The sequence below is a fragment of the Candidatus Aquicultor sp. genome (assembly GCA_036504445.1).
Lineage (GTDB): Bacteria > Actinomycetota > Aquicultoria > Aquicultorales > Aquicultoraceae > DASXVE01.
Window position 1 is genome coordinate 57,672 of record DASXVE010000015.1, and the last position, 53,361, is coordinate 111,032.

The following is a 53,361-nucleotide window of genomic DNA, read 5'->3' on the forward strand; positions in this document are numbered from 1 at the left end:
CCCGAACACGACGTCAGCGTCCCTCCCCCGCCGGCCGCCAAAAGCATGACAAGTACTGTCAGGATCAAAGTCCGCATAGCACCCACCTTTCATGCAAGGCGACATAAGCAGACTCTTTATATCCAAAATCGTTCTTTCGTAGCTGCCGGAATACATATGATGGTGAGGATTTAGACGGCATTACTACCTGATTTTGGTAACCTTACCCGAGCCGGAAATATTCTCATTAACCGTGGGCTCGCCGATATAGTCGACTTCACCGCTCCCGCTAACCCGGACATCCAGGTTTTTACTCACCCTGACCTTCGCGCTCCCCGATCCGCTGATATCCACATCGCACGAGGTGCTGAAGAGGTCGGGGGCCGTGTATGAGCCCGAGCCGCTGATTAAGATTTTCTGGCTGCCGACTCGCCCGGATATCGTAAACGCGCTCGATCCTGAACCGTTCACGGTTAGCGAATCCGCGTAGAGTTCCATCGTGACATCGCCCGATCCGCTCGTTGCGATATCCATGTCATCGGTGCGTATGCGACCGCTTTTAGCCTTGGCGGAGCCGGATAACTGCAGCGCTCGTAGATCCTTTACCGTGACGAAATAGTTTATAGGTTTCGTTGGGGTCACTACCGAGCGGGTATCGTTAATAGCGATGTGAAGCTCGCCGCCCCGAACCGTCGTCTTGATTTCGGGCAGGATATTCTCTTCAGCTTCAATGCGCAGCGATTCAGTATCCCCTTGTGTGATATTGAGAGTACCGCTGCCCGAGAGCGATATCCTGGTGAAGTCTTTGACGTCGCGCGTTGTCTCGACTACGTTACCCGAACCGACGACAACCCTGCTGCAGGATGCAAGGGCAACGGTTATACCAACAGCCGATGCGATAATTAAAAAAATGCAGACAATTCGTTTCATGGATACCCCTCCGTAAATAGCGATTGCTCTGTAAACAGTATATCCAAAAAGAGGAGTTAACACTCATAGCCGGATGAATCCTAGAAAAACATCATCTTTAAGCTGATGAGCACGATGAGGACGCCGCCGATTTTGTCTATGGGCAGGTTGATAAAACGAATGCCGTAAGCGAGAAGCAAGCCGCCGAGCAAGACGCCCGTAGGGCCGCAAATAAAGACGATTACCGTCTGCAAAAGGTCGTGTTTGGTAATGCCTTCGGCTGCGAGGACCGCGTAGATTCCGGGCACCATCGAGATCAGTAGCGAGGTTACAATTGCCTCGCGGTTGGTCTTTGTGCGTGCTTCTTCCCCTGTCTTTACTTCACTTTCCGGGTGTTTAAAAAACATCCTAATGCCCGTGAACAGCACGAAAGCGCCACCGATTTTTCCCAGTGGTATTGATGCGAGCGATGCCCCGGCTACGATAACCGTTGTGGGCACCATGAGCCCGAAAAACGCCGCAAGAACGATAAGCACTACGGTGAGCCGGTCTTTGCGCACGAGCGCATCGGCAATATAGACGTTATACGGTGGCCATGCGGCCGATATAAAAAGAAGTGTCGAACCGAGGGTAAGATATACGAGCAACTATTTTCCGCCTAACAATTCGTATCTAACCGCAAAAGCACTCAGGTTTGACCGCAAAACAACCATCACAGCCGTTTGTCCACAGATCTACCTGTACAGGATAGCAGAAATGCCGGGCATCGAGCTAGTCGCCTCGCGCTTCCCTCCACGCATCCGATTCATAATCCGAGAACGCCCAATAGCCTAATATGATCAAGTTGATCGGCGATACAACTGAAAGAAGCCCGTATATATACGGGCTTTTACCGTGTTTTCGCGCAATCAAGGCGGAACATACTATAATATAGCTGATCAGAGCCCCAGGTATAGCGATTTGCAAAAACAACGGCAGCTCTCTTTTCGGCGATATAAGCTTGGCTCTTCTTCGCATGGCCATCATAAAACGTCACCTTCCTTTTCCTACGTATCTACAGCAACCACAAGCTCGCACTTTACAATTGCATATACCCAATTTTGCCGATCATCCTCATACGCACGATTTAGTGTGCATATTACTGTACCTTTAAGCTGTAGTGACGTATTAGTATCGAACGGGTGTTTGCAACCGGGGAATCTTTATGATACATTTAACCTGACCGGCTTTGGGTCACTTATACTATGGGCGAACGCTCTTAAGGAGGAAATTATGCCTCAGCATCCATTGACGCAGCGGCAGCGGCAAATCCTTGATTTTATCCTTTCAGAGATCAATAAGAAGGGGTATCCACCATCGGTTCGTGAGATCGGCCATGCGGTCGGCCTTACATCGAGCTCAACGGTACACAGTCATCTTGCAGCGCTCGAGCGCAAGGGTTATATTCGCCGTGATCCCACCAAGCCGCGTGCCCTTGAAGTTACCGATTTTCGCCTAAGTGATAAAGGCATAATGCCCGGCAAGGTGCATAACGTGCCGTTAGTCGGCCGCGTCGCCGCCGGTCTGCCTCTCCTGGCGCAGGAAAACATCGAAGACAACTTCGCCGTGCCGTCGGAGCTCGCCAGCGAAAGCTCTTTTATGCTTCGCGTTAAAGGCGACAGCATGATTGAAGCCGGCATCCTCGACGGCGATTATATAATCATCCGCCAGCAGAACACCGCCCATGATGGCGAGATTGTCGTAGCGTTGATCGACGACGAAGCGACGGTGAAGCGTTTCTTCAAGAAGCGCGACCACATCGTACTGAAACCCGAGAACAGCGCAATGGAGCCCATTATTGTGCCGGATGCAAAGGTCTTGGGCAAAGTTGTCGGCCTCATGCGCAAGTTCTAGCCAGCCCAATAAATATCCGGTATCCACTTGATGGAACAACTACTCGGGTAAGCGTTCTGTCAGCTCGCGCTCTAGAAAGTACGCGAGCACAATTCGAATGGTCACGATTCCCGCAAGAAGACCGAGGTCAGTGAAATCAAGCTCGTTTACCGTTCGGATGATGTTTGCGCCGACGAAGAAGTCGAGGCTTAAGATTATTCGCTCCACGATGAATCTGCGCGAAGTGTTGATGTCGCCTATGCTGCCGCTTGAAGCCTTGGAGCGAGATATAATGAATGTGTAGACGCTTCCTAAGGCCCCATACGCAAGTATCGCAACCCCAATGATATTGAAAACATTCGATAGCGTCACAGTACACCGCCCGGCGCGAAATGAGTGCTTTTATAGCTACTCTAAAGCTGTTGTTCCCAACTGGGCTGCCATGTAACCTACGAATCAACCGGTGTACTTGCGTCGACCATGAACGACGCGTAATCGTCGACGTCGGCTTGAGGGACATCGACTACAATATTGGTGCCGTCCTCGGTATGTTCTTCCGAGACGATAAGGCTGACGCTATGCAGGCGCTGCAGCACCTCACCGCGCGAGTACGGTACCTTAAGGTGTAAGCGTACCGAGCTTTTACGAATCTGCTCGGCGATTGCCTCGCGAAGGCCGTCGAGACCGATACAATTTGCGGCCGAAACCAGGATGCTTTCCGGGTAGACTTTCCTTAACCGCAGCTGTTCGCTCTCACTGATTAAATCGATCTTGTTAAAGACAAGAACTTGCCGTTTATCTTCAGCACCAAGTTCTTTTAAGACGTCTTCGACCGCCACAATTTGCTCATCCATTTGCTCGGCACTCGCATCCACGACGTGCAGTAACAAGTCTGCGAGCTGCACCTCATCAAGCGTCGATCTAAAGGCGGCAACCAGTTGGTGCGGTAGCTTTTTGATAAAGCCGACCGTATCGGAGATGACGATTTCACGCTTCTGGTGGTCGACGTTGAGCTTTCGCGTGGTCGAATCGAGCGTCGCAAAGAGCTTATCCTCTACCAGCACATCGGCGCCGGTCAGCGCATTAAGCAGGGTCGATTTGCCGGCGTTGGTGTAGCCGACGAGCGCAACGCTGTAGACGCTGTTTCGCTGGCGGCGTTTGCGCTGTGTCGAGCGGTTATTCCTTAATGTCCCAAGCTCTGCGGTCAAGCGTTGGATACGCCGGCGCATGATACGCTTGTCGGTTTCCAGCTGGGTCTCACCGGGGCCTCTGGTACCGATACGGTCCGACATCCTACCGCCGCCCTGGCTCTCGCGCTCCAGGTGCTGCCACATGCCGCGCAGGCGCGGCAGAAGATAGTTGAGCTGCGCCAGCTCGACTTGCAATTTACCTTCAGCCGAGTGGGCGTGCAGGGCGAATATATCGAGAATAATCCCGGTACGGTCGATGATTTTAACTTTGCTTATAATATCTTCAAGGTTTCGCTGCTGTGACGGTGATAGGTCATTGTCAAAGACAACAAGCTGCGCATTATGTGCCAGGGCAAGCTGATTGATCTCCTCAGCCTTGCCCGGCCCGATATATGTGCGCACGTGCGGCCTGTCCCGGTGTTGCATCTCCCGGGCCACGACTTCGCCGCCTGCCGTTATAACCAATTGTTCGAGTTCGTTAAGAGACTGCTCCGCCTCCCATTCAGACTCCGCCCCGAGCTGAACACCGACGATAACGGCGCGCTCGGGCAGTTTCGCCTGTCTATCCTGAAGTTCTATAATATCGTTCGCTCTCCCACTTACAGATTTAAGGAGCCATAGGCCAGACCGCAGAGAGGTTGCTTCCCCTCTGAACCCTGGCTTATGGCTCCTTCTTACTTGAATAGTAATTAGATACTAAGCTTATAGCGAATTTTTAATTCTGTCCAGAGCCTCGGCGAGACGGTCATCTTTGACGCTGAGACAAATCCTGATGTAACCCTCGCCCGACGGGCCGTACGCGTTTCCGGGGGAAATGACAACGCCGGCTTTATCGAGCATGAGCTTCTGGAAGCCTGCCGATGTGTAACCCGCCGGCACTTTCACCCACATGTATATGGTGGCCTTAGGCTTACGGGTTTCGAGGCCGATCTTATCGAGCGCCTCCATGACCATATCGCGGCGGCGCGCATAGATGTCGCACATCTCGCCGATGATATCCTGCGGGCCCTCGAGCGCTTCGATACCGGCGTATTGCAATGCGTTAAAGATACCCGAATCTATATTGGTTTTTACCCGCCCAAGGGCTTCTATAACACGGGCATTACCGGCTGCCCAGCCGACACGCCAGCCGGTCATGTTATACGTTTTTGAGACCGAGCCGAACTCGACGCCCACATCTTTAGCGCCGGGTGTCTGCAGGAAGCTTGGCGCCTCGTAGCCATCGAACGTGATTTCGGAATACGGATTATCGTGTGCGATAATAACCTGATTGGCTTCCGCCCACTTCACTAAATCACCGAAAAAGCCGTCTTGCACGATTGCGCTTGTCGGGTTGTTCGGGTAATTGAGCATGAACATCTTAGCGGCTTTCGCGGTGCTTTTATCAATCGCATCAAGCTCGGGCAAGAAATCGTTCCTATCAAGACACGGCACGTGCGTCGGATTAATACCGGCAAGGATCGGACCGGTGGTATAAACCGGATATCCGGGGTCGGCGACGAGCGCTGTGTCGCCCGGATCGACTACTGCAAGATAGATGTGCGCGATGCCTTCCTTTGACCCAATCAACGGAAGAATCTCAGTATCCGGATTCAAATCAACATCAAAACGCTTCTTATACCAGTTGGCGATGCTGTGGCGAAACGCCGGTAATCCGTAATACGAAGGATAACGGTGATTCACCGGATTTGCCGCTTCTTCGCACAACTTGTCGATGATATTCTTCGGCGTCGGCTCGACCGGATCTCCGATACCCAAGCTAATAACATCGATACCCTGTGCTTTTTTCTCAGCTACCCTCTTGTCGATCTCCGCAAAAAGATACGGTGGCAGATTGTCAATCCGCTTCGCAAATTCCATTATGCTGTGTGCCTCCTCAAAATATATAAAGTGTACAGTTTGTGGCTGATAAAGATGGTAAACGAAAAACTATATTTTTATTACGCTAGCACATTTGAGCTGGTAATGCTAGATGAAAATAGCAAATTAAGGTAACTCGCCGGTCATACTGCCTATAAAAAAGGACCCAAGTCGAGCCCTTTTTTATACCGATATATAGATGTATAATATTTATCGCATCACGCCGCTACCTAAGAGTTGTTTACACTGTTTATTTCTATTTTGAAAATTTGCAAGCGCGTTCGCGATTATCTAGTCTTTGACTGTTCCTGCGACCATCTTGGCTCCTTCGGCGCGAGTCGCCCGGCCGGCGGGCTTAAAGGTACCGTCCGTGTAGCCACTGATTATACCGGCCTTAACACATGAGCCGATATAGTTTTTCGCCCAGGAGCCTTTGACATCCCAGAGCGATGTCGAACCGGCGCCGAGACGCAACGTTTTGGCGATAATCGTAGCGATCTCCGCCCTGGTAATCCTGCTAGATGGCCCGAACGTACCATCGGGATACCCGGTGATTGCGCCGTGGGCTTTTGCGGTTTCAATATACCCTCTAGCCCAGTGGTTGGCTGCAACATCGGTAAACGATGATTTTGCCGGCGTTACGACATTCCATTTCATTGCAAGGCATATCATCTTAGCAAATTCAGCTCTCGTTATGCTCTCGTTCGGCCTAAATGTGCCGTCCGGGAAGCCGCTGATGATTTTACCGGTGACCAGCTTCGAAATAAACGGCTTATACCAGGCACTGGCCGGCGTGTCTGAGAACGTGACAGCCCCCAAAACGTCGGTCAATGCCGCTTCTGCCACCGCCGATTTATTGCTTTCGTTACCCGCTTTATCGATAGCAGTTACGTAATATTTATAGACGGTCTTTCCCAAAACTTGGGTATCACTAAACGACGGTGTTATTACCAAACTCCCGTTTATCTTGACGGGATCAAGCGAACCCTCGCTGCGGTACACATTGTATCCGGCCAGATCCTGATCGGCATTCGCGTTCCAGGTAAGATCGATTTCTGTTTTAATTGCCGCCGCCTTCAAGCCGGTTGGGGCGTTAGGTACGATGATATCTTGCGGTGGTTGCGAGTCGCCGCCCCCGCCACCGCCACCGCCGCCGGAGCCGTTGTCGCCTGGCTGTCCACCAGAATCCCCGCCAGCCGGAAGTTCCCACTTTTTGTCTGTTCTGTCAATGGTAGGGCTTGCGGTGGTGAAGACACCGCCACCGAACGTGCCCGCGTAAACAGCATTGCCGGCTGGTGAAATGGCAAGCGTGAGGACTGTACTCTTCGTGTTTCCTGTTTTGGGATCTATCCAGTTGAGCCCTGCGCTTGCACTCGCCCAGTTGAGCCCGCCGTTGGTCGATTTATATGCGCCCCCATTTGTGCCGGCGTAGATGGTCGAATCCGACCCGTAGTGAGACGACATGGCGAACGACGTTGCGAAGCCGGTATTACAGCTGGTCCAATTGACTCCGCCATCGACCGATTTATAAATGCCGCGTATCGTGCTTGCAAATACGGTATGGTCTGTGGAGAAATTAGGCGACACGGCGACCGCGCTTACAAAGCCCAAGTCGCTGTTATCCCGCTCCCAGCTGTCTCCACCATTGGCTGATCTATATACTTCCCCGAGCGTATTCGAGGTATCTGCTACTGCGACGAATACGGTAGAATCAGCAGCATAATCCGGGGAGAACGCAATCGAGCGAACTATTACACTGGTTGGTAAGCCGGCAGTGATTCTAGCCCAGCCCATAGTTCCGTCGTCTGTGACGGTCGATTTATATACGCCTCCGCCGTTGGTGCCGGTAAAAATCGTCGGCGTCTCTTCTGAAGTTGGTGCGATTGCGATCGAGGATATGTAGCGGTACGAGAGCCCCTTATTAACAGGGTCCCAGGTATCGCCCCCGTCGGTAGACTTGAATATACCGTCGCCGTTAGTGCCGGCAAACACGGTGGAATCGCTGGCGAACCGTGGCGATACGGCGACCGTATACACACTAAGGTTGGATAACCCTTCGTTGGCGGCTGTCCAGGTTTCGCCGTCTGTCGACCTGAACACACCTTCACCGTTTGATGCTGCAAACACCGAAGCACCATCCGGAGAGACTGCCAGTGAATATATCTTACTGTTTCCCGGTCCGAGACTATTCCAGTCACCCGCCAGGGCTATGGCGGGCATAAATACCATTACGAGCATGATGCATGCCGCAAAGAGCAATGAGTTTATACCTGTCGATACTAACCTCTTACGTAATGCCGTTCGCAAAATACCAATCACTCCTCTTACCGTTATGCACGTAACACGTGCATCCTATAAACAAAAAACCCAGCCGTATATGTAAGGGCCGGGTTCACTACTCGCTCCGGTATGCCAAGTGACCACGTACAGCATACCATCAACGCTTCCCTAACGTATGAAACAATTGTTACTAACAAGCTACCAATTATTACCAATAATACTATAGAAGCGCTTGTTTATCAAGAATATAATGAATAAGGTTAGAACTGTTTGCCGTGGCGGTGGCAGTTGGTGCATTTCTGTGCGGTGTCACATTTGACGTACGTACCGACGTGACATGCTTCACAGAATTGCTTTTGGCCCCCAGGAAGGCGCATATCAAAACCGGCTGTCTCGGTACTGCCCACGGTGATGGTGTCGGCGATCATCCAGGGTTGGTTGGAAGCATGGTGATCGTGGCATTCGGTGCAGGGAACCGCCGGGTAACTTGCTCTATATGGGCCCTTCCACTCCAGCATCCCCGCCGTTGATGATTCGCTCGAACTCGCCCGACCGTGTGCGGAATTACCGACGGCCAAGGGGTCGTTGTAGCCGAAACGCGTTACCGTGGTTTCCGTCGAGTCAATCGTCATGGTTGTTATAATCGTGTCGGCGTTAAAGAATTGCCAGTACGCGGCGGTACTCGTATCGCCGTTATTATCCACTTGCTCGTATGAGGTCCATGATGATACCCGTATATCATACGGTATATAGTAAGTGGACGTTTTTGCGGCCCTGAGAATCGTTGCGCCGAGCCATGCCATTGATGTGGAATCCGTATGGCAGCTCTCGCACCACCTATACATTCCCGATGACGTTGTTGTCGAATCGTAGTTGCTATTGGCGGCTCCAACGATATACCACTGGTTGCGGGTATTGCGTGGGTCTATCAAAAGCCTCCACAAGTTGGGATCGGCCGTGTGTACCTCGTGACAGCTCGCGCATTGTTTTGATGAACCGCCGTCTTGACCTCCGCGGCTGTGCCGGTTGGTTTTAGTGAGAACCGCCGCGATATTGTAACTGCTGCCGGTTCCATCGTGGCAGACCAAGCATTGTTCGCTTTGGACAAACGGGGTCGACAAATCCTTATCGACAGCTGTATGCGAGCGGTGGCATTGAGCACAGGTGTCGGTATCCCGGTCGCGGGGTTTAAAGTGTGGATTATCAAAGGCTAACAGCTGCCCCTCGTTAACTAACAGCGTAATACTTATGGCCAAGATGTTTAGCAAAACAAAACTAAGAAACATTATTCGGCGTTTACGGAACACCGCTCCCCACCTCGATAATATCGTCATATAGATCCTTCGGTGAGCCGTTTTTCGAAAGTATTTCGATGTTAAAGACGACTCCGTTGATCTGGTACGCGAGGACGGCATAGTCCTGGCCGTCTGTGCCAAAATATGCCTCGGCGTTGTTGACGGATGTGTTTTTACCGTCGGCTGCGTAGTAAGGTTTGATGTTTTGTTCGATCGATTTCTTGGCTTCTTCTTCGGTATTGAGTTGGTTGAGTGCAATAGTAAGCTGTTGTATTTCCGGATGAGCGCCGGATTCTGGGCTATACATCCTATTTGCAGTAATCGGGCCAGCTGTCTCGCTTACCATCTTATATCCCCGTATGCGGCTAGGAAACAAGACAATTAAATCACCCGAGTAGAACGGGCTTTTACCATCTTTGCCCCCTGATATCCCTTTATTTTGAGTGCTTGAAACGGCCGCATTTGCGCTCTCTAGCAATCTATTGAGGGCGTTGGCCTGTTCCTTGTCTCCGCGCTTCCTAGATTCTTTAATTTTTTGTTTGAGAATCTCAACGTCTTTATGTTTCGTGCAAACAGTTCTGCGGATAGCTACTTTGTACTTGCCGGTGTTCCATCGAAAGACGGTAATCGTCTTGCTCCGATCCTTGATAACGTGGTTATATTTGCAGATGGTTTTTGTACCGGTCTCAACGTTTGTAAACATTCCGAATACAACCAGCGGGAGTATGAGGACTATTGCAATAGCGATGACTAAAATCGGATACTCTCTATATAATTTAGCTGCTTTTTCAAAGGCGGACACTCGAATATTCTCCTAGCGCAAGAGTTTCCCAGATTATACCAGATTGTAACATAATATGCCAGGTTGAAGTATTAGTAAGAAAGTTATAACAGTAATACTACTAACACGAATAGTGGTTCGCCTGCTAGGTCGGGCCTATGCTGAGACTAGGCTTCAGTTGCAGATGATGGACTGTTTATCCCAATGAGGCGAGCTTTTCTAGAGGAAGACATGAAGTATCCTGCTAGTAGCGCAATATATGCGCAGGTTAAACTTAACGCGATAAGCCAAGGGATATTGGGCTGCGAAGTTTCGATAAGGGTTACGTAAGGTGTGCCGATACCATGCTGTATGTCGGATGGTATGTCGGCGAACCAGGTTATTATCGGGGTATTTCCGACGACCACTATTGCGGATAACAACAAGGAGCTAAACAGAGCCCACAGTAAAGCCCTATACGGCCCCATACGCTGCCTTATGAGGCCAACGGAGGCTGCTAGGTTGATTATGGTTGCAAGAAGCAACATGAAGCCTCCTACGCTGTTATAGCGCAGTGAGAGGAACTGCGCTTCATACGGTTGGCCTGCATCGAGAACGCCGCTTATGAAGCTCACTTTATAAGGATAGAAAAGCGCAATGCCGGACCATAGAGCGCTTGCTATAGCCAAGACCACCAGAAGGCTCACCACTGTTTTATTTACGTTGTAGTGCTGTTGATGTGTCCGCTGAGACCACAGCAAGGCCGTACCGGCTAGTGTTACTATGCTTCCTACGATTATCGGTGCCCACTCAAACGGGGTCGCCATGTAAGCAAAGCCGAAAACCTTCTCGATGCCGATTAACGCCGTCACCAGGATGGGCAAAAGGTGCAGCGCCGAGATCGATCTCGAAATGCTCTGGGTCGACAGCAGGTCGAACAAAGAGAAAATACCGAGGATAATAGAGAATACGCTTGCGATGGCAAGAATCAGCCAGCCGTCTGCAGTAATTTTGAGGATAGCCGCCGGCCCATCAAATGCCGCCGAAATGACAGCCGCCATGCAGGTTGCGATCCATAACGCTAGTGTAGCAAGCGCTGTTACGGAATAGCGTTCCAGCAATCTTTTGGATAACAAAGCGCAAACAGCCATAGCGAGCGCTGATAGAAGAACGAGCGATTCATCAAACGCGAAAAGTGAAAACGGCGAAAAGGAGCTCGGACGCTCCCAGTTCCCAACAATCGCGATTGTTCCGAGCAACGCTGCGGCCGAGCCGGCAGCCTTAAACCAGGTTCGCTCGCTTTTAGTTAATCCTGCAAGAATGATGGCAAACAGGGGCGCAAACGATAAGAGGAACGCCACGTCGCTACCGGACGGTGCAAATGCCGAGCGTTTGGCTGCCTGAAGGAAGAACGACATGCCGGCGCTTAAGCCGATAACCAGGATGGTAAGCGCATCTTGTTTGGCCTCAGCAGTGCGGCCAAAACCGGTGATAATTTTACGGGCGACTTTGCTTGCCGTAGAGCCGAAAAACAATGCGGAAAATATTGATGCCATTAAAAATACGGCAAACACAGCTGTTGCAGCCGGAGCTTGCTTGATGTTTACGATCGTTAACACATAGTACAACGACCAGCTGACACCCAATATTAGTGAAGTTATGACCGTCCTAAATAGTGTGTTGAATTGCACTGATTCTCCCATGCGCAAACTTAATTATATAACATTTACGGCGGAGGGAATTCCCTCCGCCGTATTGTGTATAAGAACTTTTAATGACATGTGCTTTATAAGCTTATGCCTTCTCCGATTCTGTGCCTACGTCTAGGCGTCTGCGATACAGGGCATAGAGGCCGCCGAATAGGACAGTCGGTATTGCCAATATTTTCCCTGTGGTTCCGTTTGATACCTTACCAAGCATCGGGGAGATGTGATCCTCAATGAATGGGTCGGACGCTGGAGCAGTAAATGGCTTTTTACTTGCCCAGTATACGTGGCCGTCACCGACAATGTTGCTATATTTTAGCTTTGCGTTAGCGAGAACTGTGTCCCTGTCGCCATAGGTTAGGGCGCCAGCCGGACAAGTCGCTACGCATGCCGGGCCTTCCGGCCTGTTGTAGCACAGGTTGCACTTGAATGCCAATGGGCTCTCATCGGTTGCGCACTCGTTCTGCTCGCGGATTTTCGGATAACCGCCCCTGCGGCAGTATGTGCGGCACTGCCTCATACACAGTGTATTATTGGGATCGCATTGATTTTTATCGACGTATACCGCGCCTGTCGCTGCATCTATCGCCATCGCACCCAGAGGGCACGCGCTCGCGCACGGCGCACCCTCGCAGTGCCAGCAGCTATACCGAACATACGGTGGAGCATCGTTAACCGCTTGCGCCTTAACGACCATCGGGTCGTCCCACGCGACTTTCGGAACACCGTCATATGCGGGCACACGGTCTAAACCCTGAACTCGCTGGCAGGCTACCTGACAGCCCCTGCACTTCATACATTTGTCAATCTCGTGAAGAATTGCCATATGTGCCATTCTACATCACACCTCCTTTACTTATGAATCTGGCAGAGACAAACTTTGTACTCTGGCATTTTGATATTCATGTCGAGGGCATCGATTGTAAGGTCATTTGCGCTAGCACCTTCAGAAATAACGCCCTCTGGTCTTCCGAGCGCGTTGCGCAGGTAGACCTTGTTCCAGTGCCACGGAATCGCGACAACACCTTGTTTTACATATTGCTGCGTTGAAAGACCCGAACCAACTTTGGCCTTGAACGGACCGACATTGGCCTTTCTTGCAGTGTCAATATAGACAGAGTCGCCGTTCTTAATACCTTTGGCTGATGCATCAGCCGAGTTGAGCTCGATAAATGGCTCGGGAACCAGCTCGCATAGCCACGGTATGTTCCTGGTTGTCGGGCCGCCCTGGAAGTGCTCGGTTACCCTGATCGTCTCGAGGATGAACGGGTAGTTTGTTGTTGTACCGATTGCACCTGTTGGGGCATCACCAGTCTTACCGTATTTGGTTAGAGCAGCGCTGTTATTTGTCTCAATACATTCCCAGTGTTTCGGCATCGTAGCGCCTTTGGTTGCATCGCACGTTGAACTATCGCCGCTATTGAGGTCTTTCAGCTTGCTGTAGTAACGATACGTGGTCGCATACGTGATTACGTCTGCCGAATAATTCACATTGGCCGGAGATGTATATTGCGGGTCGTGATGTACGAAGAACCTTGAGACCTGATCTGGCGCAACGAAGGTATCTGCTACGTCGTTTGCAAGGCTGCCCGCGCTGTTGTTGTAGAATATGCGGCGGTTCTTAAGCCATGCCCATCCCCAATTGGAGTAGAGGCCGACCGTGCTGTCCGTGCCGTTGTGGCCGACGCTCATACCGCCCCTGCTCTTTGCGCGGTTAGGAACGTTTTTGACGTCGGTGTTGGCCGCCGGGGTATGCGCAAGCATCTTCATTAACGTGAGAGTGCTGGAAGCCGTATCTATGCTCCAGATTGTCGCTTGTTCACCATCAACATAGCAGGTATCACCGCGTAGGAATTTATCCATTACAAAAGTACCGCTGGTGTCGGTGATATTGTATGTTAAGGCATCAACTGTGACCGTAGATACAGTCCTTGCAACTCCACCGATGGTGATGCTGGTGGTGCCGTTTGATTGAACCTTGGCCGCCGCCGATGCGCTTGTGTAATTATCAACAAGCTTGGTCGCGCCGGTATCATTGCCGGGCGTATTCTTCGCAATTGTTTTGTAATTGCCGACACCGGCCCAACCGCCCCAGCCGCCACGGTAAATCCACAGGGCACCCCAGCCGCCATCGTTGCCGTCGGCACTGTTGATCTTGGTGTGAGCCATCTGCTTAAAGATGCTCTCGGCGACCGTTGCGGCTACGTCATTGAATGGGGTTGTTCCAGCGGGATCCCAACCGTACTGGCTGCCGTAGAGGCCTTCATACAGGCTGCTGAAGTTGCCGCTGTCATCGCCTTTGCGTGTTGTCGGGATATGGCTAAATGCGCCTTTTTCCTCAAGCTTCTTCGCGAGCCTTAAGAGAATCTCGGTATCCGACTTGCTTCCGCCTTGCGGATTTATAGCTTTATAGCGCCACTGTATCCAGCGACCGCTGTTCGTAACCGAGCCCTCTTCCTCGACGAAGCCGCCTGCCGGCAACAGGTAGGTAACACCTGTTGGTTTACGCTCGCAGCCTGCTGTCTCTGTCTCGAAGATGTCTGAGACGACCAACGTATCGAGCTCGTACAAGCCCTTCGTGACCAGAGTTTGATTAGGCTCTGTATTCGCCGGGTTCTGGCCTAGGACGAACATGCACTTGACTTGAGTCTTAGCATCGGCTGTCGCTTTTGCCGGGTCCATATACTTGAACATCTCTATGTGATGGTAACCATTGCCCTTTGGAAGCAGGTCGAAGTTCAAGTTGTTGAGGATCGACCCATCGTTGTTCGGATCCCGATCGGCAGCAAACGGGGTTGCTTTCTGGCGGAAGTACCAGTGCATCATGTTGCGGAAACCATGCTGCTGCAAATTCCAGCCATTGAATGAGCCATCATCGAACGTCGCGTTATAGTAGTTATTGCCTGCGCCTTTTACGCGGGCACCGCCGAAGAGCTTATCCATGTAAATGCCGTACCATCCATCGGGGATGATGTGCGTGGTGTCCATGACGGCAGCGCCTTTCACATGAGCGTTTACCAGACCGGCAGTAAGAGTGACCGTAAATGGAGACATGGTTTCTGTGCCTACGGCCGAGATTACGACATCCTCTTGCGTAGCCTTACCGGCATCGATTCTAAGTGTGTCGCCGTCATGGAACTTCACCTTTGAGATGACTTGAACGGTGGTTGCACCAGCTACAGCTGCTGCGCTGAGCGTTGTCTCATTACGTAGCGGTACATCTGAATAACCGGGCATGCTCGAGAAGAGAACGCCCATATCCGTTGAGCCCTGTACGTTGTGAATTCCGCGGAGCGCATTGATGCCGCCACCGGCTCTGCCCATGCAGCCAAGAAGCATCTGAAGCATTGAATATGCTCTCAGATCTTGCGAAGCGTGTGTGAACTGTGTAGCACCCATAGCGTATAGAATCGTTGCCGGGTAAAGCGAACCTTTTGCAGATCCGGTACCGCCCGCTGTCGAGTCATCGCCGTGACCTTCGGCAACCATTGCGGCAAACTGGGTAAATGCCGATGCGCCGCCCGGTATGTCGCAGACGCTTGCTACGGTAGCAGCGTCATAGTAGGCCGCCCTTCTCTTGAGTGTCTGGAATACCGTGTCTGAGTCGCTGCTAGCATTATCCAGCGGCTGTGTTGAAACAACCGGAAATCCGCCCGAGCGCTGATAATCAGAACCGTCAGAGTTGAGCCTGAATAGAGAATCCGTCCACTTCGGCCACGGGTTTTTAGTAACCTTAGTACCCGTCTCATTAGTAAACGTCCTGCTTGCCATAGCGGTCTGATACGCTGCATCGTATTTCTTGTTGGAGATGAGGTAGTTGAACAGACCCATCATTAGAGCGCCGTTTGTACCTGGGCGAATCCTCAGATGCATGCCGCCCGTGGCTTGTGCCATAGCGGCGGTGCGGGTTCTCCTCGGGTCGACGACGATCATCTTAGCGCCGTTTCCAATTGCCTCATTGATATACTGGGTAACGACCGGGTGGTTCTCGACCGGGTTAGCACCCAACACCATGATGAGCTTCGAGTTCTTAATATCGATCCAGTGGTTCGTCATTGAACCCCTTCCAAATGTGCGGCCAAGACCGGCCACAGTGGAAGAGTGTCATATACGAGCCTGGTGCTCGGTATTATTGGTACCGAAGTTGGCGATCAACTTGCGGTAGATCCAGTTCTCCTCATTTGTTGCATGAGAGCATCCGAGGAACGCAACGCCTTTGGTCTGACCGGTGACTTTACCGTTCTCAACCGGAACCGCTTCTCTTGCCGCAACCATTGCGGTCGCGATGTCATCGATAGCCTGAGTCCAGCTAATTGGTGTCCACTCGTTGTTACCGGTCCTCTTCATCGGGCCCATATCATCGGTGCCGTCTGAACGGCTGGCAACGTGAATACTATCCGGTACACCAACACGGCGTTTGTTATTAGCGAGCTGTATAGCGGCAGCGCCCTTGCTACAAAGCTTCCCTTTGTTAATCGGGCAATCCGGATCACCGTAGATATCGACTGCTTTCACCGGGCCAGTCCCATTGCCATCGGGGCCTTTATCTTGGCCAAGAGCAACGACCAAGTTGCAGCCTACCGAGCAGTATGGGCAGGTTGTTCGTTTGGACGTATCCGTGATTACGTACTCTGCCGCAACTGCTGCGCTCGGTCCAACAAGTGTCCAGTCCAGCGCCATAGCACCGGCGCCCGCCGCTGATATTTTTAAGAAATCACGACGCGATAGGCCCCGCTTCTTGGTTTTTGTATCAATTTCCTTCTTAGACATGTGCGTACTGCCTCCTTTCCTTATTACTTGTTATGGCAGCGCTCGCACACACCGCGATTGTTGGCCCTGAGGATAGCGCTGTTTGATGCACCATTAGTACCCATCGAAGGCGGCGTAAAGGCCATTGTATTATTGTATGGGTCAACGCCGGCAGCATAACCAGCCATGGTCTTGTCTGTACCGTGTGCACGGTGGCAGGTCAGGCATCCAATGTTGTCAGCGGTTGAGTTAGGCTGTGTTGCACCATGGGCTTCGGCCGTCGCGCTATGCTCGAGCGGAATATCGAGATTGTCGCCCCACGCTGCGTTCATGCCTGTTGCAGTCGTGGTGGTGAGAAGGTCTCGATCGCCAACAAAGCCGTTAAGCGGAACGTTAACCGGGTGACGGTGTCTTACAACATCGCCGAGGCCATCGCCTGCATTGTAGGCAGTTTGGTTGGTAGATGACGTCGTGTTGTACTCAGTGTGGCATGCAGCACACCAACCGCTAATACCTTTTCCAGCTGCAGGGGCTTTAGCATAGCGAGCGGTTGTGTAGTCTGGGCTGTAGCCCGCAGCCGCAACATGAAGCCTGAAGCCGCCATTCGGGTTGCTTTGGCTTGGAAGCGGGAAGCCAACCTCGTTTGAGAGAACGTACGGGTCCGGATTCGGATCGGTTTCATTGGCAAAGTTTGTGCCATAACCGCCGACGGCAACACCGTTGACTTTATCTTTCAGGATACGGTAATTGCTTGAGCCATGTGGGTCGTGGCAGCTGTCGCAATCCATAACGATTTGGAGACCGCCCCCGGCATCATATGTACCATTTGAGCGTCTTCCACCAAAAGCGAGACCGCCACCAGCTACAAATTGGCTTGCAGCGGTAGCCGAAGGCATGTCGTGCATTGAGGTTACTGAGGCCTGCTTGATTTCAACGAAGCCTCCACCATTGAGTACGTCGCCGGCCGTTGAATTGCCGATTGCGGACTCGAGTACGCCGGACATAACGTCTGTAGCAGCGCCGGCTGAGCCAGCGCCGTGGCAGGTGTAGCAGAAGTCCTTAACCGTGGCAGATACAAATTGGCCCTGGTTACCCGGTTGTGTCGGGTCGAAGCTAAGGTTGCTACCGGCAAGCAATGCGCTCTTGTCGCGATTCAATGTGCGATCTTCGAACTTCACGTTGCTTACTGAGGTGTGCGCGCGGTGACAACCGGCACAAGCATCCGTGTCGGTTACGAATGCGCCGTGCGGACCGTAGTTAGCAAATGCTACTCCGCTTGCCATGAATACAAATGTTGCTACAACAAGCGAAATCAACACAAGTCTACTAACGTTCTTTGTACGCACGAGTTCTGATGTGTCAAGTAACATTGTTCGCATCTATTTCCTCCCTTTCGTTTCATTTAGTCAGATGCATTTATACGCATAACCGGACTTTTACTAAGCCCTATATTTAACTCCCCTATAGCATCACCTTCCTTAAACCAAGATAGTTATAGATAAGCTGCTTGAAGACCGAACCATCCTCAAGAACCCGATTATAACGAATCCACGGTTGTACATATACAAAGACCTGGCCTGGTATAATAGTGGGTAACATCTGTTACACACTAGGGCAAAATATTAGGTCCACCTGCCGTAAATTTAAAGGCTTCATCACGGGACTGAGTAACAGAGTACGTAACACTAGTTACACACTACATATGATTACTTTACGTCATAATGTCAGATTTTACAAGAGCTCGCTTTGCCAAGTATGACTAGAGTGATAATCGGTGCCAGAGTTAATGTCAGGATGTCTAACTGCGAATGTTTTTGCGATAGCCTGGATATTCTCTTATCTGTTTCCTTTCCGTCGCTATAAGCCAATTTAATCTCTTTGATTTATTCCTGTTAAGTAGAGCCCCGCAAACGTACCTCTGTAATAGTAAACGGCTAGTTTATGCGCGCCAGCGGCATATGTAGGCCGTCGGCACACATATGCCAATTTACCTTAAGCATGCTTCTTTGGCTCGAAGTAGCCCAGGAATAGCTGATAATCCATGCTTTCCAAACTCAATTTGCGCGCGGCCGCATGGTTCTGCGGATCGTTGGTTAGTATTCTCGGCTTAATCCAGCCCTTACCAGCCTCCGCGAACAATGCTGCCGCTTCGTTATCAAGGTCCTCGTGTGCTTTCAAGCTTGCAGTTTGCGTTTGGTCAATCTTAAACGGGCGAAGTACGTCCTCCCCGACAATATCGCCTTCTGTGTACTTCTTAAGCTTCTCATAGGTTGCAGGATGCACGTAGACTTTGCGCACCGCCTTTTTAAGATTATATAGTTGATGGTCGGCTATGATCTCATTAAGGAATGACGATGATGCGAAGTACCTGCGCTTGCGTATCATCCGCCATGCAATCAGCGCGGCAATAGCGGCAAGTATCAATCCTAACGGTAACGCCTTTTTCACAGCGGGTGTTACGGCTGCGGCTACAACCGGCCATGTCCAGGCCTGTATTCTGTTGTTCTCACGGTCGGTGACAAAAATACGATGGCCGCCCTTATCGAGCGCGATGCCGTTTGGGTAGAGGAATTGCCCAAATTGCGTGCCTTGCTCTCCAAATATTGCTAAGGAACGAGCATCTTTTGAAGTCTTATTGTAGACGGTTACATTATGGCCCAAGGCATCAACCACATATAAGCGGTTTTGGTCATCAATAGCTATACCTCTTGGAAGGCCGCCCGTTTCAATAATATATAAGAATTTCCCCTCTGGTGAGAATACCTGTACCCTGCGGTTATTGCTGTCGGCTACGAATATCTTCTTGTCTCGGTCAATGAATAAGCCGTTTGGGAAATAGAATTTGCCGGGGTATTCACCTTTTCTAACAGTCATGCCGGTCGAGCCAAATTCGAGCTTTAGCTTACCCGTTGGATCAAATACGAGCACTCTGTGTACCTTCAGCACATCGGTTACATACAAGTTGCCCTCATTGTCGAAAGCCATGCCTGTTGGAGCCCATTCAAATTTAGGGTCATTGTTGGGGGCGAACGTGGAGATAAACTTGCCGTTCTCCGAGAATATATATATCGAATTGTAGGCCTGATCTGAAACGTAGACGTTGCCCTTATTATTGATGGCAATAGATAATGGCGCCTTCAAGGTCATGGGTTTTTTATCAGGGCCGTTTCCTATCTGGTCAAACGTGAATTGGTATGTCCCATCGGGGCGAAAAACCTCAATCTTCCCCTTGATTACGTCTCTGACAAAGGAAGTGGCATAGATATTGCCGTTATTTGGGTGGACGGCAATTGCTTGCGGTTTGCTCAGGGCAAGCTCCTTGTTGGGACCGCCGTTCATCGTAAAGGTAAAGCCTGGCGGGATGATTCTACCCTTCTCAACGACATCAATCGTTGGCAGAGGGTCCTCTTGGTTAAAGTAATATCGCGCAAACGCTATGGATGTGACCAATAAAGCTACAACCAGTATCCCTATCAGTAGCAGCTTTCTGCGACGCATGCGTTCTATGTAACTAGGAAGCGCCATCGTTGGTATCGCTGACAAACTTCCTGTCCCAACTACTTCGCTCATAAAACAAATCCCACTCTTTCTAATTTGACATTAATTGTTAAAGTCCCGGCCAAAGCAACTTATTTACCCTTTAAACGTGCTATGGCCTCTTGCGCCAGCCCATAATTCGGATCGACTTTAAGTACGTTCCCATAGCGCTTGATGGCTTCTTGCTTGTCACCCTTTTTGTCGTAGGTGAGCGCTAGACCATAGAGCGCATCAATGTACTTCGGATCAAATTCAAGGGCCTTATTAAACGATTCTATCGCCTTATCGTAATCTTTTTTGTCGAGGAGCACGCGTCCCTTTAATAAGAAGGAGTCCGAATTCGTTGCTTTAATTTCGATAGCTTTATCTATGTAATCAAGTGCCTTGTCATATTTCTTTTTCTCCCAGAGAACAATGCCGCCATAGTAGTAAGCTTGCTCGAGGAGCGGATTGGTTCTTGCATAGCGCGTGTCCTTATAATATTTGACCTCTTTGTCAAAGTAATACAATGCGTCATCACTCTGCGCTTGTTTCAAGTATGCCAGGCCGGTATATACCAGTGCTTCCTGATGGTCTTTTACAAGCTTGAGCGCGAGCGTGTACTGTTCGATAGCATTTTTGTATTGGGCTTCATTTGCATAGACAACTCCCAGGGCGACGCGCATATCGGCGTTGCGAGGATTCTTCCTAACAGCTTCTTTTGCTGCGGTCAAAGCCTGACTCTCGAAGGATTTTTTTGATAAATGGTATTGGCTGTACGCATAGTACGCTATGAACGCCAGTAGAATCAGTATTAGGAGCGAAGCAACCAACTTGAGCGTTTTATCGAACTTGCGAAGCGATTGCATGCTGTCACGGTAATTATCTGCACTTATTTCATTTTGTGACATCGATAGCACAGTTCTTGTCCTCCCCATTTAGCGATTAATGAGCCGCCGCGCTCACGCCCGTGGCACTCGTAGCAAAGTTCAAAACTGAAGCAGTTCTTTGCCGTCACGTATTCCCTACCATGACATTCATTGCAATCGAACGGGTCAGTCTTAGTCATCTCAAAGTGTGCTTTGTGAATAATAATACCTTTGCTGCGCTGGCCCACCGGTGTACTCCATATTAGTTCCGATAAGGGCTTATTGTACTCAGCATGGCAGGATTTGCAGTTGGATTGCGCCAGCAACGTTTTCCCCTCAAATTGGTGGTGGCAGTTCGAGCACTCGGTTTTACTTTCATGGCAGACTTTACAATCCGCCTTGGTTGCGATTGATTTAGCATCGTTTTTATGGGTCCCAAGCCATAGTGACGGATGCGGCATGGGAGTTTTGTGACACGCCGTACACGACCTATTATCGTGGCAAACTTCGCAGTTGCCTTTATCCCGCTCGATGCCGTGGGTTTTCTTCCATTCGGTCTCGGTTTTTACCTTCAACGCTACGAACTGAGGAGTCGGTTTCCCTCCAGCAGGCAGTTTCGGCCCATGGTTTGCCGGTGCAACCATTTTTGTCATGTGGCAGCTCTGGCAAAAAGCAACTCCGTGGCATGAAGTGCAGGCGAACGAGTCTTTTGACGCCGGTATTTTATGCAGCGAAGCCCTGAATGATGGTGAATGGTCGGCCGGTAGCCTTTTGAAGTTTGCCGGGTGACAGAGCGTGCATGCGCCCGATGCGACTATGCCCTGGCTCGAGTGAGACAACCCGTGGCAGTTATAGCAGACGGCCATAGGCGGCTTTACCGCTTCATTTGCGCGTCCCGGTGCGTGCGGGAATTCCGTATGGCATCCAGCACAGCGTATACCGCGTGAAAGATGCACATCGTGTTTGAAGATTAAATCAGGGTTGTTAAATTTATCGTAGTTAGCACCATGACATGGTGCACACTGTGAGACCGTAACGTACGGCAATGTATTGAATGCTAAGAAATTTGATTGCGTTGTACCGGGTATAACCGTACTTGTTGCAGTGCCGCTTGATTCTGTCTGCCCCGTAATCGCAGGCGCTCCGGCAAAACTGTATGCAGCTGACACCAGCATCATCGATAACAGTGCGATTAGCAATACCGATATTTGAATCTTGTTTAGAGGGGTCCTGTTCATAATGCGCACTACTCTATCGCTCCCTATAAAAAAGCGACCCTACAATTGATTTATAATAGCCGTTGACGCTGTCGAGCATTGGATCAATGAATGATAGCGCCTTATCCAGGTAGGTCATCACAATCGTGCTCTTGAGCGTTTTCTGGCTGCCGTGAATCATCGGTCCGTATTGTGTTGAAAAGTTAGCTTGCGAATCGATGTGGCACTTACCGCAGGTCTTAGCAAGACGTTGCGTAGATACAAGTGATGTTGGATCTTTCGCCGGTTTTATCTGGTGCGACCCATGGCAGTCCCAACAGGCAGGCGCATCGGTCGCCTTCGCCTTATACGCCCTGCCGTGGTAGTAATCGTTATAAGCGTCGGCGTATGCCTTATGGCATTTGCCGCAAACATCCATACCGGCTAAATGAAAAGCGTCTTTGTATGCCTCATCTTTCTTGAGGCTTCTGATGTCATGTGAGCCGTGGCAGTCGGCGCACGTCGGTGCCGGTTTCGGGCTCCCGGTAAGAGCGAGACGTCCGTGTGTGCTCTGGCTGTATTCGCGCAGCTGATTAACATGCTGGTGACAATTCTTGCATGAAATACCTGCGGTTTTGTTGAAATCGACGATCTTAGCATGATCTTGTGAAGCTGAGAGAAGTTTAAAATCGGTGTGGCATGATATGCATGCAACATCCTTGTGCACCGATTTTGCTACCGTATCGGGGCTTACGTAGAGCGACTGCTTCATTTTTTTGACCGCTATAATCTGTGGGTCTCCGTGGCATACCAGGCAGCCTGTCTTCCCCGGTGTTCCGATAGCGAACGTCAAAGGCGTTGACAGATTAGCGGCATATGCGCCCCCGGTCCAAAACAAAAAGCTTGCTGTAATTGTTACAAGCAGAGCTACACTGAATTTCGTTAGGGTTCTCATGGTTTAGGCCTCCGAAGGGTCGGGTTGTAAGGGTTGCGGTTCATGCTCGTGCCCATGCCCGGCAGCGACTTCTTGTTTAGCAAGCCCGAAAAAGATGAGGAGTGCGGGATAATCTTCGACGAATGAGAGACAGACATGGATCATTGTGAACATAAGAAACGCCATCGCGCAGAAGAAATGGATAACCCGCGCCCAGGCCGCCGCCGCAGCGACGCCTCCGACAAAGCCGCCGGCCCAGCCTAAGAGGGTTGACGGCCACATGAGCGAAAAACCCGTGAACGCCTGGATGATCATTAGCGATGGGAACGCATATCCATATGTCCCTTTCTGCAGAACATTGTATTTGGTGAGGTGCGGATAGCTGCGCTTGACAAACATATAGTACAGCATGACGTTGAGCCCGTTTTTTATGTCTCTCAAGGTGATTTTGAACTCAACCGAGTCTTTAATGTAAGCGTAGTAAATACGGAGTACGAAATTGATAACGACGATATACATAAAGACGAAATGGATGATTTTCATCGTGTCGCGCCCGCCGTCGAAGAACGGGAAACGCGTGTAGACGCCGGAAATACCGAGGGCGATCATGCTGATAACGTGCGTTACATGAAGGAGCTTAGGCGATTTCGGGATAATGTGATCGTGGTGCGGCCACTCTTTCCCGATAAACTTCCTTCTGAATCTTCCCGTCACAAAGTTGCCGATAATCTGAAATGACCAAAAGCCAATCCCAACGACCACCATCACAATCGCGATGATGTCAACCCAAACATTCACAACTGCCAGCATGCTATCCCCTTGCGTCTCTTGTTGGTTGCATATACGTCTATAAGGCTGTTTTAATGCCTGCTGCGTTACATGTGTTAATTGTTACAATGTCCTTATTCGCTTAGTGTAACATGCAAGCATAAATTTAGACAATAGTAAAAGCGTTAAGACCGGAATATTATGGCAAAATGGGTTATTGGCACTATGTGAATGAGTAGTATGACGACGTATAAGCGCAACGATTTCTAGAAAAATCAAACCGGCCGGTAACACAGCAAGAAAGCATCCGCTTTCTAAAGTTTCTACAAAGCGCTGTTACGAACTAAGAGTAGGTAACAGTTATAGTTTAGAGATCGATAGCAATCTTTCCGTCTTCTACCCGGATGCTTAACGATCTCTCAGGATTTTTAGCGGGACCATGAACTACCTGGCCATTAGTAACATTGAACTGGCTTCCGTGACACGGACAGGTAACAGTATTGCCGTGCAAGAATCCCTCCGAGAGATTACATCCCATATGCGTGCACTTACTCGTAATCGCATAGAACGTACTTTCTATGTTGGCAATTAATACGCCGGTTCCATCTACCTTAGCACCTATCATCGTCTTGGGAGCGATGTCGCCTGTATGCGCAACCACTTTCGGTCCCACAAGAATCCTTCCCTTTGACTAGAACATTAAGCACCTATACCCGGCGGAAATAGGTTGCTAAACATAGAGAAGCGGTTACTGCAGCTCAATTGAGCCGGTAAACACCCGGTTCGCCGCTCCCGCCATCGTGACGTGGTTATCATCTTCCCAGCGGATAACCAGACGACCACCAAGCAAGTTCACGACGGCCGAGCGGTCGGTCTTATTGTTGAGAGAGCTTGCTACCAAAGCCGCGCATGCACCGGTACCGCATGCAAGCGTTTCACCACAACCGCGTTCCCATACGCGAATCGATATCTGGTTGCGTCCTAAAACTTCCACGAATTCAACATTGGTTTTCTGAGGAAAATACTGGCTTGTTTCGATTTTTGGCCCGAGTGTTTGCACCGGTGCCGTCTTCAAATCGTCCACAAATATGACACAGTGAGGGTTGCCCATCGACACAAAAGTTGCGTTGATTTGTGCACCGTCGATAACTATAGGCTTATTGATAACGTTTTCGCCTTCGTAGTTAGCAGGGATTACTGACGGTACGAGTACCGGCTCCCCCATATCGACGCTCGCACCGGTAACCTTTTCACCGTCGACGAGCATATCGACAACCTTTAACCCTGCTCTGGTTTCAATCTTAAGACGTGATTTATCGGAGAGTTTTTCATCCCAGAGGAATCTAGAGAAGCAGCGAATCCCGTTGCCGCACATTTCCGCCGCCGTGCCGTCAGAGTTGTAGTATTCCATGAAGAAATCGGCGTCTTTTTCCTGGGGTGGCCTGATAAAGATGAGGCCATCGGCACCGACTCCGAAATGCCGGTTACAAAGAAATGCGATCTGTGGTGGTTCAAGCGCTGCCATACCATCCATATTGTTGACAATAATGAAATCGTTGCCTAAACCCTCGTACTTGATAAATCGTACGCGCATATTTACCCCCTCCGCGTTAATATTGGTCGCAGCATGCGCTACGTATGACGTTGCCGGATAAAACCATTGGCTTTAAGATCGCTTAAAATATTGCTAACGACGTCATTTGCACTGCGGCCGGCCGTATCGATCCATTGTACTCGAGGGTCTGCATTAAACCAAGTGAGTTGGCGTTTTGCATATTGCCTGGTCTTGGCCTTAATTGTCTCAATCGCATCTTCAAGCGAGATACCGCCTTGCAAATAGCCGATAAGTTCTTTATAACCTATGGCTTGTTGTGATGTCAAAAAATTCTCATATCCCTCGGCAACCAATCCTGCCACCTCGTCGATTAGCCCACGAGCGATCATCATATCGACACGCTCGTTAATACGTTGACGCAGTAACGAGCGGTCAAGTGTGAAGCCATACATCGCAACATTATAGATCGACTCGCGGTTGCCCCACTCCCGCTGGTACTCCGAGAACGGCTGTCCGGTAAGTTCGATGACTTCGAGCGCCCGGATGACTCTTCGTATGTTGTGCGGGTGCACGATATCGATCGATGCCGGGTCTTTTGCTATAAGTTCCTGGTAGAGCGCATCGCCGCCCTCCTTGCCTGCCCGTTCTTCAAGTTGCTTTCGCACTTCGGATGTTGTTTCGCCCGAGGGGAACTTGAGATTGTCGATTACCGCACGCACGTAAAGACCGGTGCCTCCGACGAGGATCGGTACGTTGCCGCGCCGGGTAATTGCGGTGATCGTTTTGCGTGCGATACGCTGGTATTCCGCAACGCTAAAGGGCTCGGACGGGTTGAGGATATCGATAAGGTGATGCGGAACGGCGTCCATCTCGGCTGGTGTTGCTTTAGCGGTGCCGATATCCATACCCCGATAGACTTGCATGGAATCGGCTGAAACAATTTCGCCCCCGATCCGTTGTGCCAGGGAAATAGCGACAGCGGTTTTGCCGCTCGCCGTAGGGCCGACTACGGTAACCAGTTTTTCTTTTTCATGGATATGTGATTCTGAACTGTGTATGTGCATAGTAAGAATTGTACCTGAAATGCTTGTGCTTTTTAATCATAATGCAGGGGCACGTGTGCCGGTTACTCGTATCTGATAACTCTAAACCGAAAGAGCTCGGTGTTTTCATGGATGTCGATTCCCGCTTTTTGCTTGGCAATGGCCACCTGCTGCTCCGCGCTCCCCACACCTTCAATGTCGGGCAAAAGCAGCCCTGTTTTGTATCCCTGCTGCACGATGACGCCGTAGATTTTCGGATCGAGCTCGCGTATGGAGCGTATCGGCTCGGGCTCGTCGAGAATATCGACGGTAAACTCGAGGCTGGTCAGCTCATCGGCCGAGACCGGTATAAACCGGGGGTCGTCGAATGCCGCCTGAAGCGCGTTTGACATAATCTCTTCCGCCAGGTTCGCTTGCGTGGGTTCGATGGTGCCGATGCAACCTCGCAGGTTTCCGTTAACCTTCAGGCACACGAACGCGCCGGCACGGCGGTTAATAAGTTCGTGAGAAGTATCATCAGGCGGTGTTACCGGGTGCCCCAGCTCAAAATACCGGGTAAGACTGTATTGTGCCAGGCGGACCGGTTCGCTTACCCCGGGTTCAAGTAACCCCGGCTCTGTTGGCGGAAGCTGCTCAACCTCGGTCGTGTAGAGATCCCGCGCAGGGGACGGGTTCCCCGGATAAACTTCAGCAACTAAATAGCCGACACCGAACGGTCCCTCATATGACAGCACTTTGGTTCGGACGTTCAGTTCGTTGCAGACGCCTGCCAGCGCGTAAATCGAGCGAAGCCCGCACTCGCCGGCGTCGCGGATAAGCGACGGATCGAGCGTTTTAAGCTCGTCAAAGTAGCCTGTATCAAAGATCGCCTCGATTTTGGCGTCAAAATCAACACCGCGCGGGTTGTAGCTGGCGGGCGCTCCCGGTTGTAGCCGGTGGGACAAATCACCGCTCGCAACAAATGCAATACGCCGCTTGGTAGCATCGGTGGCCTGTTGAACGGCCATACCCAGCGTATAGTGCTCGTCAAATTCGCCAAGCGATATCGATAGCGAAACGATTGGCATGTCTATCGCCTGGCGCAGGTAATAGAGCGGGACGAGAACACCGTGGTCCAGCTCATCCGCACCCAAGATATCAACATGGCCGCGACCGATTTTTGTAACGGAGAGCCCAAAACCATCGGCGATGCGGATTAACTCATCTATAAAACCGAGGTCGTTACGCGCGGTAAGCTCGACGTTGGGTGCGCCAAACGTCGCAAACGAGCCGGTGAGCACCGGGTTGGCACGAACGGCAATACTATCGGCAAACCCAGGACTGTGCGGCGAGATAAATACAAGAAGGTCGGGGTCGGCTTTGCCGACCTCAACAGCGACATCCTTCATTGCCTGTACCGTTGCGGCTACATTCTCAAGCTCATCCTTCCCTACCTCCGGGATGATAATGGGCGGATGGGGCACCGCACAACCAAAAGCAACGGGCATCGCGTCCTCCTTTTCGCTCATTCGAAATTAATGATTTATCAACTCACCGGTTAGCGACCATGTCTGTGCACCGGTAATGCGAACCCGTGCCTCCGAATGCACTAACTCGGGCGGTCCGGCGAAATTTACTATCTTATTGGTGCGCGTGCGCCCGGCAAGTATGTCGCTATCTTTCTTGCTCGCGCCCTCAACGAATATGTCTACATCGGTGCCGAGCAGCATCCCGTTTTTCTCCAGGGCTGTCCTGTTAACGACTTCGAGCAACCGGTCGAAACGCTCGCTCTTTACGTGCGCCGGTACCTGGTTTTCCATCTTAGCGGCAGGCGTTCCTTCTCTCGGCGAGAAGATAAACGTAAACGCGAAATCGTACCGGGCCTGCTCGGCCACGTACAGTGTATCCGCAAAATCCTCTTCGGTCTCACCAGGGAAACCCACCATAATGTCGGTACTAAGACTTACCCCTGGAATACTCGCATAAATCTTCTCCACCGTTTCCAGGTATTTCTCTTTCGTGTATTTGCGGTTCATCCCTTTGAGTATCCTGTTCGAGCCGGCTTGTACTGGCAGGTGAACGAACTCGCAGATCCGTTTCCCGTTAGCGATCGTCTCGATGGTGTCATCGGTTAAGTCCTTTGGGTGCGATGTCATAAACCGGATGCGCCGCAAACCCTCAACCTGGTCGAGCTCACGCAGCAGGTGCGCAAATTCGCTTTTGCCGTAGATATCTCTGCCGTATGAATTAACGTTTTGCCCGAGCAGCGTAATCTCGATGACGCCGCCATTGACCAGTGTAGTTACTTCACTCATAATATCGTCCATAGTGCGGCTTTTTTCCCGCCCGCGGGTATACGGCACGACGCAGTAACTGCAGAAATTATTACACCCGATGATTATGGGAACCCAGGCATGGTGTGCTTCTTCACGGATGTTCGGCATAGATGTCGGCATGATCTCGATTTCATCGGCGATATCGCAGATAGCGCGTCTTCCCTGTTGAACCGCTTCGACCATCTGCGCCAGGTTCGGCATGTTCAATGTGCCGAAAACAAGATCAACGTGCGGTGCGTGCTCGAAAATAAGCTCGCGCTCTTTTTGGGCGATGCAGCCGCCGACTGCGATAATTAGGTTGGGGTCGCTTTTCTTGCGCGCCCGCAGGTTATTGAGGTTACCGAAAAAGCGGTCCTCAGCGTGACCGCGAACCGCGCACGTGTTAAAGATGAGGATACTTGCCTCATCCATCATGTCGGTTTGCACGTAACCGTGCGCGCTTAAGATTCCCGCCATGCGCTCGGAATCATGCTTATTCATTTGGCAGCCAAAAGTGGTGATATGGAACATCCTCATGGAAGATATTGTAACAAACATGCAGGAAAAAGCCAGTGGAAAGAAATGGATCGGGTAAAGGCAGATTGCGTCTTAAGCGCTAAAATGAACGCCGTATCTCTTGGACGCGACGCCTGAGGCTCCCCACGACCTCATTCGGTACAAACACGGTGCCCATCCGCACGCCGTGTTTCGATACCGGTCCATGGTCATCGGAGCCGCCGGTAACGATTAGACCGTATTGCTTTGCATATTCGATGTAGCGCTTGGTCATTTCTTGGGTGTGGTCGACGTGGTACGCTTCGAACCCGTCAAGGCCCATGTCGACAAGTTTGGGAATATACGTATCGAGACCTGAAAGCCCAGGATGAGCGAAAACAGCAGCCCCGCCTACGTTATGAATAAGCCGGATGATCTTTTTCGGAGAGTAGGTGAATTTTTCAATAAAACACGGCCCACCGCGGCGAAGGTATTTATTGAAGGCGTCGGAGAATGTCTCAATGTATCCTTTTCGAAGCAGTACACGAGCGATATGCGGCCGGCCGATCGAGGCACCTTTTGCTGCCTTTTCAACTTCTTCAAATGTAAGATTGAAACCAATATTCCGTAAACACTGCACCATTTCTTGAGCACGCTCGGCACGCGCTTCTTTTAGAGTTTTAAGGTAGGTTAGCAATTCGGGGTCTTCATGAAAAATGAAATAGCCGAGAATATGGATATCTCGGCTATTAAACTTTGAGCTGAACTCTACAGCTGGTATTACTTCTATCCCATGCGTACTGGCAACGGCTTGCGCCACCGCAATGCCCGCGGTTGTATCATGATCCGCTATCGCGATTATATTAATTCGCCGTTTTGCAGCCGCCTCGACGACTTGTTCCGGAGTTAAGCTTCCATCGGATTTCGTCGTGTGCAGGTGAAGGTCTACCGACATGATCGGTATATACCCTTTACCGAGGCTCTATGATCAGCTTAATCGCAGTACGCTCTTCACCATTGATCTGGATGTCGGTGAATGCGGGGACGACAACTAGGTCCAAACCGCTCGGTGCGACAAACCCTCGTGCAATAGCTATCGCTTTCACTGCTTGATTTAGGGCTCCAGCACCAATAACCTGGATCTCGCATCCGCCGCGCTCCCTGATTACACCTGCAAGAGCTCCCGCGACTGCGTTGGGGCTAGATTTTGTTGAAACCTTTAGTACTTCCATTTTATCCTCCTTGGCGGCGTACGAGTAAACTTATACGCTCGTACAAACCTAATTCGACGCTACATGTATAGTACCTGCTAATATTTAGCATATTTTGGTATTAATTACCTTTTTTCTTCAACCTCAACGTGATTCTTACAGAATCCCTTTCGGCTTGGATATCAGGAGCTTCGGATAGCTCTATAAAATATTTCTCACCAAGTGCCCTAAAACTGTCGCCAATGTCTCTGGCGAAACTGTCGAAGTCTTCGCTCGCTATACGCCTCGTGAGAGGCTCTTCTTTTAAAAGATCAACTTGCTTCTGCGGCTTAATACTCTCCTGTTGACCGGTTAAGGTCTCAAGGATCGGCTTTACGCCTTCGACTCGCGCACTCATAATTCGCTGCGCGTTTCTGATAGAAACCCTTAAGCCTAGCCTGCGCTCCGCGATATCCGTTAGCATTGCAGCCGATTTTGCAGAGTTTACGCATCGCCAAATCTTAAAGTCTTGAGATTTCTCTCCGAGGCTTACCTGGTCTTGTGCGCACAGGTAGCACATCGTTGTTAAAATCTCGGTCGGTGACCCCAGATAAATTACTAGGTCCTGATTGTCGAGGTTGAACTCGAGCACGGTCCGAATAATATTATGTGGTCCTCGTATAATTATCGGCTCGCCTTTACGATACTTTATAGTCGGATATGTGGATTGGTCCTTTTTCTCGTTCAGTAAGCCCGTGCTGGTCTCAACTTTGAACACGCTTCCCCGCCCTGGAGCTGCGAATACCAGCTCAACCTCGTCGGCAACTTGCTTGATTGAAAACAGCGCCATACCGCGTCCGTGAATCCCATACCGGTCGGTAATGACGTTTTCAAGTTTTGAGGTAACCCGCGGTTCGAAAATTCTCTCATGCAGTTCAACCGGGACGCCGTCACCGTCGTCGATGATGGTGACCTTACGAATGAGGTTATCTTCTTTCGTAGATGCGACAAAAATGGTCTTTGCACCCGCGTCGCGCGAGTTCCTCAACATCTCCAGCACAATATCTTCCATAGACTGAATATCGTGCTTGGCTTGCCGGCGCTCTGCTTCGCTTATGTTAAGGCGGACGAAGCCTTGGCCGAAATCTTCTTCAATTTTCAAATACTGATCGCCTGTTAGGTTAGCTACAAAACTTAGTAGAGAGCTGTTTTCGATGTTTGCCATATCACAACCTAGCGTTAGTAGTGCATTTCTACCCATATTGTGCTGGGTAAACGGCAATTTGTCAAATATTAGTATTTATAATGCGTTAGTTATCGCAAAAAAGATGTTAGATACGCTGGCAGCGGCACAAGCGTACGACCAGCTAGCGGCCCAAATTGGGGTGCGATAAAGAGGATATTTGCTTTAAGAATTTCGTTGAATCCTGCGGTAGGGTTGAAAGCTCGTGGTAAATAGTATAGGAATTGATGCGGACGCGGCAAGTAGGATATAAAAAGAGGGCTCTTTAGAGCCCTCTTTGTCTTAGTTATAGTTGCGCGTTCACTTATTTTGCGTACTCGACCGCTCTGTGCTCGCGAATCACAATTACCTTAATCTGGCCCGGATACTCGAGTTCGGCTTCGATCTGCTTTGCTATGTTACGCGCAAGCATTGCCGCTGCCGGATCGTCGATATCCTCCGGCTTGACCATGATGCGCAGCTCGCGACCTGCCTGCATTGCATAGCACTTTTCAACGCCTTGATACGATTCGGCTATGCGCTCGAGGTTTTCAAGGCGTTTAACATAGCTCTCAAGCGTTTCACGACGTGCACCCGGTCGTGCGCCGGATATCGCGTCGGCAGCCTGAACGAGTACCGCCTCAACCGTGTTTGGTTCGGCATCGCCGTGGTGTGCTTCGACCGCGTGAACGACCTTCGCGTGCTCGTGGAGCCGCTTTGCCAGCTCTGCGCCGATTACGGCGTGCGGGCCTTCAACCTCATGGTCGATTGCCTTGCCGATGTCGTGCAAGAGACCTGCCCTGCGCGCCAGCTTAATATCTGCGCCAAGTTCCGCGGCCATCATGCCGGCGAGGTGTGCGACCTCAACGGAGTGCTGGAGCACGTTCTGGCCGTAACTGGTGCGATACTTGAGGCGGCCGAGCACTCTGACTAGCTCCGGATGGAGCCCGTGGATGTCGGTATCGAACGTGGCCTGCTCGCCAACCTCGCGGATGTGAGCCTCCACTTCTTCCTTTGCTTTCTCGTACATCTGCTCGATGCGCGCCGGGTGGATACGGCCGTCGACGATCAGGCGCTCGAGTGTAAGCCGTGCGATTTCTCGCCGTACCGGATCGAAACTCGAAAGAATAACGGCCTCCGGTGTATCGTCGATAATCAAATTGATACCGGTGAGATTCTCAAAAGCCCTGATGTTGCGGCCTTCCCTACCGATAATTCTGCCCTTCATCTCATCAGATGGAAGCGGCACAACCGAAACCGTGGTTTCGGCGACGTGGTCGGCCGCACAGCGCTGGATTGCCAGCGAGATAACGTTGCGGGCTTTCTTGTCTGCTTCGTCTTTTGCTTTAAGCTCGATGTCGCGAATCATCATCGCGACCTCATGACGGGTCTCATCCTCTACCCTCTTCAAGAGCAGCTGGCGAGCCTCCTCTGCGGTAAGCCCCGCGATTTGCTCGAGGAGCTTTAACTCGCGGTCATAGATCTCTGAGAGCTCGTTCTCGACGCGTGAGACTTCCTTCTCACGGTCGGCTATACCGCGCTCCCTTTTGTCGAGGTTGTTCCCTCTATTATCGAGCGATTCCTCTTTTTGGCCTAAGCGCCGTTCCATGCGTTGAGCTTCATTCCGCCGTTCACGCATCTCACGCTCAGCTTCTGAGCGCAGTGAGTGAATTTCATCCTTAGCATTAAGTAGAGCTTCTTTTTTTCTGGTTTCCGCTTCTTTTTTTGCTTCAGATATGATGCTTTTTGCAGCTTCTTCGGCGGAGGCAATTTTCGATTCTGCGGACATCCTGCGAATAATGTAGCCTGCGGCGTAACCTATACCTGCCGCTACGATGGCTACGATGACGTATATAATCGATGACATTTTTTCTTTGCCCCCTTCTTACAAAATCACTTCTCGTGAAATAAAAAAACCGAGCATTACGCCCGGCAAAAACCCTTTGCTTAGATACCTAAGGTATAGTTAAACCTGCTAGACCAGCTGAACCAATAGGCTAAACCCATATTGGTTGCAACCAAGCGTCATGGCTGACTATCGCCTTCAATATGCAAATATCGCATATAGCCAGTTCAACCATAGTATCTATCTTCAGTTGTTTTACAATCTATCTAATCAATATTAGTTGCAAAACTAGTCAAGTCTCAGCAAAGCATTTCTGCCTAATCACGTTTATGTTCAGCTTCTATACTAAAGGTATGCAATTTTTGTGTCAAGAAATATCAAGGCCATGAGCAGGACGAACCATTTACGTTGCTCAAGTATAACTGCAGCTCAGAACATCTATAATGGTACTACATGCTTACTTTGGAGGCTGTCGAATTACTAATAATTCTCTAGGGTTACCGTACAGCGATGCCGGAAAGTGGTTTAAAGCATCTAACGCGGGTTTTATTCATCGTTATTATCGTCTTGCTGCTCACGCAGAACAGTTTTGGATACGTCATACGCGACGGAGGAGCTGTAACCGCGCCTGAGAAGAAACTGGCTGAGACGGCGAAACACTACATCGGCCGGCAGGTTGCGGTATGAGGTAAGCTTCGATTGTGCAAGCTTAAGCGCCCGGTCGTATTCGTCCTCGGGCGTGGAGAGTTCTTCGAGCTTTTCCGTAATGAGCTCATCGGCAACGCCTTTTTGCCGCAGTTCTTGCTTGATGCGGCGCGGCCCGTATAATTTGGCGCCCAGGCGGCTTTTCATCCAGTTTTGCGCAAAATCGTCATCGTCGAGGTATCCAAGGCGTTTTAGCTCATTGACGGCTTCATCAGCTAATTCAGGCGAGAAACCCGCCTTTACAAGGCGGCTAATAACCTCATGGATGCTTCGCCCGCGGTAGGATAAAAGAAGAACGGCGCGATTTATCGCACGCCGTTTCTCTAGCGAATGATTTATCGCATCAAGCTCGGCTCTTGCTAGCTTTTGACCAACATAGAGCCCGAGCTCAGCGATAATCTCCGTATCATAGCCTCGCCAGAACTTTCCATCGATAAAGATAGATGTTCGCCAGGCACGTTTTTCTTGTGGTTCAAGCGCGGTAATAGTATAAATTCGACCGTTAGTATAGCTATTATTGCAGGCGTTCTCGTCATGCGTTTGGTCATCGCAAGCGCCAAAAACGCTATCGTATTTTATGTTACCATCACCGTTTATATCATCATGCATTGTTTACGACTCGACGAGCTCGGCCTTCGCCCCCGATTTCTTCTCCGAAGCCTTTTCCGTTGCCTCTTCCTTCGCTACCTCCACGGGGTTAATAATCCCAAGCTTCTCTTTTACCTTGGTCTCGATCACTGTTGCCAGCTCGCTGTTGTTGGCGAGTGTTTGCTTTGCCGCCTCACGCCCTTGCCCGAGACGTTCTTCGTTGTAGGTGTACCAGGAACCGCTCTTTTGCACGATGCCGTTCTCCGCCGCCAAATCGAGGATGCTCCCCTCTTTTGAGATACCATAGCCAAACATGATATCAAATTCGGCTTGCTTGAACGGAGGAGCTATTTTATTCTTAACGACTTTTGCGCGAACCCTGTTACCGACCACATCTGTACCCTGCTTGATCGAGTCGATCCTGCGCACGTCGATACGAACCGATGAATAGAATTTAAGCGCTCTACCACCCGGTGTTGTTTCAGGGCTACCAAACATAACGCCGATTTTCTCGCGCAGCTGATTGATAAAGATCGCTGTCGTTTGTGATTTACTTATTGTCCCGGAGAGCTTTCTGAGAGCTTGGCTCATCAAGCGTGCTTGCAGGCCCATATGTGAGTCGCCCATTTCACCTTCGATTTCCGCCCGTGGCACCAGTGCTGCGACGGAGTCGACGACGATAACGTCGATTGCCCCGGAGTGGATCAGCATATCGGCTATCTCTAACGCCTGCTCACCGAAATCCGGCTGGGATATGAGCAGTTCTTCGGTATCTACGCCAAGCCTTTTGGCGTATACCGGATCGAGCGCATGCTCGGCATCAATAAACGCCGCCACACCCCCGGTTTTCTGAACCTCGGCGATAATATGGAGCGCCAGGGTGGTTTTACCCGATGACTCGGGGCCGTAGATCTCAACGACCCTACCCCGCGGTACACCGCCAAGCCCAAGCGCAATATCGAGCGCCAGTGCGCCGGTTGGGATGATTGAAACATCCATCCGTGCCGGGTGCTCGCCAAGCCTCATTAACGATCCCTTGCCGTACTTCCTGTCTATTTGTTCTTTTGTTAATTCAAGTACTTTATCTCGATCCATGTTCCCTCCTAGGTGCCTACCAGCGTAAATATAGCAGAAGGCTTATATAATAGAATATACGAACATACGTTTGCTGTCAAGTTACATCGCGTTTTTAAAGCTTATTTTTTATGGGCTCGCATATCGATCATACAAGTATGTGTATAGAAGCACAAGAGCGTTATTAGAGGGCACATGAAACGGCACGCAACACATTGGCGTAAACCTGTGGTATCGCGGCGGTTCTTGGCTTCTACGGGTTAAGGTTAAAATGTTCAAGCGGCGCGTACTCGGCCCCGGACGGCATAAGCCGGCTTTCAAAGAGCGTGATGCTGTTAACGTTAACGATACGACCCTGGCAAACATTAGGGTCAACCGCAGAAATCGCATTTTCAACGGATGACGGTATTTTGATGCGGGCGAGCGTTATATGAGGCGAGAACCCCCTCTTCTCTTTCTCATAGCCCAAATTAATCAACTCGTTATCTATGGATTTACTTATCGCGACAAGCTCAGGCGTTCCGTGTGTCACGCCAAGCCAAAGTACGCGCGCTTTCCTCTGATTGGGGAATGCTCCAAGTTGACCGAGCGAGAAATAGAACTTCCGGTATTCAGCGACGGCTCGCCTAAGCGACAGCGCCACATCATCGATTTTTGCATCAGGGGTTTCACCTAAGAATTTTAGGGTCAGATGCAGGTTTTCGTACGGCACCCATTTTGCACTTTCAACGCGGCTGTTTAGTGATTCCGATACATCATTAAGCAAACGTTTGATCTGAACCGGGAGCTCTATGCCAATAAAAAGACGTGCTGTCAGGATATATCTCCTCCGTTTATATAATGGCCTTAAGGATATGCCTGCGTACCATGTCGAGCGCCATACTCGCACTCTTTTGCCTGACAATATCCCTCGACCCATAAAATACGAACCTACTACTGTAGTTTATACCCATATCCGAGAGACCGATATACACCAAGCCCACAGGTTTACCAGGTGCCTCGCCGCCGGGGCCCGCGATACCGGTGACGGAGACCCCAATGTCGGCGCCGAAACGCTTGCGGGCTCCTTGTGCCATGGCAAGCGCTGTTTCTTCGCTGACGGCGCCATACTCGCACAGCGTGTCATCGGATACGCCAACGAGCGCTTCCTTTGCTTCGTTACTATAGGATACGATGCCCCCTAGGAAATAATTGGAACTTCCAGGTATATCGGTTATTCTCTTTGAAATTAAACCTCCGGTACAGGATTCCGCGACCGCAATGGTCAGGTTGTTTCGCTGTAACAGGTCGCCAACTATACTCTCAAGTGTTTCGCCGTCTACCGCGAAAACCTGTTCACCAAGCCGCTCACGGAATCGCCGTTCGGCCGCGTGCGCGTTTGCTTCGGCGGTTTGCTTATCATTCGCATGTGCGACCAGCTGCAATTGGATTTCTCCCGGTGAAGCTATTATGCCGACCGTCACGTTAGGTAGAGCGTTGATGATATCATTGATCGTTTCTTGAAGTGTGCCTTCGCTGGTTGCCGAGGTCTTAAGAATCAAGACCTTATAATACGCTTGCCCTCTAAAATGCCGGCTTAGTGTGGGGATTACCGCCCGCTCGATCATATCTTCCATTTCTCTGGGAACACCCGGCAGCGCCATGATGAGCTTTGAATTATGTTCAAAGATGATGCCGGGGGCGCTTCCGATGGTCGGTATGATCGGCTCGGCGCCGGCCGGTAGGTAGGCCTGTCGAAACGTGACCTCCGGCAGACCGGCAGAGCGCTCTCCAAAGCGATCTTTTATCAGCGTTTCAAGCTCGAGTTTAAATTCTAGCTCGCACCCTATTGCATCACAAATCGCTTCGCGTGTTATATCATCCGAGGTTGGGCCGAGGCCGCCGGTTAAAATAACCGCATCGACGTCGGCTAGCGAATCATTAATCGCATCGGCGATAAGGGTGCGGTCATCCGGAACGCTTTTCTGCTGCGCGCATGAGAAGCCTTCCTCGCCGAGCCGTCGTGCTATAAACGGCGCATTAGTATTTATCGATAGGCCAAGCGTTAGTTCCGAGCCTACCGTGATAATGTGGTATTGCATTGTATCGCCCCTGGCATTACTGGGTTGGTTTTACGAGCACGTCTCTGGCTTTAATGAAGTAATCGATCCCGGATAAAATCGTCAGGATGAGGGCGATGGCCATAAGAAACCAGCCCAGGGATTTCCCCAACAAAGTATACGGCATATTTAGTATTATAACAATAATTGAGACGATCTGGGAGATCGTTTTTATCTTGCCCCATATGCTGGCGGCGATGACTTTATGTTCCGACATCGCTATCACCCGCAAACCCGACACTGCGAATTCTCGCGCTATGATGATAACGGCGACCCATGCCGACAGCTGTTTGATTTGCACGAGCGATATAAGTGCTGCCGATACCAGCAGTTTGTCGGCAAGCGGGTCCATGAGTTGGCCGAAAACCGTAACTTGCGATTGGGCGCGAGCGATATAACCGTCAACCGTATCGGTTAAAGCCGCTATAAGAAAGATCGCAGCCGCAATATATGAACCGAGCGGTTGTAAGCCGGATAGAAGAAACGCCATAAACACAGGTACAAAGAGTACGCGTGCAATCGTAATTTTATTTGCTAACCCCACCCAGCGGCCTCCCGTGAAAGTCACAACCGTCAAATTCGCTTATTTCAACTGTAACTATGCTGCCCGGCTTTACATCCCCCGTAACGTAGGTATACCCATCTACTTCTGGTGTCTGCCACCAGGCACGACCTTCAAAGACCCCTAGGCCAGATTCGGCGTTTGATTCGATAAGAACATCGGCCGGTTTTTCCAGTCGGTTTTCACTTCGCCTTTGACCGATTAAATCCTGCAAAGCGACTACTTGATGATAGCGCTCGTTCTTAATTTCTTCCGGTATTGCGCCCTCAAGCCCGGCGGCTTTTGTTCCCTCTTCCTCGGAGTATTGAAAAACTCCCAGGTAATCAAACTCAGCTTGTTCGACAAAGTCGACGAGCTTTTTAAAATCATCTTCCGTTTCTCCGGGGAAACCGACCATAACCGATGTTCGAAGAACGATATCGGGGATCGCCCGGCGCAACCACGCGATCTGTGCCAGGTAATCCGTACCGGCGCCGTGCCGGTTCATCGCATGCAATATCTTGGAGCTTGCGTGTTGAAACGGTATGTCGATGTACGGCAGCAGGTATTTGTTGGTTTGCAGGCTGTTTATAAGCTCATCGTTTAGAAAATACGGCTGCAGGTAGAGCAGGCGTATCCATGCAATGTTCTCAAAGTCATCGAGAGCGTTAAGGAGTTCTGTCAGGCGGTTACGACCGTAAAGATCGTAACCGTATCTGCTGGTATCTTGAGCAATGAGGTTGATTTCTTTGATTCCCCGGCCATCGAGCCATCTCGCTTCTTCAACGATCTGCTCGAGCGGCTTACTCGCATACGGGCCTCTTATCATGGGAATGGCGCAATACGAGCACCGGTTATCGCAACCGTCTGCAATCTGCAAGTATGCGTATGGAAGCCCTGAGAGCACCCGCTCCGGGTACGTGGAAAAGTCTCGGTGGTCGGTGGTTTGATGTGCATCGTGAGCGGTGCCGTCCCCGTTACGTATGAGGTCCGCAATTTCGAACTCGCGCCGCAGGTCAACCAGTAAATCTATCTCGGGTATTTCTTGCATGAGATCGTCGTAATATCGTTGCGCGAGGCAACCGGTAACGATGATCTGCTTGGGTTTGGATTGAGATTTTAGTTCGGCAAGTTCAAGGATTGTGTTGATCGATTCTGCCTTTGCGGCTTCGATAAAGCCGCAGGTATTGATAACGATATAGTCCGCGCGCTCCGCGTTCTCTGTGAGTTCGATGCCGTGTTTTACGAGCGAGCCTTTGATGTGCTCGCTATCGACAGAGTTCTTAGCGCAACCGAGGGTTATGACCGTAGCCTTTTTTAGCAAAACTGAATTTCCTCCTAGAAACTCTTTAGAACAGCATTATAGCGGGTACGGGAGTGAGGGTCCAGCTCTGCCGCAGTCTTGGTTCGCTGAGATAGCGCTATGTAAGGATGATGTACCTCTCAGGATTTTTGCTACAGGCTACCGATAGTTGATAAACTGTAGCGGCAGCCCAAAATCGTGTCCTCGTATCTCCTGGATGACGTTTTGCAGGTCATCTTTGTTCTTGGCGCTGACCCTTACTTTGTCACCCTCGATTGCCACCTGGACCTTGAGCTTGAGATTCTTTACGAACTTATTGATCTCGCGCCCTTTTTCGGTCTCGATTCCCTGCTGCACGGTTGCGATCTGTCTCACCATGCCGCCTGATGCTTGCTCCGGCTTTTTGTAATGTAAGGCTTTGAGGTCGATTCCTCGTTTGACGAGCTTGGTATGGAGCACGTCCTGCACGCTTCGCAGCTTGTAGTCGTCGTCGGCATCAAGGACAATTTGAGATTCCGCCTTATTCCAGGCAATATTGCTCTTGCTGCCTTTAAAATCGTACCTGGTAGAGATCTCTTTGTTCGCCTGGTTCACGGCATTATCGATTTCTTGCAGGTCTACCTGCGATACAATATCAAAAGAACTATCTTTGGCCATTCGTCGTATCTCCTGTGGTATCAATCGTCGTATCGGACGTATTCGATGTCGTATCGGTTGTTTTATCTGAAACCGAACTCGAATTTGGATCCGATTTACTTGAGCCTTTCTTAAAATCCTCTGCCTTCAAATCCATGGTTGTTTTTACCCGCTTATCGGGTATTTTTTTCCCGTTTACCATGACTTCGAGCGCTTCCGGTTTACCGATTTTCAACGAAACCGCCTCGTCTGCTTTAAACAGTTTTGATACCCCGATTTTTACCATACCGGTAAACTCACGCTTTCCATCGACGGTGACGGTAACCCAGGCACCCTCGCCTTTAACGCCGGTAAGCTTTACCTTAAGATCGATCTTACCGTCGCCATTGAGTATGGTAGTATCGGTTGTGCTGGTCGATGAATCCGCGCCGTTCGCGCTATGTGCCGATTCTTTGCTCGTCGTGCTCGTCGTGGCTGATGCGACCGCCGTATCGATGGTCTTACGCGTTTTTATGTTTTCTACGCGCACTTTTGGTTCCTTCGATATATTCTGGGCGATAGCGCCCCAGATAAGCAAGGCGACAAAGATACCGGCCAAAGCCCCTGCCCCTATCCCGAGCGTTGCCCAAACCGAACGTTTTTTTGTTTCAAGTTGCATGTTTGGTGAGACCGGAATGATATCGTTGTAGCTGGGCTCTGCGTAAAGGCTTTTATATTGCTGAATTAGCGGCTCAGGGTCGAGACCGAGATATACCGCATAGCTTTTAAGAAAGCCCTGCGTATAGATATCAGCGGGAAGCCTTGTGAAGTCGTTATTTTCCAACGACTCAATGTAGCGAGCCCTGATTTTCGTATCGAACTCTACTTCCTTAATGCTTTTGCCGAGCTTGGTTCGTGCTTCTAAAAGTGTTTCTCCGATTAAATCTTTATACATCGCTTACCCCCACTGGAGAGCCTGAGGTTATCTCTCTGCCAACCATCGACAGCACGCTTCATACCGTACCATAAAAGCAGTTCTTTTTGAAGGCGACCGCTTCAATATTTTAGCAGTTCGGTTGCGCTTTAAGCGTATATATTATGAGCGTAATACCTGGTTAGCGGCACACCGGTCGCACGATACTACGTTTCTTCTTTTTCTAGAAGTTCATCGAGTTCTTCCGTTGAAATGAGCACGGCACGCGGTTTACTGCCTTCATACGAACCAACGATGCCCTTGGCCTCCATCATGTCGACGAGGCGCGCCGCTCTCGCGTAACCGAGACGAAGCCGCCGCTGCAGCATTGATACCGATGCCTGACCCGCGTTAGCGACCACCCTGATGGCCTCGTTAAGCATTGGGTCGTCGTAGTCGTAACCGTATTGCGACCGCTTATCTTCGAGGATTTCCCCGCGATATTCCGGTTTAGCCTGCTTCTTAGAATATGTTGTGAGGAGCTCGATTTCTTGCTCGGTAACGAATGCACCCTGGATACGCACCGGTTTTGATATTTGCGGCGTTGAGAAGAGCATATCGCCCTTACCCGTGAGCTTCTCGGCGCCGGGTGTATCGAGAATAACCCGCGAGTCGATCTGCGATGAAACCGCAAACGCGATGCGGTGTGTAATGTTCGCTTTGATCAGACCGGTAATAATATCGGTCGACGGGCGCTGTGTGGCAACGATGAGGTGAATGCCGACTGCTCGTGCGAGTTGTGCGATACGGCAGATCGCGTCCTCGACCTCGCCCGCCGCTACCATCATAAGATCGGCCAACTCGTCGATAATTATGAGCATGTACGGCATGAGCTGCACTTCGGCCTCGGTGTCCTCTTTTTGCTTGGAAATTATCGCATTGTACTGATCGATATTTCTGGCTCCGACTTCTGAAAGCACCTGGAAGCGGTCTTCCATCTCGCCTACCGCCCAGGTTAGTGCCGTAGCAGCCTGTTTCGGGTTGGTGACGACCGGTGTTACCAGGTGTGGAATGTCGGCATAGAGATTCAGCTCGACACGCTTCGGGTCGATTAAGATCATCTTGACCTCGTTTGGCTTTGCGCGCGACAGAATCGACATCAAGATGCTGTTGACGCACACGCTCTTGCCTGAGCCGGTCGCGCCGGCAATCAGCAAGTGAGGCATACCGCCTATATCGGCGAGGATGGATTGGCCTGAGATGTCTTTGCCGATACCGACCGTTAGAATACCCTGACGTTCCTTTGCCGCATCCGAGTTTAAGATATCGCCCAGCGTTACCATTTCTCGGTACTGGTTTGGCACTTCGATACCGATAGCCGATTTACCCGGTATAGGTGCGAGAATGCGAACATCGGCTGTTGCCAGCGCAAGCGCGATATCGTCGGAAAGACTTAAAATGCTATTGACCTTAACGCCCTCGGCAAGCTGAAGCTCGTAGCGTGTGACGGTCGGGCCTTTTATTACCTTAGTGACATGAGCGTCAACGTTAAAATTAGCGAGTACGCGCTCAAGCGCATGGCTGTTTTCTTTTACACCCTTGTTTGCTTTCAGGCCGGCTCCCGATGTTCGTTTCAGCAGCTCGGTCGATGGCAGAAGGTATGACGTCGCGCCTTCGAGCTCTTTGTCGATATCAATTTTTAACTGCCTGGTCGGTTTATTGAGAATTGTTGTATCGACGGATGCCGGTTCGGGCGCTCTGCGTTCAGGCGTCATAATTGCCGGTTCATCGATTGTCGGTGAGTCAAGCTCGCCGGGCAACGGCTTTGTCTTTTTGCCGCGTCTCGGCAACGATTCTTTTTTGACCTGCATTCTTGTATCGATCCCTCTGCCGACCATTTTACTGGTTTCCGCAGCTCTATTCAGAAGGCTTCCGATCGAGAATTTGGTCACCATAACTAGGCCGATGACAATGCCTGCGCCAAAGATAATATACGACCCGATATCGGAAAACAGAACGCGCACAACGTAGGAGACGCATGCGCCGAAAATACCGCCGTATTCAAATAGGCTGGGCTTTGTAAATTGTGCCTTCAAGGGTACGTTAAGGTGAATAATCGCAAGAGTGCTTAAGAAAGCCATCGACCCGCCGACAGCCGCTGTTTCCGAGCCGAGATCAATTTTACGCATTAAAAGCCCAAGACCGCCTCCGATCATGCCAAACGGTACCGCGTATCTGGCAATACCAAAGAGCCATTTGAGTATCTGCTCAATAAGACGGCCGGCGACACCGGGTGAATTCGAAAAGAGGCTAACGAGGATTAGCGCCCCGATTGTAATCATCGCAATACCGTAGATTTCTTCGAGGTGCTCAATGTTCTTAACGTTCTTTGCCGGTACTTTATTTGCTGTATGTTTTGCTGTATGTTTGCTGGTCTTTGCCACGGTCTCCCTACTTCAACAAAGTTACGGCCAGGGTTATAGCTCCAAGCGCGAAACAATAGAGGGCAAAAACGTTTAGGCTATGGTTCTTAAGATAACTCAAAAAGTACTTAATTACAAAGTATCCGGTAACGGCCGCAGCCAAAAAACCGATTGCCAGAACAGCGAATTCTGAGCTGAACACGCCGCCTTTCAAGATTGGTTTTGCCTCGTCAATCGTACCGGCGATAATAATCGGTATCGATAACAGAAAAGAAAAGCGAGCGGCTTCTTCTCTTGTTAATCCTCTGAAAAGGCCGGCGGCTATTGTGCTGCCCGACCTGGATATTCCGGGTAATATTGCAATACCTTGAGCGATACCGATAAACAGCACGTCCGAGGTGCGCATCTCTTTAACATTAGTAGCCCTCTTCCCCATTCTTTCGCTGCTGATCAGTATAAGTCCTGTTATAAGAAGGAAGAAACCAACATATGCCGGAGTTTGGAGCGCATCGGCAAGGAGCTTGCTTAAGAGCAGGTATATGACACCGGCAGGCACCGTACCTAGGATGAGAAACCATGCGAGGCGTCGGTACGGGTCATCGCCGATTTTTCGCTCGCCGATGCTCTTAAAGAGCGCTTTGACAAGCATGATTACGTCCGCAAAGAAAAAAGTAACAACAGCTACGAGCGTGCCGAAATGAACTATTACGTAAAACGGTATATTGGCTATGGCATCGATCTGCCATCCCATAAAATACGGAACCAAGAGAAGGTGTGCCGAGCTGCTTACCGGCAAAAACTCTGTTAAACCCTGGACAATACCTAAGATAAGTGCGTGAAGAAGACTCATAAATACCCCAATTCGTTCAACTATTGCTTGCTTGTAAATTTGTGCTGTTGCTAGCCATATTGCTTGTTCGCCTCGAACCTTATGCGCCTGCTTACTTGCCGGCAGGTTTAACGCTTATTTGGTAATTTTACGGCTTGCATATGCGAACAAGCCGTAAAATTGCTGCTAATTGAGCTTAAAATCATCTGCTAAACCTCGACGATGATCGGCATGATCATCGGTCTGCGTTTGATCTTATCGTAAATAAATGAGCTAAGGGCCCTTCTGACATCTGCTTTGAGTACCGCCCAATCAGTAATTGCATCGGCTGATGTCCGCTTGATAGTCTCCGTGACCCGGTCCCTTGCCTCATCTATTAGCTCGCCGCTCTCTTTTACATAGACGAAGCCGCGTGTAACGAGGTCGGGCCCAGCGACCAACTCTCCGGTTTGCTTGTTGATGGTCACGACAACGATCAAGATACCATCGCTCGCAAGTTGCTGCCTGTCTCGCAGCACGATATCACCGATATCGCCTACACCGAGGCCATCAACCAGTACTGCGCCCGCGGTAACACGCTCTTTCATCTTCGCGGAGCCATCGCCGTTAAACTCGACGACATCGCCATTATTGGCGATGAAGATTCGTTCTTTGGGAACACCCAGGTCTTGCGCAAGCGCCGCGTGACGCTTCAGGTGTCTGTATTCCCCATGAATTGGGACAAAATACTTTGGGTTTACCATATTGATGAGCAGCTTTAATTCCTCTTGCGCTCCATGCCCGGACACGTGAATGCCGGATATCGATTCATAGTAGACTTCAGCGCCACACCTGAACAGGCGGTCGATCGTCTGAAAGATCGATTTCTCGTTACCGGGGACCGCGCTTGCCGAAATTACGACACTGTCGCCTTCCCCTATGTCGACCCATTTATGCTCATTGTTAGCCATTCTTGCAAGCGCCGATAAGGGCTCGCCCTGGCTGCCCGTTGAGAGCACGCAGATCTGCTTCGGAGAGTAACGCTTCATCTCGGCCGGGTGAATAATAAGTTTCTTCGGTACTTTTAAGTAGCCGAGTTCTTCGGCGATCGCCACGTTATTCGTCATTGTGCGGCCGGTAACCGCTACTTTACGACCATATTTATGCGCTGTATCAATAATCTGTTGGATACGGTGAATGTGCGATGCAAAGCTTGCTACCACAATTCGGCCATGTGCTTGCTCAAAAATCCTGCACATATTCTCACCGACGACGCGCTCTGACGGCGTGTAGCCCGGCGTTTCGGCATTGGTGCTGTCAGACATCAGCGCAAGCACGCCTTTCTCGCGAAACGAGGCGAGCTTATCAAATGCGATCAAATTTCCGTCGATCGGCGTTTGATCTAATTTAAAATCACCGGAATGGACGATAAGGCCGACCGGTGTGTGAACCGCGATGCCGACAGCGTCGGGGATCGAATGGCTCATCCTGAAGAATTCCAACCGGAAACACCCGATGTTAACCGGATTATTCGGATGGATTTCGATAAGCTTAGTCGAGCCAAGCAGTTTGTATTCTTCTAGCTTAACTTTTACGAGCCCGAGCGTGAGACGAGTACCGTATACCTTGGCATTAACTTCCTTAAGCAGATATGGTAACGCCCCTGTGTGATCCTCGTGTCCGTGCGTTAGCACGATTCCTTTAACTTTATCCTTGTTCTTTCTGATGTACGTAAAGTCGGGTAAAACTAAATCGATGCCAAGCATTTCGTCTTCTGGGAACATAAGACCGGCATCGATAATGACAATGTCGTCACCGTACTCGACGACCATCATATTCTTGCCGACTTCGCCTAAACCGCCAAGCGGTATAACGCGCAGCCGGTGTGCGTCACTATTTTTATTTTTAGCCATACGGCCAAAATCACTCCTAACTAAATCTTAATAAAAAGAAGATTATCAACTGATTTTCTCATACTTGACCTATGAGCTTCAAGCGCAGATGAGAATTTAGAGGTCCATAATCTTGTCGAGACCGACGGTTACGCCTGGGTACTCCCTTACTGCCTTAACCGCCATGAGCACGCCTGGCATAAACGATGTGCGATCGATCGAATCATGCCTGATGGTGAGCGATTGACCCAAACCACCGAAGATGACCTCTTGATGTGCGACAAAACCGGGCAAACGCACGCTGTGGATACGTACGTTCTCATATTTGCCGCCAAGCGCTCCCGGAAGTATCTCTTCGGATTCAACCTTAGGGCCCTTAATCTTAGGCGCAATGATCTTAGCCGTCTCCATGGCAGTACCGGATGGGGCATCGCGCTTCTGATCGTGGTGCAGCTCGATTATCTCGGCGCGGTTCATGTAGCGCGAGGCGAGCTCGGCAAATTTCATCATGAGAACGGCGCCGATTGCGAAATTCGCTGCTATGATCGCGTGAACGTTGTTTTCCATGCAGAGAGTTTTAATTTCAGCTTTATTCTCTTCCGAGAGACCGGTCGTACCGATGACGAGGTGTACTTTGTGTTTGGCGGCTACTCTTACATTTTGCATAACTGCGCCCGCATGGGTGAAGTCTACCAGCACATCGACCTCATCACCCGCTACCGCGTCCTCGATGCTTGATATCGTTACCCCGATGGGTGCCCGTCCAAGAAGCTCGCCGATATCTCTACCGAGCTCATGTATATCAACCGCTTCACTCAGTTCGGTTTCCGGATCATCTAGAACCGCCCTGCAAATTTCCCTGCCCATTTTACCTGCTGCGCCTGTTACAACAACGCGTATCATTCTAACCTCCACACAAACCGGCACAACCGCTTGCCTAGTAACAATTTCACAATCAACTAAATTATTGTAGCAGCATTAGAGGTTTTAGGCTATAGCGTAGGAGGTCAGGCGCAGTAAACCGCGCAACGCAAATCTTTAATTATCACTGAGATTTTAACCTAGCTAACCCTAATTCGGCTCTTGAAATAGCGTTTTGACAAGCGCCCTCGATACTTTCCCAAGAGGCGTTCTCGGCAATTCTTCGCCATCGACTATCTTTACCATTGAGCATTTGAATGTGGCGATTTCCTTCCTCGCAAAACTGAGCAGCTCTTTTTCTTTAATTACAGCGCCCGCCGCTAAGATAACAGCCGCTACCGCAACCATTCCCTTTATCGGGTGCTCTTTGCCAAACACCACAGCTTCTTTAATAAGCGGATTTGAGAGGAGAACTTTTTCCACTTCGCTCGGGTACACATTCTCGCCGGCAACATTAAACATATCCTTAGCCCTATCGACGAAATGCAAGATGCCGTCTTTCTCGAAGACCAAATCACCGGTCCGTAAATAACCATCGATAAAAACATCTTCACCGTCCGCCGTGTAGCCCCAGTAACCCTGCATTATCTGCGGGCCTTTAATAACAAGCTCGCCGATTCCACCGGACGGCGCTTCTTTACTCGTCTCCAAATCTATAACCTTAATCTTGGTGTTCGGTATGGGGATACCTAAGACATTATCGGCGAACACCTGACCGCTAACGGTTCGGGCTACGGACACGCCCGAGCTTTCAGAAGAACCGTAACCACTGGTAATTTTAACCGGTGAGAGGCGCTCAAATTCCGCCTTAATCTCTGCAGGCAAATAATCACCGCCGCTAATGCAGAGTTTAAGCGAGGAAATATCGTATTCGCCCGATGCCAGTACTTTACCCATGGTCGCGTAATATGCGGGCACACCGACAAAGTGCGTGGCCTTATAGTAGCCAATAGCATCCAGCACCGATTTTGGTTTGAACTGCGGAATCAAAATCATGGTCGCGCCCCTATTGATGGGTATCGTCAACGTGCATGTAAACCCAAAAACGTGGAAGAACGGCAGCGCGCACATAAATATCTCGGGTTGGACTTTGACGTTTATGATCCATTCTTCAACCTGATAAACATTTGCTACCAGATTCTGGTGGGTTAAAATTGCGCCTTTCGGTATACCGGTCGTACCGCCGGTGTATTGGAGAAGCGCTATATCTGTTGCTTTAAGTTCGACATCAGGATAATTCCCGGGATTTTGAAGCAGCGATGCAAACGGTATCACCGGGCTGCTATCCGCATTGTGAGGATTGACAGCCTTTTGCTGGTCATCCGCCATACCGTCTGAATGCATGGCAAACTGCGGTAACGGCTCCTGCAAATCGGTAACAATAACGGACTTCAGACTGGTATGGGTTTTAATTTGTGATACGAGAGGGACAACCTGGTCCATGGCGATCATAACTGTCGCACCCGAGTCTTTAAGAATGTGCAAGAGGTCCTGACCTTTAAGCAAGGGATTCGCCGGAACAGCGATGGCACCATACCTCAGTATGCCAAATAACGAGATGATGAAGTGCGGCGATGTAGGCAGGCTGATGACGACGCGGTCGCCCCTTTCAATTCCTAAGCTCTGCAGGCCCGCTGCAAACATATCGACCATCGAATCAACCTGGCTATAGGTTAATTGCATGCCGCCAAAGACCGTCATGGTTTGCTCACTATATTTATGTGCTGAATCTGCCAGCAAGGCCGGGAGTGTTAATGAGCTTGGTATAGAAACATTCCGCTTGACTCCAGGCTCATATAATCTTCTGAGAAGCTTTTCCACGTATACCTCCGTTATCACTCGGTTATTCTTTTTTATTATCCTCGGCAATAAGGTGTAATTTAGATTTTACACGTACCGGCTTCAAAAAGAAAAAGCCCTGTTGCCCATAGCAAGATGAGCACAAAAGTTCACAGAAACGGTTTTCAAGCGGCAAAGAAGTCTTGCCGTTATCCTAATCTCTCCGGCTGTGCATGGAACGGTATTTGAATTACCATAAAAGCCATGACGAAGAACGATAGTAAACCGCGCGTAATTGTTGATGCCGACGCATGCCCGTCGCTTGATGCCATTATCAAGATCGCCAGAGGTAATAATGCGCTTGTTGTGCTAGTCGGTAACGAAACGCAAAATCTGGCCCGTTTTCGAGACGCGCCCGGTATATTAATACGAGAAGTCGCATGCGAACGCGACGCGGCCGACTATGCCATCGTATCTTTAGTAGCTGCCAGTGATATCGTAATTACCGGTGATATCGGGCTCGCATCGCTTGTCTTGTCGAAGGGTGCAGCCGTGATATCCGCGCGGGGAAAAGCCTATCATCCGGCCACCATAGGCTATGAGCTGCTTCTTCGACACGAGGGCCAGAAGATACGTCGTGCCGGAGGCCGAACCAAAGGCCCCTCACCTTATACTAATGAAGACAAACAACGCCTCATTGAGGCGCTCACCAAATTTCTCAAGCCACGCAATTAGTTGCGAGCGATCCCCTACTGCATGAACCATCTTTGCAGTAAACCATATTTTGGATCATCTTATGAATTAACCCAAAGCCGACCTCGAAAAGAGCAAACCCAAATACTGTATTATCCCGGCAGAGAAAACAGATATTTACACGAGGAATACTAAAGTCACCGATTATCTCAAGAGCTATTACGTCCCGGATAAGAAGTATAACAATTACATCGTTTTGAGAAGGAAAGATTAGCAGCCAGATCGGTACCAATACCGGATAGACAACCAAGCGCCCTTCCTATATTATCGAGCTATTACACCTACCATAAAGGAGAATAACTATGCGGTTTGGGAAATTTGCACTTCTAGCTTTACTGATAGCGGCGCTCGTGATATGCGTCGGTTGTGGCAACATCGCTGAGCAAGCGACTAAGAAGGCTGTTGAAAACGCAACAGGAGTAAAAGTCGACGAGAAAAACGGTAGTGTAAACATAAAAACAGACAAGGGAGAAGCTACAATCAGCGGTAGCGAGAGCAAAGTGCCGGATGGTTTCCCCAAAGACTTCCCTATCTATGATGGGGTAAAAATAACCAGCGGTTTAAAGACCGAAGCCGAAGGCAAGACCAGCTTCCAAGTAACTTTTGAGACCAGTGATGATGTAAAAAAAGTAGTCGATTTCTATAAAAAAGCTTTAGCTGATAACGGGTATAAAATCTCGGGGTCGATGGAGGCCGACGAAATGGCGAGTCTATCACTTAAAAAAGGCGATGCCGATATTGGCGGAGTCACGATAACAAAATCTGATGGTAAGACGAACGTACTAATCGGTCTCACCGAATAAACTTACGATAGTATTGCCGGATACAAGAGAATAACTTCGAAGCAGGCCTGGATATTACAATAAACCAGGCCTGCTTTTCTCTGGGAGGGCAGAGGTCGCACGAATGTCCAACAATACAATTATTTGCTTAAAGAATTCTGACGACGAGTATTTGCGATATATCCTGTCGGGCGGGCCTTAAAAATTGTACGGCAGTGCCGGCAAGTTCGTTGTATGAAGCTAAAATCTTAAGGGTTTTTAAATATGACGTTGTTTTCTTTATCCACGATGGAAACCGACTCTATCGAAACCTTAAAATCACCGATGCCTAGATGCGGGGCTATATGGCCTCTCTTGCCGGACACCAACTCTTTAGCCGTATAACCGTCACTAAATGTCACTAAGGCACGATATCCTTTTTCTCGCAAATTATCATCGTTAATAACCAACGTCGCAAACGGTACGCCGGTCGCAGTGCCGCCGATCGATACTTGCGTCATCGAAGCATTGTTGTTCGTTGATGCCTGGGATTTAACTATTGTGCCCTTTGCATCCATTGATAATGCGTAATACCCCATACTTTTTTCAGTCTCATAAAAGATGACCGTCGCATCACCAATTTTCTTAACAGCGAGGGGCGTAACATTATTGGCCGTCAGAAACTGATTAAGCTCACCCTTTGTTAGCGAACGGAGCTTCTGAGGCGGTGGAGCGCATGAGCTCAGACAAACAACCGCTACGCTAATCGTTATCAAGAAAGCAATCAGTCTGCGTTCCTTCATGGGCTCACCGATCCGAATAGAGTGGGTAATTTATAGAGTTCACTTCGATAATATGATTATAAACCTTCTAAAAGCAAAACGCCTAGTCGCCAACGGTAAAGAAGATCATTTTCCAAACATTGTTCTATTTGATGAACTGAGCGCGATAATCAATCGGACTGCGTACGTAAGCACCCAAGACGCATCAGGTTGTTCCCGTGGTGGTTTTGACTTTCCGCCAGCTAAGACGAACGAGAGACATATATAGTTCCTCGCTAAATGGTGCTATTTGTGGGTGTAGGTATCCAAGCATTCTATTCTCAACCGCAGTATCCGATGTACCTGTATCGCTAGAAAAACCTGGTGGCAAGAACGGCGAGCAGACGGCAGAACGGAAAAAAGCTTTAGTCCGTTACCAGCAAAAAGAGAAAGCGCATCAAAAGGAACTTGTCGTCTATAACCGCAACGTATTTATCATTGCCCTCGTGTTCGCCCTGGTCTTTCCGTAATAGGGCTTGTCTTTGCGGAGAAACTTCTCATTATTGAGGATGGTTTATTGTTAGGCGGGCTTTTTACCCTTGGCTATGCCGTCGGTCGTGGGTTTGCCACCGATGATAAATTCAGATTCGTTGCTGTGAGCGCGGGCTTAGCGATTGCTCTCGTGCTTGGTTATATTGAGCTTATTCAACCTTTTATCGAGAAAGAGTACGCCCAACCAACATAAAGCATCAAGAATGCGCGGACAATATCTGCAAAACCTTCATCTTTTTTCGTAAATACCATCTTGTTACGACTGTCAGAGATACTCTCAGTCGGATGAGAATTAGATTTACAAAATGTGCTATGTATGTAATACTTTATAAAGCTAAGACGTGAATTCTAAATGGGCCTCGTTTTTGACGAGTCCCTATTTTTTTGGTCCGTGACGTACCCTCTTTAAGAGTGCCGCATTAACCTAGCGTCGTAAGCTTCGGTCTTAAGACGCTAGGAGGTGTAATACATGTCAAAAGGTACTGTAAAATGGTTTGACGACAGCAAAGGCTACGGTTTTATCAGGCAGGAGGATGGCGGGCCGGATGTCTTCGTGCATCATACCGCAATCAACGGCCATGGGTTCAAGACTCTAGCCGAAGGAGCCTCAGTTGAATATGAGGTTCGCATGGAGGCCAAGGGTGCCCGCGCATCCAATGTCTCAATCGCTGCATAATACAAACGAACGATGTAAAGGCTTGCTAGAGATAGCAAGCCTTTTTTATGTGCCGGAGCAGTTGAACGATCTTCGGACATTCTCAGCTTGCGCGAGATCGAGCTTGCTATAAAATAATAGTATGAGCGATGTGGTAATCAGGGGCATTGCTCCCGCTGAGCTATGCGAAACCATAGAGTTAATTCGGACTTCATTTAATAAATTTATTGCACCGGGCTACACAGAAGAAGGCATAAAGATGTTTTTTGAATTCACCGACCCTGAGGCAACCCTTAAACGCCTGTCGCAGAATGCATTTATGCTTGTAGCTCACTGCGGTAACAAAATTATTGGCGTTATCGAAGTTAGAGACTGATGAGAAAATGGGGTTCCAGCGCCTCGGTCCAGAACAAGAAAAGAATGGTATCCGCTTTATACCTATGGCGTTGAAGCCCGCAGAAGGTGGGTTATCATAGCTGGGGCACTAGGATTCGAACCCAGTAAAAACTTGAGGTCAGGTTATTGCAGACAAATCGCATAACAGAAGAATGAACCGCCCCGGGTATAATGGAGGCACCTAAGCTACCACAAGGAGAGTTATGCCGATACCAAACAAGTACCCGAAAGAGTTTCGTGAAAAAGCGGTGCGGATGGTTGCCGAGATGAATTCGCCGGAGGCAATTCGCCGTG

At 50.0% G+C, this 53,361-nt stretch carries 49 protein-coding genes and 1 riboswitch (1 of these 50 cut by a window edge); of the genes, 6 read left to right on the top strand and 43 right to left on the bottom strand.

Annotation, left to right across the window (positions count from 1 at the left end):
• From VGK02_03485 to VGK02_03500, 4 genes are all read right to left on the bottom strand, one after another.
• On the bottom strand, positions 1–77 hold the beginning of the coding sequence (locus tag VGK02_03485; protein ID HEY3374109.1) for a DUF2807 domain-containing protein. Its footprint begins 310 nt before the window's first position; 77 of the gene's 387 nt are visible here — the first part of the coding sequence; the start codon lies at positions 75–77; its stop codon lies off the left edge, out of view.
• 106 nt (positions 78–183) lie between these two features.
• Positions 184–909: a head GIN domain-containing protein gene (locus VGK02_03490; protein ID HEY3374110.1), complete on the bottom strand. Its 726-nt coding sequence runs from the start codon at positions 907–909 to the stop codon at positions 184–186.
• An 80-nt stretch (positions 910–989) separates the two neighbouring features.
• Positions 990–1,535, bottom strand: a complete 546-nt coding sequence (locus tag VGK02_03495; protein HEY3374111.1) for a hypothetical protein — start codon at positions 1,533–1,535, stop codon at positions 990–992.
• A 124-nt stretch (positions 1,536–1,659) separates the two neighbouring features.
• Complete coding sequence (locus tag VGK02_03500; GenBank protein HEY3374112.1) at positions 1,660–1,914, bottom strand: hypothetical protein; 255 nt, start codon at positions 1,912–1,914, stop codon at positions 1,660–1,662.
• Positions 1,915–2,160: 246 nt separating this feature from the next.
• On the opposite strand from VGK02_03500, the gene lexA reads away from it, so the two are divergent.
• Positions 2,161–2,781 carry a transcriptional repressor LexA gene (gene lexA / locus VGK02_03505; GenBank protein HEY3374113.1) on the top strand — a complete coding sequence of 207 codons (621 nt, stop codon included), beginning with the start codon at positions 2,161–2,163 and terminating at the stop codon, positions 2,779–2,781.
• 39 nt (positions 2,782–2,820) lie between these two features.
• Here lexA and VGK02_03510 read toward each other — a convergent pair whose 3' ends face one another.
• From VGK02_03510 to VGK02_03695, 38 genes are all read right to left on the bottom strand, one after another.
• A complete protein-coding gene (locus VGK02_03510; protein ID HEY3374114.1) occupies positions 2,821–3,132 on the bottom strand; it encodes a DUF1622 domain-containing protein in 312 nt (103 codons plus the stop codon).
• A 77-nt stretch (positions 3,133–3,209) separates the two neighbouring features.
• A complete protein-coding gene (hflX, locus tag VGK02_03515; GenBank protein ID HEY3374115.1) occupies positions 3,210–4,640 on the bottom strand; it encodes a GTPase HflX in 1,431 nt (476 codons plus the stop codon).
• Positions 4,641–4,652: 12 nt separating this feature from the next.
• Complete coding sequence (locus VGK02_03520) at positions 4,653–5,810, bottom strand: LL-diaminopimelate aminotransferase (protein HEY3374116.1); 1,158 nt, start codon at positions 5,808–5,810, stop codon at positions 4,653–4,655.
• 291 nt (positions 5,811–6,101) lie between these two features.
• Positions 6,102–8,117, bottom strand: coding sequence for an S-layer homology domain-containing protein (locus VGK02_03525; protein ID HEY3374117.1), 2,016 nt, complete (start codon positions 8,115–8,117; stop codon positions 6,102–6,104).
• 68 nt (positions 8,118–8,185) lie between these two features.
• A riboswitch (cyclic di-GMP riboswitch) is annotated at positions 8,186–8,267 on the bottom strand.
• 83 nt (positions 8,268–8,350) lie between these two features.
• Positions 8,351–9,397, bottom strand: coding sequence for a cytochrome c3 family protein (locus VGK02_03530; GenBank protein HEY3374118.1), 1,047 nt, complete (start codon positions 9,395–9,397; stop codon positions 8,351–8,353).
• Positions 9,387–10,187 (bottom strand): hypothetical protein, encoded by an 801-nt coding sequence (locus VGK02_03535; protein ID HEY3374119.1) that lies wholly within the window; start codon positions 10,185–10,187, stop codon positions 9,387–9,389. Before VGK02_03535 ends, VGK02_03530 begins: the two co-directional genes overlap by 11 nt.
• Positions 10,188–10,333: 146 nt before the next feature.
• Entirely contained in the window at positions 10,334–11,764 is a 1,431-nt protein-coding gene (locus VGK02_03540; protein HEY3374120.1) for an EamA family transporter, read from the bottom strand.
• A 175-nt stretch (positions 11,765–11,939) separates the two neighbouring features.
• On the bottom strand, positions 11,940–12,686 hold the full coding sequence (locus tag VGK02_03545; GenBank protein HEY3374121.1) for a 4Fe-4S dicluster domain-containing protein: 747 nt from the start codon (positions 12,684–12,686) through the stop codon (positions 11,940–11,942).
• A gap of 17 nt (positions 12,687–12,703) precedes the next feature.
• Positions 12,704–15,907: a molybdopterin-dependent oxidoreductase gene (locus VGK02_03550; GenBank protein ID HEY3374122.1), complete on the bottom strand. Its 3,204-nt coding sequence runs from the start codon at positions 15,905–15,907 to the stop codon at positions 12,704–12,706.
• Positions 15,908–15,955: 48 nt separating this feature from the next.
• Positions 15,956–16,621 carry a twin-arginine translocation signal domain-containing protein gene (locus VGK02_03555; protein HEY3374123.1) on the bottom strand — a complete coding sequence of 222 codons (666 nt, stop codon included), beginning with the start codon at positions 16,619–16,621 and terminating at the stop codon, positions 15,956–15,958.
• Between the two features lie 23 nt (positions 16,622–16,644).
• The gene (locus VGK02_03560; protein HEY3374124.1) at positions 16,645–17,979 is read right to left on the bottom strand and encodes a cytochrome c3 family protein; all 1,335 of its coding nucleotides are present in this window, start codon (positions 17,977–17,979) and stop codon (positions 16,645–16,647) included.
• Between the two features lie 613 nt (positions 17,980–18,592).
• On the bottom strand, positions 18,593–20,170 hold the full coding sequence (locus VGK02_03565; GenBank protein ID HEY3374125.1) for a hypothetical protein: 1,578 nt from the start codon (positions 20,168–20,170) through the stop codon (positions 18,593–18,595).
• 59 nt (positions 20,171–20,229) lie between these two features.
• The gene (locus VGK02_03570; GenBank protein HEY3374126.1) at positions 20,230–21,027 is read right to left on the bottom strand and encodes a tetratricopeptide repeat protein; all 798 of its coding nucleotides are present in this window, start codon (positions 21,025–21,027) and stop codon (positions 20,230–20,232) included.
• Positions 21,009–22,223 carry a cytochrome c3 family protein gene (locus VGK02_03575; protein HEY3374127.1) on the bottom strand — a complete coding sequence of 405 codons (1,215 nt, stop codon included), beginning with the start codon at positions 22,221–22,223 and terminating at the stop codon, positions 21,009–21,011. The genes VGK02_03570 and VGK02_03575 overlap by 19 nt, the downstream gene beginning before the upstream one ends.
• Positions 22,224–22,236: 13 nt before the next feature.
• Positions 22,237–23,136 carry a hypothetical protein gene (locus VGK02_03580; protein ID HEY3374128.1) on the bottom strand — a complete coding sequence of 300 codons (900 nt, stop codon included), beginning with the start codon at positions 23,134–23,136 and terminating at the stop codon, positions 22,237–22,239.
• A gap of 3 nt (positions 23,137–23,139) precedes the next feature.
• Positions 23,140–23,925, bottom strand: a complete 786-nt coding sequence (locus VGK02_03585) for a cytochrome b/b6 domain-containing protein (GenBank protein ID HEY3374129.1) — start codon at positions 23,923–23,925, stop codon at positions 23,140–23,142.
• 325 nt (positions 23,926–24,250) lie between these two features.
• Positions 24,251–24,556 carry a Rieske (2Fe-2S) protein gene (locus tag VGK02_03590; GenBank protein ID HEY3374130.1) on the bottom strand — a complete coding sequence of 102 codons (306 nt, stop codon included), beginning with the start codon at positions 24,554–24,556 and terminating at the stop codon, positions 24,251–24,253.
• Positions 24,557–24,631: 75 nt separating this feature from the next.
• Complete coding sequence (dapF, locus tag VGK02_03595; GenBank protein ID HEY3374131.1) at positions 24,632–25,477, bottom strand: diaminopimelate epimerase; 846 nt, start codon at positions 25,475–25,477, stop codon at positions 24,632–24,634.
• A 38-nt stretch (positions 25,478–25,515) separates the two neighbouring features.
• The gene (gene miaA / locus VGK02_03600) at positions 25,516–26,502 is read right to left on the bottom strand and encodes a tRNA (adenosine(37)-N6)-dimethylallyltransferase MiaA (protein ID HEY3374132.1); all 987 of its coding nucleotides are present in this window, start codon (positions 26,500–26,502) and stop codon (positions 25,516–25,518) included.
• 62 nt (positions 26,503–26,564) lie between these two features.
• A complete protein-coding gene (gene amrA, locus VGK02_03605) occupies positions 26,565–27,968 on the bottom strand; it encodes an AmmeMemoRadiSam system protein A (GenBank protein HEY3374133.1) in 1,404 nt (467 codons plus the stop codon).
• Positions 27,969–27,995: 27 nt separating this feature from the next.
• Entirely contained in the window at positions 27,996–29,333 is a 1,338-nt protein-coding gene (gene miaB, locus VGK02_03610) for a tRNA (N6-isopentenyl adenosine(37)-C2)-methylthiotransferase MiaB (GenBank protein HEY3374134.1), read from the bottom strand.
• A gap of 58 nt (positions 29,334–29,391) precedes the next feature.
• Complete coding sequence (locus tag VGK02_03615) at positions 29,392–30,225, bottom strand: PHP domain-containing protein (GenBank protein HEY3374135.1); 834 nt, start codon at positions 30,223–30,225, stop codon at positions 29,392–29,394.
• Positions 30,226–30,241: 16 nt separating this feature from the next.
• Positions 30,242–30,502 (bottom strand): stage V sporulation protein S, encoded by a 261-nt coding sequence (locus VGK02_03620; protein HEY3374136.1) that lies wholly within the window; start codon positions 30,500–30,502, stop codon positions 30,242–30,244.
• 100 nt (positions 30,503–30,602) lie between these two features.
• A complete protein-coding gene (locus VGK02_03625) occupies positions 30,603–31,685 on the bottom strand; it encodes an ATP-binding protein (protein ID HEY3374137.1) in 1,083 nt (360 codons plus the stop codon).
• 322 nt (positions 31,686–32,007) lie between these two features.
• A complete protein-coding gene (rny, locus tag VGK02_03630; protein ID HEY3374138.1) occupies positions 32,008–33,549 on the bottom strand; it encodes a ribonuclease Y in 1,542 nt (513 codons plus the stop codon).
• A gap of 525 nt (positions 33,550–34,074) precedes the next feature.
• Positions 34,075–34,842, bottom strand: a complete 768-nt coding sequence (locus tag VGK02_03635) for a RecX family transcriptional regulator (protein HEY3374139.1) — start codon at positions 34,840–34,842, stop codon at positions 34,075–34,077.
• Between the two features lie 3 nt (positions 34,843–34,845).
• Positions 34,846–35,916: a recombinase RecA gene (gene recA / locus VGK02_03640; GenBank protein ID HEY3374140.1), complete on the bottom strand. Its 1,071-nt coding sequence runs from the start codon at positions 35,914–35,916 to the stop codon at positions 34,846–34,848.
• A 232-nt stretch (positions 35,917–36,148) separates the two neighbouring features.
• Positions 36,149–36,814: an RNA 2',3'-cyclic phosphodiesterase gene (gene thpR, locus VGK02_03645; protein ID HEY3374141.1), complete on the bottom strand. Its 666-nt coding sequence runs from the start codon at positions 36,812–36,814 to the stop codon at positions 36,149–36,151.
• Positions 36,729–37,976 carry a competence/damage-inducible protein A gene (locus VGK02_03650; protein HEY3374142.1) on the bottom strand — a complete coding sequence of 416 codons (1,248 nt, stop codon included), beginning with the start codon at positions 37,974–37,976 and terminating at the stop codon, positions 36,729–36,731. The genes thpR and VGK02_03650 overlap by 86 nt, the downstream gene beginning before the upstream one ends.
• A gap of 16 nt (positions 37,977–37,992) precedes the next feature.
• The gene (gene pgsA / locus VGK02_03655; GenBank protein ID HEY3374143.1) at positions 37,993–38,538 is read right to left on the bottom strand and encodes a CDP-diacylglycerol--glycerol-3-phosphate 3-phosphatidyltransferase; all 546 of its coding nucleotides are present in this window, start codon (positions 38,536–38,538) and stop codon (positions 37,993–37,995) included.
• Positions 38,522–39,859: a 30S ribosomal protein S12 methylthiotransferase RimO gene (rimO, locus tag VGK02_03660; protein ID HEY3374144.1), complete on the bottom strand. Its 1,338-nt coding sequence runs from the start codon at positions 39,857–39,859 to the stop codon at positions 38,522–38,524. The genes pgsA and rimO overlap by 17 nt, the downstream gene beginning before the upstream one ends.
• 138 nt (positions 39,860–39,997) lie before the next feature.
• Complete coding sequence (locus VGK02_03665; GenBank protein ID HEY3374145.1) at positions 39,998–40,495, bottom strand: YajQ family cyclic di-GMP-binding protein; 498 nt, start codon at positions 40,493–40,495, stop codon at positions 39,998–40,000.
• Positions 40,482–41,408, bottom strand: a complete 927-nt coding sequence (locus tag VGK02_03670) for a RodZ domain-containing protein (protein HEY3374146.1) — start codon at positions 41,406–41,408, stop codon at positions 40,482–40,484. Before VGK02_03670 ends, VGK02_03665 begins: the two co-directional genes overlap by 14 nt.
• 185 nt (positions 41,409–41,593) lie before the next feature.
• A complete protein-coding gene (locus tag VGK02_03675; protein HEY3374147.1) occupies positions 41,594–43,810 on the bottom strand; it encodes a DNA translocase FtsK 4TM domain-containing protein in 2,217 nt (738 codons plus the stop codon).
• Positions 43,811–43,817: 7 nt separating this feature from the next.
• Entirely contained in the window at positions 43,818–44,639 is an 822-nt protein-coding gene (locus tag VGK02_03680; GenBank protein HEY3374148.1) for an undecaprenyl-diphosphate phosphatase, read from the bottom strand.
• 188 nt (positions 44,640–44,827) lie between these two features.
• Complete coding sequence (locus tag VGK02_03685) at positions 44,828–46,510, bottom strand: ribonuclease J (GenBank protein HEY3374149.1); 1,683 nt, start codon at positions 46,508–46,510, stop codon at positions 44,828–44,830.
• Positions 46,511–46,606: 96 nt separating this feature from the next.
• Positions 46,607–47,392 (bottom strand): 4-hydroxy-tetrahydrodipicolinate reductase, encoded by a 786-nt coding sequence (gene dapB, locus VGK02_03690; protein ID HEY3374150.1) that lies wholly within the window; start codon positions 47,390–47,392, stop codon positions 46,607–46,609.
• A gap of 168 nt (positions 47,393–47,560) precedes the next feature.
• Positions 47,561–49,231, bottom strand: a complete 1,671-nt coding sequence (locus VGK02_03695; protein HEY3374151.1) for an AMP-binding protein — start codon at positions 49,229–49,231, stop codon at positions 47,561–47,563.
• A 222-nt stretch (positions 49,232–49,453) separates the two neighbouring features.
• Between VGK02_03695 and VGK02_03700 the strand changes: the two genes are divergently transcribed.
• Together VGK02_03700 and VGK02_03705 are read left to right on the top strand one after the other, a co-directional pair.
• The gene (locus tag VGK02_03700) at positions 49,454–49,924 is read left to right on the top strand and encodes a DUF188 domain-containing protein (protein HEY3374152.1); all 471 of its coding nucleotides are present in this window, start codon (positions 49,454–49,456) and stop codon (positions 49,922–49,924) included.
• A 320-nt stretch (positions 49,925–50,244) separates the two neighbouring features.
• On the top strand, positions 50,245–50,745 hold the full coding sequence (locus VGK02_03705) for a hypothetical protein (GenBank protein ID HEY3374153.1): 501 nt from the start codon (positions 50,245–50,247) through the stop codon (positions 50,743–50,745).
• A 227-nt stretch (positions 50,746–50,972) separates the two neighbouring features.
• On the opposite strand, the gene VGK02_03710 is transcribed toward VGK02_03705, so the two are convergent.
• Complete coding sequence (locus tag VGK02_03710) at positions 50,973–51,506, bottom strand: hypothetical protein (protein ID HEY3374154.1); 534 nt, start codon at positions 51,504–51,506, stop codon at positions 50,973–50,975.
• Positions 51,507–52,041: 535 nt separating this feature from the next.
• On the opposite strand from VGK02_03710, the gene VGK02_03715 reads away from it, so the two are divergent.
• The 3 genes from VGK02_03715 (at position 52,042) to VGK02_03725 (ending at position 53,047) form a co-directional block, all read left to right on the top strand.
• Entirely contained in the window at positions 52,042–52,209 is a 168-nt protein-coding gene (locus VGK02_03715; protein ID HEY3374155.1) for a hypothetical protein, read from the top strand.
• Positions 52,210–52,485: 276 nt separating this feature from the next.
• Positions 52,486–52,692: a cold shock domain-containing protein gene (locus VGK02_03720; protein ID HEY3374156.1), complete on the top strand. Its 207-nt coding sequence runs from the start codon at positions 52,486–52,488 to the stop codon at positions 52,690–52,692.
• Positions 52,693–52,813: 121 nt separating this feature from the next.
• Positions 52,814–53,047 carry a GNAT family N-acetyltransferase gene (locus VGK02_03725; protein HEY3374157.1) on the top strand — a complete coding sequence of 78 codons (234 nt, stop codon included), beginning with the start codon at positions 52,814–52,816 and terminating at the stop codon, positions 53,045–53,047.
• Positions 53,048–53,361: the final 314 nt, after the last annotated feature.

Coding starts and splice junctions, on each gene's coding strand:
- VGK02_03490 (HEY3374110.1), bottom strand. CDS start 909: ATGAAACGAATTGTCTGCATTTTTTTAATTATCGCATCGGCTGTTGGT.
- VGK02_03500 (HEY3374112.1), bottom strand. CDS start 1,914: ATGATGGCCATGCGAAGAAGAGCCAAGCTTATATCGCCGAAAAGAGAG.
- lexA (HEY3374113.1), top strand. CDS start 2,161: ATGCCTCAGCATCCATTGACGCAGCGGCAGCGGCAAATCCTTGATTTT.
- VGK02_03520 (HEY3374116.1), bottom strand. CDS start 5,810: ATGGAATTTGCGAAGCGGATTGACAATCTGCCACCGTATCTTTTTGCG.
- VGK02_03545 (HEY3374121.1), bottom strand. CDS start 12,686: ATGGCACATATGGCAATTCTTCACGAGATTGACAAATGTATGAAGTGC.
- VGK02_03550 (HEY3374122.1), bottom strand. CDS start 15,907: ATGACGAACCACTGGATCGATATTAAGAACTCGAAGCTCATCATGGTG.
- VGK02_03555 (HEY3374123.1), bottom strand. CDS start 16,621: ATGTCTAAGAAGGAAATTGATACAAAAACCAAGAAGCGGGGCCTATCG.
- VGK02_03560 (HEY3374124.1), bottom strand. CDS start 17,979: ATGCGAACAATGTTACTTGACACATCAGAACTCGTGCGTACAAAGAAC.
- VGK02_03565 (HEY3374125.1), bottom strand. CDS start 20,170: ATGAGCGAAGTAGTTGGGACAGGAAGTTTGTCAGCGATACCAACGATG.
- VGK02_03570 (HEY3374126.1), bottom strand. CDS start 21,027: ATGTCACAAAATGAAATAAGTGCAGATAATTACCGTGACAGCATGCAA.
- VGK02_03575 (HEY3374127.1), bottom strand. CDS start 22,223: ATGAACAGGACCCCTCTAAACAAGATTCAAATATCGGTATTGCTAATC.
- VGK02_03580 (HEY3374128.1), bottom strand. CDS start 23,136: ATGAGAACCCTAACGAAATTCAGTGTAGCTCTGCTTGTAACAATTACA.
- VGK02_03585 (HEY3374129.1), bottom strand. CDS start 23,925: ATGCTGGCAGTTGTGAATGTTTGGGTTGACATCATCGCGATTGTGATG.
- dapF (HEY3374131.1), bottom strand. CDS start 25,477: ATGCGCGTACGATTTATCAAGTACGAGGGTTTAGGCAACGATTTCATT.
- miaA (HEY3374132.1), bottom strand. CDS start 26,502: ATGCACATACACAGTTCAGAATCACATATCCATGAAAAAGAAAAACTG.
- amrA (HEY3374133.1), bottom strand. CDS start 27,968: ATGCCCGTTGCTTTTGGTTGTGCGGTGCCCCATCCGCCCATTATCATC.
- miaB (HEY3374134.1), bottom strand. CDS start 29,333: ATGTTTGTTACAATATCTTCCATGAGGATGTTCCATATCACCACTTTT.
- VGK02_03615 (HEY3374135.1), bottom strand. CDS start 30,225: ATGTCGGTAGACCTTCACCTGCACACGACGAAATCCGATGGAAGCTTA.
- VGK02_03620 (HEY3374136.1), bottom strand. CDS start 30,502: ATGGAAGTACTAAAGGTTTCAACAAAATCTAGCCCCAACGCAGTCGCG.
- VGK02_03625 (HEY3374137.1), bottom strand. CDS start 31,685: ATGGCAAACATCGAAAACAGCTCTCTACTAAGTTTTGTAGCTAACCTA.
- rny (HEY3374138.1), bottom strand. CDS start 33,549: ATGTCATCGATTATATACGTCATCGTAGCCATCGTAGCGGCAGGTATA.
- VGK02_03635 (HEY3374139.1), bottom strand. CDS start 34,842: ATGCATGATGATATAAACGGTGATGGTAACATAAAATACGATAGCGTT.
- recA (HEY3374140.1), bottom strand. CDS start 35,916: ATGGATCGAGATAAAGTACTTGAATTAACAAAAGAACAAATAGACAGG.
- thpR (HEY3374141.1), bottom strand. CDS start 36,814: ATGGGTCGAGGGATATTGTCAGGCAAAAGAGTGCGAGTATGGCGCTCG.
- VGK02_03650 (HEY3374142.1), bottom strand. CDS start 37,976: ATGCAATACCACATTATCACGGTAGGCTCGGAACTAACGCTTGGCCTA.
- VGK02_03665 (HEY3374145.1), bottom strand. CDS start 40,495: ATGGCCAAAGATAGTTCTTTTGATATTGTATCGCAGGTAGACCTGCAA.
- VGK02_03670 (HEY3374146.1), bottom strand. CDS start 41,408: ATGTATAAAGATTTAATCGGAGAAACACTTTTAGAAGCACGAACCAAG.
- VGK02_03680 (HEY3374148.1), bottom strand. CDS start 44,639: ATGAGTCTTCTTCACGCACTTATCTTAGGTATTGTCCAGGGTTTAACA.
- VGK02_03685 (HEY3374149.1), bottom strand. CDS start 46,510: ATGGCTAAAAATAAAAATAGTGACGCACACCGGCTGCGCGTTATACCG.
- dapB (HEY3374150.1), bottom strand. CDS start 47,392: ATGATACGCGTTGTTGTAACAGGCGCAGCAGGTAAAATGGGCAGGGAA.
- VGK02_03700 (HEY3374152.1), top strand. CDS start 49,454: ATGACGAAGAACGATAGTAAACCGCGCGTAATTGTTGATGCCGACGCA.
- VGK02_03705 (HEY3374153.1), top strand. CDS start 50,245: ATGCGGTTTGGGAAATTTGCACTTCTAGCTTTACTGATAGCGGCGCTC.
- VGK02_03710 (HEY3374154.1), bottom strand. CDS start 51,506: ATGAAGGAACGCAGACTGATTGCTTTCTTGATAACGATTAGCGTAGCG.
- VGK02_03720 (HEY3374156.1), top strand. CDS start 52,486: ATGTCAAAAGGTACTGTAAAATGGTTTGACGACAGCAAAGGCTACGGT.
- VGK02_03725 (HEY3374157.1), top strand. CDS start 52,814: ATGAGCGATGTGGTAATCAGGGGCATTGCTCCCGCTGAGCTATGCGAA.